This window comes from Streptosporangium canum (assembly GCF_900113865.1).
Taxonomy (GTDB): domain Bacteria; phylum Actinomycetota; class Actinomycetes; order Streptosporangiales; family Streptosporangiaceae; genus Streptosporangium; species Streptosporangium canum.
Window position 1 is genome coordinate 1 of record NZ_FOQY01000034.1, and the last position, 55,639, is coordinate 55,639.

Annotated in this window: 55 protein-coding genes, 1 rRNA gene, 2 pseudogenes and 1 riboswitch (1 of these 59 cut by a window edge); of the genes and pseudogenes, 36 read left to right on the forward strand and 22 right to left on the reverse strand. The window is 71.3% G+C overall.

Annotation, left to right across the window (positions count from 1 at the left end):
- Positions 1-5 precede the first annotated feature (5 nt).
- A 5S ribosomal RNA gene (gene rrf, locus BM085_RS34195) occupies positions 6-122 on the forward strand.
- Positions 123-360: 238 nt separating this feature from the next.
- Here rrf and BM085_RS34200 read toward each other — a convergent pair.
- Positions 361-1,359 (reverse strand): phosphotransferase family protein, encoded by a 999-nt coding sequence (locus tag BM085_RS34200; protein ID WP_093890942.1) that lies wholly within the window; start codon positions 1,357-1,359, stop codon positions 361-363.
- A complete protein-coding gene (locus BM085_RS34205) occupies positions 1,356-2,546 on the reverse strand; it encodes an acyl-CoA dehydrogenase family protein (RefSeq protein ID WP_093890943.1) in 1,191 nt (396 codons plus the stop codon). Before BM085_RS34205 ends, BM085_RS34200 begins: the two co-directional genes overlap by 4 nt.
- A 52-nt stretch (positions 2,547-2,598) precedes the next feature.
- Here BM085_RS34205 and BM085_RS34210 point away from each other — a divergent pair, with 52 nt between their 5' ends.
- Positions 2,599-2,949 carry a DUF6285 domain-containing protein gene (locus tag BM085_RS34210; protein ID WP_093890944.1) on the forward strand — a complete coding sequence of 117 codons (351 nt, stop codon included), beginning with the start codon at positions 2,599-2,601 and terminating at the stop codon, positions 2,947-2,949.
- Between the two features lie 53 nt (positions 2,950-3,002).
- On the opposite strand, the gene mctP is transcribed toward BM085_RS34210, so the two are convergent.
- The 5 genes and pseudogenes from mctP to BM085_RS34235 all read right to left on the reverse strand — a co-directional run.
- Positions 3,003-4,595 (reverse strand): monocarboxylate uptake permease MctP, encoded by a 1,593-nt coding sequence (mctP, locus tag BM085_RS34215; protein ID WP_093890945.1) that lies wholly within the window; start codon positions 4,593-4,595, stop codon positions 3,003-3,005.
- A gap of 4 nt (positions 4,596-4,599) precedes the next feature.
- A complete protein-coding gene (locus BM085_RS47250; RefSeq protein ID WP_342742922.1) occupies positions 4,600-4,845 on the reverse strand; it encodes a DUF3311 domain-containing protein in 246 nt (81 codons plus the stop codon).
- A gap of 134 nt (positions 4,846-4,979) precedes the next feature.
- On the reverse strand, positions 4,980-5,621 hold the full coding sequence (locus tag BM085_RS34225) for a carboxymuconolactone decarboxylase family protein (protein WP_093890946.1): 642 nt from the start codon (positions 5,619-5,621) through the stop codon (positions 4,980-4,982).
- Entirely contained in the window at positions 5,621-6,175 is a 555-nt protein-coding gene (locus BM085_RS34230) for a VOC family protein (protein ID WP_093890947.1), read from the reverse strand. Before BM085_RS34230 ends, BM085_RS34225 begins: the two co-directional genes overlap by 1 nt.
- A 173-nt stretch (positions 6,176-6,348) precedes the next feature.
- Positions 6,349-6,726, reverse strand: a pseudogene (locus BM085_RS34235) (FadR/GntR family transcriptional regulator); the annotation flags it as partial.
- A 61-nt stretch (positions 6,727-6,787) separates the two neighbouring features.
- Between BM085_RS34235 and BM085_RS34240 the strand changes: the two are divergent.
- A complete protein-coding gene (locus BM085_RS34240) occupies positions 6,788-7,393 on the forward strand; it encodes a gluconokinase (RefSeq protein WP_218158915.1) in 606 nt (201 codons plus the stop codon).
- Between the two features lie 6 nt (positions 7,394-7,399).
- Positions 7,400-7,522: a hypothetical protein gene (locus tag BM085_RS47040; RefSeq protein WP_281249896.1), complete on the forward strand. Its 123-nt coding sequence runs from the start codon at positions 7,400-7,402 to the stop codon at positions 7,520-7,522.
- A gap of 58 nt (positions 7,523-7,580) precedes the next feature.
- Here BM085_RS47040 and tnpA read toward each other — a convergent pair whose 3' ends face one another.
- Entirely contained in the window at positions 7,581-8,009 is a 429-nt protein-coding gene (tnpA, locus tag BM085_RS34245; protein WP_093891020.1) for an IS200/IS605 family transposase, read from the reverse strand.
- Between the two features lie 23 nt (positions 8,010-8,032).
- Here tnpA and BM085_RS34250 point away from each other — a divergent pair, with 23 nt between their 5' ends.
- On the forward strand, positions 8,033-9,184 hold the full coding sequence (locus BM085_RS34250; RefSeq protein ID WP_093890949.1) for an RNA-guided endonuclease InsQ/TnpB family protein: 1,152 nt from the start codon (positions 8,033-8,035) through the stop codon (positions 9,182-9,184).
- A gap of 12 nt (positions 9,185-9,196) precedes the next feature.
- A pseudogene (locus BM085_RS44870) lies at positions 9,197-9,646 on the forward strand (GntT/GntP/DsdX family permease); the annotation flags it as partial.
- On the opposite strand, the gene BM085_RS34260 reads toward BM085_RS44870, so the two are convergent.
- A complete protein-coding gene (locus tag BM085_RS34260) occupies positions 9,632-10,891 on the reverse strand; it encodes an arginine deiminase (protein ID WP_093890950.1) in 1,260 nt (419 codons plus the stop codon). The pseudogene BM085_RS44870 and the gene BM085_RS34260 sit on opposite strands and share 15 nt — an antisense overlap.
- Before the next feature lie 283 nt (positions 10,892-11,174).
- On the opposite strand from BM085_RS34260, the gene BM085_RS34265 reads away from it, so the two are divergent.
- Entirely contained in the window at positions 11,175-12,089 is a 915-nt protein-coding gene (locus BM085_RS34265) for an SDR family oxidoreductase (RefSeq protein ID WP_093890951.1), read from the forward strand.
- 12 nt (positions 12,090-12,101) lie between these two features.
- Here the strand turns inward: BM085_RS34265 and BM085_RS34270 are convergent, their stop codons facing one another.
- On the reverse strand, positions 12,102-13,055 hold the full coding sequence (locus tag BM085_RS34270) for a helix-turn-helix transcriptional regulator (RefSeq protein ID WP_093890952.1): 954 nt from the start codon (positions 13,053-13,055) through the stop codon (positions 12,102-12,104).
- On the reverse strand, positions 13,037-13,249 hold the full coding sequence (locus BM085_RS34275; protein ID WP_143121187.1) for a hypothetical protein: 213 nt from the start codon (positions 13,247-13,249) through the stop codon (positions 13,037-13,039). The genes BM085_RS34270 and BM085_RS34275 overlap by 19 nt, the downstream gene beginning before the upstream one ends.
- A 255-nt stretch (positions 13,250-13,504) precedes the next feature.
- Here BM085_RS34275 and BM085_RS34280 point away from each other — a divergent pair, with 255 nt between their 5' ends.
- The 3 genes from BM085_RS34280 to thyX all read left to right on the forward strand — a co-directional run bounded on the left by BM085_RS34280 (position 13,505) and on the right by thyX (position 17,733).
- Positions 13,505-15,652, forward strand: coding sequence for an anthranilate synthase component I (locus BM085_RS34280; protein WP_093890954.1), 2,148 nt, complete (start codon positions 13,505-13,507; stop codon positions 15,650-15,652).
- Between the two features lie 99 nt (positions 15,653-15,751).
- Positions 15,752-16,912: an amidohydrolase family protein gene (locus tag BM085_RS34285; protein WP_093890955.1), complete on the forward strand. Its 1,161-nt coding sequence runs from the start codon at positions 15,752-15,754 to the stop codon at positions 16,910-16,912.
- A gap of 95 nt (positions 16,913-17,007) precedes the next feature.
- Positions 17,008-17,733 carry an FAD-dependent thymidylate synthase gene (gene thyX, locus BM085_RS34290; RefSeq protein WP_093890956.1) on the forward strand — a complete coding sequence of 242 codons (726 nt, stop codon included), beginning with the start codon at positions 17,008-17,010 and terminating at the stop codon, positions 17,731-17,733.
- Between the two features lie 108 nt (positions 17,734-17,841).
- Here the strand turns inward: thyX and BM085_RS34295 are convergent, their stop codons facing one another.
- Positions 17,842-18,921, reverse strand: a complete 1,080-nt coding sequence (locus BM085_RS34295) for a sialidase family protein (RefSeq protein WP_093890957.1) — start codon at positions 18,919-18,921, stop codon at positions 17,842-17,844.
- Positions 18,922-19,109: 188 nt separating this feature from the next.
- Positions 19,110-20,225, reverse strand: a complete 1,116-nt coding sequence (locus tag BM085_RS34300) for a globin domain-containing protein (RefSeq protein ID WP_093890958.1) — start codon at positions 20,223-20,225, stop codon at positions 19,110-19,112.
- Positions 20,226-20,717: 492 nt separating this feature from the next.
- Here BM085_RS34300 and BM085_RS34305 point away from each other — a divergent pair, with 492 nt between their 5' ends.
- The 3 genes from BM085_RS34305 to BM085_RS34315 are packed head-to-tail and all read left to right on the forward strand — an operon-like array spanning position 20,718 to position 23,130.
- Entirely contained in the window at positions 20,718-21,407 is a 690-nt protein-coding gene (locus tag BM085_RS34305) for a gamma-glutamyl-gamma-aminobutyrate hydrolase family protein (protein WP_093890959.1), read from the forward strand.
- 29 nt (positions 21,408-21,436) lie between these two features.
- The gene (locus tag BM085_RS34310) at positions 21,437-22,351 is read left to right on the forward strand and encodes an alpha/beta hydrolase (RefSeq protein WP_093890960.1); all 915 of its coding nucleotides are present in this window, start codon (positions 21,437-21,439) and stop codon (positions 22,349-22,351) included.
- Positions 22,348-23,130 carry an enoyl-CoA hydratase/isomerase family protein gene (locus BM085_RS34315; RefSeq protein ID WP_012890643.1) on the forward strand — a complete coding sequence of 261 codons (783 nt, stop codon included), beginning with the start codon at positions 22,348-22,350 and terminating at the stop codon, positions 23,128-23,130. Before BM085_RS34310 ends, BM085_RS34315 begins: the two co-directional genes overlap by 4 nt.
- Before the next feature lie 110 nt (positions 23,131-23,240).
- Here BM085_RS34315 and BM085_RS34320 read toward each other — a convergent pair whose 3' ends face one another.
- From BM085_RS34320 to BM085_RS34330, 3 genes are all read right to left on the reverse strand, one after another.
- A complete protein-coding gene (locus BM085_RS34320) occupies positions 23,241-23,663 on the reverse strand; it encodes an SRPBCC family protein (RefSeq protein ID WP_093890961.1) in 423 nt (140 codons plus the stop codon).
- 67 nt (positions 23,664-23,730) lie between these two features.
- Positions 23,731-24,912: an acyl-CoA dehydrogenase family protein gene (locus BM085_RS34325; protein ID WP_093890962.1), complete on the reverse strand. Its 1,182-nt coding sequence runs from the start codon at positions 24,910-24,912 to the stop codon at positions 23,731-23,733.
- A gap of 134 nt (positions 24,913-25,046) precedes the next feature.
- The gene (locus tag BM085_RS34330) at positions 25,047-25,655 is read right to left on the reverse strand and encodes a class I SAM-dependent methyltransferase (RefSeq protein ID WP_093890963.1); all 609 of its coding nucleotides are present in this window, start codon (positions 25,653-25,655) and stop codon (positions 25,047-25,049) included.
- 130 nt (positions 25,656-25,785) lie between these two features.
- Between BM085_RS34330 and BM085_RS34335 the strand changes: the two genes are divergently transcribed.
- From BM085_RS34335 to BM085_RS34385, 11 genes are all read left to right on the forward strand, one after another.
- A complete protein-coding gene (locus BM085_RS34335; RefSeq protein WP_245789867.1) occupies positions 25,786-27,450 on the forward strand; it encodes a sensor histidine kinase in 1,665 nt (554 codons plus the stop codon).
- Between the two features lie 46 nt (positions 27,451-27,496).
- The gene (locus BM085_RS34340; protein WP_093890965.1) at positions 27,497-28,198 is read left to right on the forward strand and encodes a response regulator; all 702 of its coding nucleotides are present in this window, start codon (positions 27,497-27,499) and stop codon (positions 28,196-28,198) included.
- 66 nt (positions 28,199-28,264) lie between these two features.
- Entirely contained in the window at positions 28,265-28,684 is a 420-nt protein-coding gene (locus tag BM085_RS34345) for a hypothetical protein (RefSeq protein WP_093890966.1), read from the forward strand.
- A gap of 287 nt (positions 28,685-28,971) precedes the next feature.
- On the forward strand, positions 28,972-29,568 hold the full coding sequence (gene clsA, locus BM085_RS34350) for a cardiolipin synthase ClsA (protein WP_012890650.1): 597 nt from the start codon (positions 28,972-28,974) through the stop codon (positions 29,566-29,568).
- A gap of 3 nt (positions 29,569-29,571) precedes the next feature.
- Complete coding sequence (locus BM085_RS34355) at positions 29,572-32,073, forward strand: mannose-1-phosphate guanyltransferase (RefSeq protein WP_093890967.1); 2,502 nt, start codon at positions 29,572-29,574, stop codon at positions 32,071-32,073.
- Positions 32,074-32,382: 309 nt separating this feature from the next.
- Complete coding sequence (locus BM085_RS34360) at positions 32,383-32,898, forward strand: double zinc ribbon and FHA domain-containing protein (protein ID WP_031164588.1); 516 nt, start codon at positions 32,383-32,385, stop codon at positions 32,896-32,898.
- A gap of 26 nt (positions 32,899-32,924) precedes the next feature.
- Positions 32,925-33,575, forward strand: a complete 651-nt coding sequence (ftsR, locus tag BM085_RS34365; protein WP_037934828.1) for a transcriptional regulator FtsR — start codon at positions 32,925-32,927, stop codon at positions 33,573-33,575.
- Between the two features lie 79 nt (positions 33,576-33,654).
- Positions 33,655-34,125 carry a bifunctional nuclease family protein gene (locus BM085_RS34370; RefSeq protein ID WP_086012361.1) on the forward strand — a complete coding sequence of 157 codons (471 nt, stop codon included), beginning with the start codon at positions 33,655-33,657 and terminating at the stop codon, positions 34,123-34,125.
- Positions 34,126-34,269: 144 nt separating this feature from the next.
- Positions 34,270-34,890, forward strand: coding sequence for a MerR family transcriptional regulator (locus tag BM085_RS34375; RefSeq protein ID WP_012890655.1), 621 nt, complete (start codon positions 34,270-34,272; stop codon positions 34,888-34,890).
- Positions 34,891-34,905: 15 nt separating this feature from the next.
- Positions 34,906-34,997, forward strand: a riboswitch (glycine riboswitch).
- A 158-nt stretch (positions 34,998-35,155) separates the two neighbouring features.
- Complete coding sequence (gene gcvP / locus BM085_RS34380) at positions 35,156-38,011, forward strand: aminomethyl-transferring glycine dehydrogenase (protein ID WP_093890968.1); 2,856 nt, start codon at positions 35,156-35,158, stop codon at positions 38,009-38,011.
- Between the two features lie 116 nt (positions 38,012-38,127).
- Positions 38,128-38,910, forward strand: a complete 783-nt coding sequence (locus BM085_RS34385) for a hypothetical protein (RefSeq protein WP_093890969.1) — start codon at positions 38,128-38,130, stop codon at positions 38,908-38,910.
- A 14-nt stretch (positions 38,911-38,924) separates the two neighbouring features.
- Here the strand turns inward: BM085_RS34385 and BM085_RS34390 are convergent, their stop codons facing one another.
- Positions 38,925-39,272, reverse strand: a complete 348-nt coding sequence (locus tag BM085_RS34390; RefSeq protein WP_093890970.1) for a hypothetical protein — start codon at positions 39,270-39,272, stop codon at positions 38,925-38,927.
- Positions 39,273-39,393: 121 nt separating this feature from the next.
- Here BM085_RS34390 and BM085_RS34395 point away from each other — a divergent pair, with 121 nt between their 5' ends.
- Entirely contained in the window at positions 39,394-39,990 is a 597-nt protein-coding gene (locus BM085_RS34395; protein WP_093891021.1) for an alpha/beta hydrolase family protein, read from the forward strand.
- Positions 39,991-39,993: 3 nt separating this feature from the next.
- On the opposite strand, the gene BM085_RS34400 is transcribed toward BM085_RS34395, so the two are convergent.
- Positions 39,994-40,185 (reverse strand): DUF5999 family protein, encoded by a 192-nt coding sequence (locus BM085_RS34400; protein ID WP_031164576.1) that lies wholly within the window; start codon positions 40,183-40,185, stop codon positions 39,994-39,996.
- A gap of 416 nt (positions 40,186-40,601) precedes the next feature.
- Positions 40,602-41,189: a TetR/AcrR family transcriptional regulator C-terminal domain-containing protein gene (locus BM085_RS34405; protein ID WP_093890971.1), complete on the reverse strand. Its 588-nt coding sequence runs from the start codon at positions 41,187-41,189 to the stop codon at positions 40,602-40,604.
- Positions 41,190-41,340: 151 nt separating this feature from the next.
- Here BM085_RS34405 and BM085_RS34410 point away from each other — a divergent pair, with 151 nt between their 5' ends.
- From BM085_RS34410 to BM085_RS34420, 3 genes are all read left to right on the forward strand, one after another.
- Entirely contained in the window at positions 41,341-41,742 is a 402-nt protein-coding gene (locus BM085_RS34410; RefSeq protein ID WP_093890972.1) for a hypothetical protein, read from the forward strand.
- Positions 41,743-41,944: 202 nt separating this feature from the next.
- Positions 41,945-42,616, forward strand: coding sequence for an FMN-dependent NADH-azoreductase (locus BM085_RS34415; RefSeq protein WP_245789868.1), 672 nt, complete (start codon positions 41,945-41,947; stop codon positions 42,614-42,616).
- Entirely contained in the window at positions 42,613-42,927 is a 315-nt protein-coding gene (locus tag BM085_RS34420; RefSeq protein ID WP_093890974.1) for a DMT family transporter, read from the forward strand. Before BM085_RS34415 ends, BM085_RS34420 begins: the two co-directional genes overlap by 4 nt.
- Positions 42,928-43,043: 116 nt before the next feature.
- Here BM085_RS34420 and BM085_RS34425 read toward each other — a convergent pair whose 3' ends face one another.
- The 3 genes from BM085_RS34425 to BM085_RS34435 all read right to left on the reverse strand — a co-directional run bounded on the left by BM085_RS34425 (position 43,044) and on the right by BM085_RS34435 (position 46,183).
- Positions 43,044-44,393 carry an RNA polymerase sigma factor gene (locus tag BM085_RS34425; protein WP_093890975.1) on the reverse strand — a complete coding sequence of 450 codons (1,350 nt, stop codon included), beginning with the start codon at positions 44,391-44,393 and terminating at the stop codon, positions 43,044-43,046.
- A gap of 186 nt (positions 44,394-44,579) precedes the next feature.
- Complete coding sequence (locus tag BM085_RS34430) at positions 44,580-44,957, reverse strand: hypothetical protein (protein ID WP_093890976.1); 378 nt, start codon at positions 44,955-44,957, stop codon at positions 44,580-44,582.
- Positions 44,958-45,007: 50 nt separating this feature from the next.
- Positions 45,008-46,183, reverse strand: coding sequence for an AMP-binding protein (locus tag BM085_RS34435; protein WP_177245423.1), 1,176 nt, complete (start codon positions 46,181-46,183; stop codon positions 45,008-45,010).
- 108 nt (positions 46,184-46,291) lie between these two features.
- Here BM085_RS34435 and menD point away from each other — a divergent pair, with 108 nt between their 5' ends.
- From menD to clpB, 8 genes are all read left to right on the forward strand, one after another.
- The gene (gene menD / locus BM085_RS34440) at positions 46,292-47,947 is read left to right on the forward strand and encodes a 2-succinyl-5-enolpyruvyl-6-hydroxy-3-cyclohexene-1-carboxylic-acid synthase (RefSeq protein WP_093890977.1); all 1,656 of its coding nucleotides are present in this window, start codon (positions 46,292-46,294) and stop codon (positions 47,945-47,947) included.
- Positions 47,948-48,137: 190 nt separating this feature from the next.
- Positions 48,138-48,773: a DedA family protein gene (locus tag BM085_RS34445; RefSeq protein ID WP_093890978.1), complete on the forward strand. Its 636-nt coding sequence runs from the start codon at positions 48,138-48,140 to the stop codon at positions 48,771-48,773.
- Positions 48,774-48,852: 79 nt separating this feature from the next.
- A complete protein-coding gene (locus BM085_RS34450) occupies positions 48,853-49,374 on the forward strand; it encodes a YflT domain-containing protein (RefSeq protein WP_093890979.1) in 522 nt (173 codons plus the stop codon).
- A gap of 112 nt (positions 49,375-49,486) precedes the next feature.
- Entirely contained in the window at positions 49,487-51,388 is a 1,902-nt protein-coding gene (gene dnaK / locus BM085_RS34455; protein WP_093890980.1) for a molecular chaperone DnaK, read from the forward strand.
- Positions 51,381-51,893: a nucleotide exchange factor GrpE gene (locus BM085_RS34460; RefSeq protein ID WP_093890981.1), complete on the forward strand. Its 513-nt coding sequence runs from the start codon at positions 51,381-51,383 to the stop codon at positions 51,891-51,893. Before dnaK ends, BM085_RS34460 begins: the two co-directional genes overlap by 8 nt.
- Positions 51,893-52,849, forward strand: coding sequence for a DnaJ C-terminal domain-containing protein (locus tag BM085_RS34465; RefSeq protein ID WP_093890982.1), 957 nt, complete (start codon positions 51,893-51,895; stop codon positions 52,847-52,849). Before BM085_RS34460 ends, BM085_RS34465 begins: the two co-directional genes overlap by 1 nt.
- 96 nt (positions 52,850-52,945) lie before the next feature.
- Positions 52,946-53,266 (forward strand): chaperone modulator CbpM, encoded by a 321-nt coding sequence (locus tag BM085_RS34470; protein ID WP_093890983.1) that lies wholly within the window; start codon positions 52,946-52,948, stop codon positions 53,264-53,266.
- Positions 53,257-55,639, forward strand: partial view of an ATP-dependent chaperone ClpB gene (gene clpB / locus BM085_RS34475; protein WP_093890984.1) — the 5' portion only. Its footprint extends 224 nt past the window's final position; 2,383 of the gene's 2,607 nt are visible here — the first part of the coding sequence; its start codon is at positions 53,257-53,259; its stop codon lies off the right edge, out of view. Before BM085_RS34470 ends, clpB begins: the two co-directional genes overlap by 10 nt.

A 55,639-nucleotide genomic window follows, 5' to 3' on the forward strand; every position in this document is an offset into this window, starting at 1 on the left:
AGTGTTACGGCGGTTATGGCGAAGGGGAAACACCCGGTTACATTCCGAACCCGGAAGTTAAGCTCTTCAGCGCCGATGGTACTGCACCGGGGACGGTGTGGGAGAGTAGGTCGCCGCCGGACAATCTTTTTAGGAAAGGCCACCCTTCGGGGTGGCCTTTTCTGCTTTCCGGGTCCTTCTGGGTGACCCGCTCCTGGACGAGGCAGATCGGGGTGGCCGCGATGTCGGCGGGCCGGCCGGCGGCGCGCTTGGCGAAGTCGCCCAGCGGGATCGACCGCTCACCCGTCTCGGGGTGGACGCGGACGACGGGATGCTCGGTCTCGAACACCGTGGAGCGGAAGGACCCAGGGAATACCTGGTTTAAGCCGGGGTCTCCGGGGTCAGAGCCTCCAGGAGGTCCCACTCGGTCTCGCAGACGCGGCGGCCGATCGCGGCCAGCTCGACGGAGCGGGCGCCGCCGGTGAGGTGGCGCATGGCCTGCATGACGCAGATGACCCCCCACTTGAGCACGCCGAACGTCTCCCACCAGCGCAGCGCCCCGCGATCCACCGGATGACCGCTCGCCCGCTCGTAGGCCTCGACGAGCCGGCCGTACTCCCCGAAACCGCCCACCGGCAGCGGCGAGCCGAACCGCCAGGACTTCACGCAGAGCCACCCGAGGTCCTCCAGCGGGTCGCCCGCGTGGGCCAGCTCCCAGTCGAGCACCGCGCGGATCCCGTCGGAGCCGACGACGAGGTTGCCGTTGCGGAAGTCGCCGTGCACGACCGTCACCCGGCCGCCCGCCGGGCGGGAGTCCGCCAGCCGGCGGAAGGCCAGCTCGAACACCGGGTGCGGCTGCCCGGTGAGATCGAGCAGATCCCGCCACGACCTGAGCGGATCATCGGGTACGGCGGGCGGCGCGGCTCGCGGGGGCACGGCCCGCGCCGGGTCGTTCCGGGGTACGGCCGGAGCCAGCGACGACAGCGGCATGCGGTGGATCGCGGCCAGGATCTCCCCGCACCGCGCGGCCAGTCCGGGGCGCACGTCCGCGAAGGCGTCGTCACGGAGGATCCTCCGGGGGATCGTCTCGCCGCTCACCCGGTCCATCAGGATGTGCGATCCGGCGGCTGCCAGGATCCCGGGCACCGGCACGCCGGCCGCGCGGGCCGCCCGCATCAGCGCGGCCTCGCCGGCCAGCCCGATCCCGGCGTCCAACGCGGCGCCGGGGGAGTCCAGCCGCAGGATCAGCTCGTGGGTCACACCGCCCGGATCCACCACGTCCAGCGCCCACGTCTCCCGTGACGCGCCGCCCGGCAGCCGGATGCGTGACGCGACAGCCGTACCGGGACCGAAGACGCCGGAGACGAGGTCGCCGATCATCGCAGGCCGAACTCCCAGTTGCCGCCCGTGGCGTACTCGCCCAGGATGCGGCGGCCGACCGAGTCGATGTGCACCTCGTCGGGGCCGTCGTAGATGCGGCCGGCCCTGGCGTGCCGGTACATCCGCTCCAGTGGGGTGTCCGTTGTCAGTCCCGCCGCGCCGTACACCTGGATGGCCCGGTCGATCACGTTGTGCAGCATCCGCGCGGCGGCGACCTTGACGGCTCCGATCTCCACCCGTGCCTGCCCGCCCCGGTCGATCGCATGGGCCGCGTTGAGGGTGAGCAGCCGGGCCGACTGGATCTCGGTGTAGGAGTCGAACACGTGCCGGCGCATGAGCTGCTTGTCGGCCAGCGGCCGGCCGGAGACGCTGCGCTCGTTCAGCCGGCGGCACATCAGGTCGAAGGCCCGCTGCGCCTGGCCGAGCCAGCGCATGCAGTGGAAGATCCGGCCCGGCCCCAGCCGCCGCTGGGCGATGACGAAGCCCTGGCCGCGCGGCCCGAGCAGGTTCGAGGCGGGCACCCGCACGTCCTCGTAACGGACCTCACAGTGCCCGCCGTCGATGCCCAGCACCGGCGTGTCGCGCACGATGGTGTAACCGGGGGTGCCGGTCGGCACCAGGATCATCGAGAAGGCGAGGTGCGGCGGTGCGTCCGGCTCGGTCCGGCACATCACCGTCGTGTAGGCGGCCCGGTTTGCCCCGGTGGTGAACCACTTGTGGCCGTTGATCACCCATTCGCCGCCGTCCAGCACGGCCGAGGTCCGGAGCTGGGTCGGGTCGCTGCTGGAGACGTCCGGCTCGGTCATCGCGAAGCTCGGCCAGATCTCCCCCCGGACCAGCGGGGTGAGGAAACGGCCGCGCTGCTCGTCGTTCGCGTACTCGTGCAGCATCAGCGAGTCCTGCAGGGTGAACGTGCCGAGCGCGAGCTGCCCGAAGTCGCTGCGTCCCTGCACCTCGTTGACGTACACGTAGTCGAGGAAGGGCAGCCCGCCGCCGCCCAGCTCGGCGGGGTGCCCGAGGGCCCACAGACCCTCCTTCCTGGCCTGCTCCTGCAGCTCGCGCAGTGTCGCGGCGGCCTCGGGCCCGTTTCCGTGGAGCACCGCCTCCGCCGGCTCGACCCGCTCGGTCATGAACGCGTGGACGGCGTCACGGATCGGCCGGACGCTGTCGGGGACCGCGAAAGTCATGGAATGATCACATCCGAGATCCGTTGCGGAGTCAACGGATAAGGAGGCCCTTATGTCCCGGGACATGCCCCATGACGTCCCCTCCGCCGCGCAGCTCGTCGCCGCGGTCCGCGACTTCCTCCAGAGCGACGTGCTGCCCGTCGTCGAGGGCCGGGTCCGTTTCCATACCCGGGTGGCCGTCAACGTGCTCGGCATGGTCGAACGGGAGCTCGAACTCGGCCCCGAGCAGGCCGCCGCCCACGCCGACCGGCTCGGCGGGCTCGGTCTCTCCTCCGACGCCGAGCTCGCCGCCGCGATCCGCGAGGGCCTGGACGGCTCCGCCCTGGTCGACGTCCTGACGCGGGCCGTACGGGACAAGCTGTCCGTGGCCAACCCCGGCTATGCCCGCCCGCCGGAGGCGTAGCGGGCACGCGCTCCGGCCCGCACCCGCCCATGCGGGTGCGGGCCGTACGGAGGTCAGTGGGTGAGGTCGAGGTCCTTGACGCGGGGGTCGCCCTCGTCGGCGAGGTAGTGGTCGGGCCGGGTGGCGTCGTCACCCTCGGACGCCTTGGCGCCGCGGGCGATGAGCGTGCCTGCGGCGGCGACGATCAGGTTGACGGCCAGGGCGAGGACGCCCGCGTAGATGGTCATCTTGGTGTCCAGGCCCAGCTTCTCCAGGGGGAACGCCGATCCGGCGAAGTGCAGCTTGCCGGTGACCGGGTTGCCGATGTTGTAGAGCAGGAGCATCCCGGCGGCCATGCCTCCCGCCCATCCGGCGATGAGGCCGACCCGGTGGAACCAGCGGGTGTAGAGGCCGAGCGCCACCGACGGGAGCGTCTGCAGGATGATGACGCCGCCGATGAGCTGGAGGTCGATGGAGAAGCCGGTGTCCAGGAACAGGATGCACAGCACCGCGCCGACCTTGACGAGCAGTGAGGTGATCTTCGAGACGCGGGCCTCGTCGGCATCGCTGGCGTCCGGCTTCAGATACTCCTTGTAGATGTTGCGGGTGAACAGGTTCGCCGCGGCGATCGACATGATCGCCGCTGGGACCAGCGCGCCGATGCCGATCGCGGCGTAGGCGACGCCGGTGAACCAGTCGGGGAACATCTTGTCGAACAGCTGGGGCACGATCGTGTTGTTGTCCGTGCCGATGGGCTTGATCCCGGCCGCGATGGCCATGTAGCCGAGCAGCGCGATCAGGCCGAGCAGCAGGCTGTAGGCGGGGAGCGCGGACATGTTCCGCTTGATCACGTCGCGGTTGCGTGAGGCCAGCACGCCGGTGATGCTGTGCGGGTAGAGGAAGAGCGCGAGCGCCGAGCCCAGGGCCAGCGTGATGTACTGGAGCTGGTTGCCGGCGTTGAGCAGGATGCCGTCCCCCTGTGCGGGCGTGGCGTCGAACTTGGCCTGGGCCGCGTCGAAGATCCCCGACCAGCCGCCCTCCAGCTGGGCCGGGATCGCGAAGATCGCGACCAGGATCACGATGTAGATCAGGGTGTCCTTGACGAAGGCGATCAGCGCCGGGGCGCGCAGGCCCGACTGGTAGGTGTAGGCGGCCAGGATGGCGAACGCGATGATGATCGGCAGGTGGCCGGTCACCCCCATCGACTTCAGCACGGCCTCGATGCCGACGAGCTGGAGCGCGATGTAGGGCATCGTCGCGACGATGCCGGTGATCGCGATGAGCAGCGCCAGCGTGGGGGAGCCGAACCGGGCCCGGACGAAGTCGGCCGGGGTCACGAACCCGTGCACGTGCGAGACCGACCAGAGCCGCAGCAGCACCAGGAACACGATCGGATAGACCACGATCGTGTACGGCACGGCGAAGAAGCCCATCGCGCCCGCACCCCAGAGCAGGGCGGGCACGGCCACGAAGGTGTAGGCGGTGTAGAGGTCGCCGCCGACGAGGAACCAGGTGATCCAGGGGCCGAAACTCCGGCCGCCCAGCCCCCACTCGTCCAGGGTGGCCAGGTTGTCCGGTCGGCGCCAGCGCGCGGCCACGAAGCCCATGCCGCTGACGAGCAGGAACAGTGCGGAGAAGACGATGATCTCGGTCAGGTGCTCGCTCACGGGATCATCGCCTCCGCTTGGTCATCTGGTAGACGATCGTGGTGCACGTGACGCCGACCGCGATGAAGAGGAACTGGAGCCAGTAGAAGCGCGGGAAACCGAGGATCCGAGGTTCGTCGAAGTTGAAGAGTAAAGGCACTAAAGGTAGGATGATCGGCAAAACCAGCAGCCAGTTCCACGGGCTGCGATCGCTCCGATCCTGGCCGGGGGCGTCAGGGGTGGTCAACTCGGGGGCGTCGGGAGTGGTCAACTCGGTCTCCTCGAGACGGAGAGGAGGCAGCCGGTCGTGGCTGTCTTCTCAGGTTGACCGGCAGCGTAATTATGTGAGCGTTTCATTGCGATCGCCGAGCGCCGAACGGAGTGGTCGGCGCGACGAACGGTAGGTCAGCCTCCGGCCCGGAGGTCGTCTGCGATGTCGCGAACGCCGTACCCGTCGGGAGATGCCACTTCGACGACCGGTTCGGGCCGATCGTCGAATTCCAGGCGCAGTGCTCTTGACATCGTGGCGTGCATTTCGTAGAGGCAGGTGATGTAGGTGAGCTCCAGGATCTGCCGGTCGGACAGGTGGGCCCTGAGGACCGCGAAGATCTCGTCGTGCACCCGGCCGCCGTCGAGCACCAGGCCGTCGGTGTAGGCCAGCACGGCCCGTTCCAGCTCGTCGAAGAGCGGGCTGACCTGCCAGTGCGCGACCGCCTGGACCTTCTCGTCCGGCACGCCGAGCGCCCGCATCTGCTTGCAGTGCTGGGAGAAGACGAACTGGCTGCCCCGCGCCCATCCGGCCCGCGACTGGCCCAGCTCGCGCAGCACGGGGTCGAGCTCGGCCTCCCGGTAGAGCTGGAAGCCCTTCACGCAGTGCTTGAGGATGACCGGGTCCAGGGCGAAGACCGTCCACCAGTCACCGGGGGAGCCGGTCGCGGTGCCGGGGGCGGCCACCGGATCCCGGTCCGGGCCGAACAGTCGATCGTAGAAGAACAGGGTCAGCGGGTCGGTGACCTCGTCGCGGGGGACCTGGCGCAGCCGCGGCATCACGCGGTCCTGTCGGCGGCGCTCCTGGGGTCGTGACGGACGTCTTCGGGCAGGCCGAGCTCGCGGGTCCAGGCGGCGAACTCCACCAGGATCCCGTCGGGGTCCTTGAAGTAGATCGACCGGACGAACACCCCCTCCTGCATCGCGGGCGCGATGCCGAACTCGCTGTCGTCGTGGTTGAGCAGCACCCCCACGTCCACGCCTTTGGCGATGAGCTTGTCGCGGTACTCCTCGATCTTGTCCGGTGCGACGTCGAGGGCGATGTGGTTCATCGACCCGACCGCCGACAGCAGCTCTCCCCGGTCGGGCAGGTTCTTCGGCGCGGAGATGCCGGGCACCGCCTCGGGGGCGTCGGGGAACCAGAAGAACGCCAGCGCGTTGCCGCCGCCGCAGTCGAAGAAGAAGTGCTGGCCCCATCCCATCGGCAGCTCGATCGTCTTGATCAGCGGCATGCCCAGGACGCCGCAGTAGAAGTCGACCGTCTGCTGCATGTCCGAGCACACCAGCGCGAGATGATTGACTCCGCGCAGCTCGAACTCGGTGTTGTCGCCCATGGTCTCCTCGCTCGTCGAAGTAACGAGTTACTTATCACACCTGGCGCCGCCTGAAACCTGGCGGGGCCGCCTCGTGTCGCCGCCGCCGCCCTCCCTCGCGGGACGGCGCGGACTCTCGCTCCGCCCGGCCCGGCGTGGGCTCGCCGTCCTGTCCGGGGATCGCGCCCGCCGCGCTATCCGGGGACGTCTCCATCCGGGACGTCCCCCAGCATCGCCCGGGTCGCCTCGTCGACGATGTTGCGCATGGCGTGTTCGGCGGCTGCGGCGTCTCCCGACTGCACCGCCTGTGCGACCTCGGCGTGCCACCGGATCGCCGCCGGCTCGGGACGCGTCGGCATCAGGTGATGATGCGTCCGGCCGGTCAGGACCTCGGCGACCACGCCGGTGAGCGCACCCAGCATCTCGTTGCCGGAGGCCTCCAGCAGTGTGCGGTGGAACAGGATGTCCGCGGCCAGGTATGCCTCCAGGTCGCCGGACCTGCCGTGCACGGCCATCTGCATGACGGCGCCGGTCAGCGCGCCGCACTGTTCGGGGGTCGCGTGCCGTGCGGCGAGGGCCGCGGCTGACTAATCGTGTCACGCTAACGCAAAGCTCGACACGAGAGGTCTTTCGATGGATCCCGCTCAAGACCCCCCTTACCCCGTCTCCGTTGTTCCGCTCCTGGTCGTCATGGGCGTGACCGGTTCGGGCAAGACCACCGTGGGCGCGGCTCTCGGCCGGCGGCTGCGGGTGCCGTTCGCCGACGCCGACGACTTCCACAGTGAGACCAGCATCGCCAAGATGTCGGCCGGCATCCCGCTTGACGACGACGACCGGCTGCCCTGGCTGCGGGCGATCGGCGCCTGGCTCGCCGAGCACACCGCCACCGGCGGCGTGGTGAGCTGCTCCGCGCTCAAACGCGGCTACCGCGACGTGCTACGGAGCGCGGCGCCCTCGGCGAGCTTCGTCCATCTCGACGGAGACATCGAGGTCGTCCGCCGCCGGGTGGCCGACCGGCCGGGACACTTCATGCCGGCGTCGCTGGTCGCCTCGCAGTTCGAAACCCTGGAGCCTCTTCAGCCGGACGAGCACGGGACCGTCCTCGACTTCGACAGGCCCGTCGACGAGCTCGTGGAGGCCTACCTCGCCGCGGCCCCGCCGCACCCCGCGCGGTCACGCCCGGCACCCCCCATCGACCCGAGACCAGATCCCGAAACTCCGGCAGACCCAAGAGAGTGAAGTGACATGAGCTCCGCCCTGATCGCACTCGCCGCCCCCGCCGAGGTCGCTCCCGGCCGGCTGATCCCCGCGGCGCTCGCCGGCATCGCGCTGATCGTCCTGCTGATCACCTATTTCAACGAGGTCTAGCCAGGACTCCCGGCCCTTCAGGGCCGGGAGGAATGACTTCCCTGCCTGCGCCCGGACGTCAGTCCGGGCGTTTTTGGTTCTCGATGTACTCGCGGATGATCTGAAGCGGTGCGCCGCCGCAGGACCCGGCGAAATACGAGGGCGACCACAGGTGGCCATGCATGATGTGCCGGTTGATCCGGCCGGTGAACTCCTTGCGCAGGTAGTGCGCGGAGACGCCTTTGAGTCGGTTGACCAAGGTCGTGATGGGCAGCTTGGGCGGGTAATGCACGAGCAGGTGCACGTGGTCGTCCTCGCCGTTGAACTCCCGCAAGGTCGCGCCGAGTTGGGCGCACACCTCCCGCATGACGTCCTCGCAGCGGGTGAGCATGGCGTCGTTGAGGACATCACGCCGATACTTCGTGACAAAGATAAGATGCACATGAAGGTTGTAGACGACGCTACGACCGCGCCTTACCAGGGGATCCGGTTCCCATCGTGGTGACATGGACAAGAAGCTAAAATAGAGCAATGAAGATCGTGGTGCAGGTGAAACTCCTCCCGGACGCGCCCACCGAGACGGCCCTGCGCGAGACGCTTCGCGCCTGCAACCACGCCGCCAATCACGCCTCCCGCCGCGCGTTCGACACCGGGATAACAGGCAAGACCCCGCTACAGCGCCTGGTATACGGGGAGCTGAAGGAGATGGGCCTGTCTGCTCAACCCGCGATCCACGCCGCCCGCAAGACGGCCGGGGCCTACGCGACGCTGAAGGCGAACCTGAAGGCCGGGAACCACGGCCGCGAAGGATCGAAGCGACGCACGACCGTCGAGGCCAAGCCGATCCGGTTCCGCAAGGACGCCGCCCAGCCGTTCGACGACCGATGCCTGTCCTGGCAGCTGGACGCCCGCACCGTCTCGATCTGGACTGTGCGTGGACGCTCCGGCCGTATCCCCTTCGTGTGCTCCCCGCAGCAGTTGAAGACGCTCACCGAGCACCGCCAGGGCGAAAGCGACCTGGTGTACCGGGGCGGCCAGTGGTACCTGTACGCCACCTGCGACATTCCCGAGCCCGAACCGATCGAGCCGGACGCCTTCCTCGGCGTCGACCTCGGCATCGCCAACATCGCCACCACCAACGACGGCACCGTCCACGCGGGCAAACACCTGAACCAGGTCCGCCACCGCAACCGCCGCCTGCGCAGTCGCCTCCAGGCCAAGGGCACCAAATCCGCCAAACGGCTCCTGCGTAAGCTCTCCGGCCGGGAAGCACGCTTCGCCGCCGACACCAACCACCGCATCTCCAAGCAGATCGTGACCGAGGCCCAACGCACTTGTCGCGGCATCGCCCTGGAAGACCTGGGCGGCATCCGCGAGAGGGTACGGCTCCGCAAGCCCCAGCGGGTCACCCTGCATTCGTGGAGCTTCCGGCAGCTCGGCGCATATATCGCCTACAAGGCGACCCGCGCCGGGCTGCCGGTGGTTCATGTGGACCCCCGTTACACCTCTCAGGGGTGTTCGGCATGCGGCCACATCGACAAGAAGAACCGGCCCGACCAGGCCACCTTCTCCTGCACGTCGTGCGGCTTCGCTGAGCACGCCGACGTGAACGCAGCCCGTAACATCGCCGCGCGCGGTGTCGCGAGCTGGGCAGTGAGTCACGCTGCCGACGACGCGGCCTGATCCGTGCACCCCATGCACGGCGAGGAGCTGCAAGCTCGGCCCTTCAGGGCCGAGAAGCTGACGGTGCATCCCTTCCTGAGCCTGACCTTCGGCTCACTGGCCGTCGGCGCCATCGCGGGCCTGCCGATGGCCGACACCATCACCAGCTTCACCACCGGGTTCGGCAGTACGGCGGCCGGCGTCGGCACGCTCGCCACCGTGCTGCTGCCGGTCGCGCTGATGATAGGCAAGGCCCTCGCCGACATCTTCGCCGCGGAGGGCACCGCCGTCCGTACCGTGCTCGACTTCCTCGGCACGCCGCTGGTGGCGCTGTTGCTCGCCGTCATCGTCGCGATGTTCACCCTCGGCGGCGGTGCGGCCACGGACAGGAAGGCGATCGCGAAGTCCCTGGAGCAGTCGCTGCCACCGATCGCGGGCATCCTGCTGATCGTGGCCGCCGGGGCGGCCTCAGACGCCCTCTCGCAGGATGGGGCAGGTCATGCAGTGGGTGCCGCCCCGGCCCTTGCCCAGTTCGAAGCCCTCGATCTCGATGACGTCGACGCCGTGCTGGCGCAGCTTGCGGTTGGTGAACTGGTTCTTGTGGTAGCCGACGACGACGCCGGGTTCGAGGGCGAAGAAGTTGTTGCCGGAGTCCCACTGCTCGCGGGCCTGCTGGCTGTCGTCCCCGCCGGTGGGGATGATGTGGAGCCGGGAGATGGCCAGCGCGTCCTCGACGGCGTCGACGAAGCCCCTCTCGGGACGGACGTCCAGCGTCCGGTCTCTGTTGCCGGGTCGTAGCGAGTGGGTGACGGCCGTCTCCAGGAAGGGCAGGTAGGCGGAGGCCTTGTCGACGTCGAGGAAGGTGAACACGGTGTCCAGGTGCATGTAGGAGCGGCGCTTGGGGACGTTGACGGCGATGACGCGCTCGGCCGCCCCGGCGGCGAAGGTCGCCAGGGCGATGTGCTCGATCATCTGCGGGGTGCTGCGCTCGCTGATGCCGATGACCACGGTCCCGTTGCCGATGGGCATCATGTCACCGCCCTCCAGCGCGGCCTTGCCGAAGTCCTCCTCGTCGAAGTCGGCCTCGTCGCCGCTCGGCGGGTACCAGTAGGAGAAGTCCTCGCCGGTGAACATCGGGTGGTTGTGGTAGATCGTGCTCTGGTTCATGGTCTCCAGCAGGCGCACGTGCCAGAACATCGGGTTGAGCGAGACGCCGCCGTACAGCCAGGCGGCGGGGTCGCGCTGGTAGAGGGAGTTGGGCAGGGGCGGGAGCACGAACTGCTGCGGGTCCGCCGAGGCCGCGACCAGGGAGCGGGTGTCGAACCCGCGGACGTCGAACTCCTCCTTGGTCAGCCCGCCGATGAGGTGGGTGGCCAGGTCCTTGCCGCTCCAGGTGGACAGTTCCTCGCGGACGGCGTCCACCAGGGCGGGGCCGACGGTCAGATGGGTGACGGCCTGCTCGACGGCGTTCCGCTTGGCGTCGGGGGTCGCCTCCAGCGCCTGTGCCAGCAGTTCCTGGTGGTAGAACACCTCGATACCGCGCTCGCGCATCAGGGTGACGAACCTGTCGTGCTCCTTCTGGGCGTGCTCGACCCACAGGATGTCGTCGAAGAGCAGCTTGTCGTTGTTGCTGGGGGTCAGCCGTTTCAGGCTCATGTCGGGCCGGTGGACGATGACCTTGCGGAGGACGCCGACCTCGGAGTGCACGCCGAAGGCTGCAGTGGTCATGCTGGTAGCTCCGTCCGTGTGCGGTGATGCGCCGCCCCGCCGAGGAGGGGTGACACCGATGACCGATTGGCCGCTGCTCCGTGGGCCCTGGCGGATGAACGTCAACGCACCGCCGGTGATCCTCTCTGCTGACTGAAGACCATATCGGCGTCTTTCCCGTCATAAATATGCTTTTAACACTATTTCTCGTGTTGCGTCCTCGCTGAAGCCGGGTCGCTGAAATGTCTCCCCGAAGTGGAAAACATGACAGGAGATGTCCTGTTTTCTTGCCAGCATCGTCCTCATGCACAACACGCTGAAGGGAAAGGTCGCCCTGGTCGCCGGGGCGACGAGAGGGACGGGCCGGGCGATCGCGGTCGCGCTGGGCGGCGCGGGAGCCACCGTCTACTGCACCGGCAGGAGCACCCGGGAACGGCGCTCGGAGATGAACCGGTCGGAGACCATCGAGGAGACGGCCGAGCTCGTGACGCGCGCCGGCGGGGAGGGCATCGCTCTCCAGGTGGACCACCTGGAGTCCGAGCAGGTCCGAGGGCTGGTGGAGCGGATCGACCGCGAGCAGGGAAGGCTCGACCTGCTCGTCAACGACATCTGGGGCGGCGAGGCGCTGGCGGCGTGGGACACCCCGCTCTGGGAGCACCCGCTGGACGACGGCCTGCGCCTGCTCCGGCTGGCGATCGACACCCACCTCATCACCAGTCACCACGCGCTGCCCCTGCTGATCAGGAACCCCGGCGGCTTGGTCGTCGAGGTGACCGACGGCACCGCGGAGTACAACGCCGTCAACTACCGGGTCTCCTTCTTCTACGACCTGGCCAAGGTCTCGGTGAACCGCCTGGCGTTCGCCCAGGCCCACGAGCTGCGCCCGCACGGGTGCGCCGCGGTCTCGCTGACCCCCGGCTGGCTGCGTTCGGAGGTGATGCTGGAGCACTTCGGCGTCACGGAGGAGAACTGGCGCGACGCCACCGAACGGGAGCCGCATTTCGTGATCTCGGAGTCGCCCGCCTACATCGGCCGCGCGATCGTCGCGCTGGCGGCCGACGAGGACCGGGGCCGCTGGTCGGGACAGTCCCTCTCCAGTGGGCAGCTGGCCCAGGTCTACGGCTTCACCGACGTCGACGGCAGCCGGCCGGACGCCTGGCGCTACATCGTGGAGGTCCAGGACAGGGGCGGACCCGCCGACGCGACCGGATACCGCTGACGGCCGGGGTCCTCAGGGCCGGCCGTACAGGGCCCGCAGTCGCGCGGCGGCGTCGGCCAGGCGGGCGCGCAACTCGGGCGGGTCGAGGACCTCGGCCTCCGGGCCGAACCGGAGGATCTGGGAGTAGGCGACCTCCAGCGACTCGACGGGCAGCGACACCGTGATCCGGCCCTGGCCGTCGGGCTCTCCGGCTGACGCCAGCGCGTCGTCGAGGGCCGCGGGGTCGGCCACGTGCGGCAGCAGACGGCGGCCGGCGGGGCTGAGCCGTACGGTGACACGCGTGGTGAGCAGGGAGCGGGCGAACTCGGCGGCGCGCCCGCTCCAGAACGCCGCCAGGTCGAAGCCGCGGTCCCGTTCGAAGCGCCGGCCGGAATGGATCCCGACCTCGGCGAAACGGTCCACCCGGTAGATCGCGGATCGGGTCGCCAGATACCAGACACCGGCCTTGAGCACGAGCCCGTACGGCTCCAGCGCCCGCTCCGCCCCCCGGTAGAGCGCGGTGACCGGATGATCGCCCCACACGGCCCTGGCCAGCGGCGCCAGCGCCTCCGGGGGCGGTCTCTCGCTCGCGAACCAGCCGGGGGCGTCCAGGTGGAAGCGCTGAGCGGCCGTCGCGGGCGCGTCGCGCACGCCGGGCGACAGCGCGGCCGACGCCTTCAGCCGCGCCGTGGCCGCCACCCCGCTCAGGCCCATCTCCCGCAGCGCCTCCGGCACGCCGGACAGGAAGAGCGCCTCGGCCTCCGCGCGGTCCAGCCCCGTCAGGCGGGTGCGGTATCCCTCCAGCAGCCGGTAGCCCCCGCCCCGGCCGCGGTCGGCGTAGACCGGCACCCCGGCCTCCGCCAGGGCCAGCACGTCCCGGTGGACGGTCCGCTCGGAGACCTCCAGCTCCCGGGAGAGCTCCGTGGCGGTCATGCCTCCCCGGGCCTGGAGCAACAGCACCAACGACATCAACCTGGCCGCACGCACCCACCGACCCTAACCCGGCGGCTCGGCGGCTCGGCGGCCAGCCCGAACACGCCGCGCCTGCCGTACGGCGAGCGGACCAGGACCGTGGGCGGACGCACGGCGCCGACCGGCACGTAGCGGTCGGCCAGAAGGGTGACCCCGTCGGTCATCGGCACCGGCAGGTCACGTTGGAGGAGAACGCGATACGGGGGCATCCACCACTCGTAACAGATCGCACCCCGGATGAGCCAGAGGCGACCCGCCGCCTTCCCCGGCACGTTGCATGATCACGGTTTTCGCCGGTACTCTGGGCGGCATGCGACACCTCGACACCCTTCAGTGGTGGCGCCGCTTCTAGGCGGCGCGGGTTTCGCTTTTCGCGAGCAGACAGGGTGGCCGCCCGGAGAGGCGGCCTTTTCCATGTCCGCCCCCTCTGGGCATCAGAGAGATCACAAAGGGGCGAGACTGTAGTGGAGACGAGCGGATATACCACCGCCGGTGGCATCGAAGTCGAGGTCACGGCGTCCGATGTGCCCGAGACGGTGCTCGAGGACGTCGTAACGACGCTCGGTGAGCGTCGCGGAGGCGTGCTCTCCTCAGGCATGGAGTATCCCGGCCGTTACAGCCGATGGCACCTGGCCTACGTCGACCCCTGCCTGGAGATCGTGGCCAGGGGCCGCCGGATCTCCGCCCGCGCCCTGAACGCGCGGGGCAGGGTCGTGCTGCCGGCCGTCGCGTCCTGCCTGCTGGCCACCGGCAAGCCCACCGGCGAACCGACCGCCGAGCACGTCGAGGTCTACGTCGCCGAGTCCGAGGACATCCTCCCCGAGGAGATGCGCAGCCGCCGCCCCACGGTCTTCACCGCGATCCGCGAGGTCATCGCCGCGTTCAAGGGCGAGAACGAGCACCTGGGGCTGTACGGCTCCTTCGGATACGACCTGGCCTTCCAGTTCGAGCCGATCCGGCAGGCCCTCACCCGGGCCGACGACCAGCGCGACCTCGTGCTGCACCTGCCCGATCGGGTGATGGTGATCGACCGCAAGCGGGAGACCAGCAAGGAATACCTCTACGAGTTCACCGTGGACGGGGTCTCCACCCGCGGCCTGGCCCGCGAGGGGGAGAGCATCCCGCTGCCCCCCGCCCCGGCCGAGCTGCCCGCCGACCCGGAGAAGGGCGCCTACGCGCAGGTCGTCGCCGCGGCCAAGGAGAAGTTCGTCCGCGGCGACCTGTTCGAGGTCGTCCCCGGCCAGGTCTTCCACGCCGCGTGCACCGACCCCGCCGCCTTCTACCGGGGGCTGCGCAAGGCCAACCCCGCGCCGTTCGAGTTCCTGTTCAACCTCGGCGAGGGCGAGCACCTGGTCGGCGCCTCCCCGGAGATGTACGTCCGGGTCAGCGGCGACCGCGTCGAGACCTGCCCGATCTCCGGCACCATCGCCCGCGGCGGCAACCCGATCGAGGACGCCGAGGCGATCCGCACCCTCCTGTCCAGCGTGAAGGAGGAGTCGGAGCTGACCATGTGCACCGACGTGGACCGCAACGACAAGTCACGCATCTGCGTGCCGGGCACCGTGCAGGTCATCGGGCGGCGGCAGATCGAGATGTACTCCCGGCTGATCCACACCGTCGACCACATCGAGGGCCGGCTGCGGCCGGAGTTCGACGCGCTGGACGCCTTCCTCACCCACATGTGGGCCGTCACCGTCACCGGCGCCCCCAAGTCCTGGGCGATGCAGTTCATCGAGGACCACGAGGCCACCACCAGGCGCTGGTACGGCGGGGCGGTCGGCTACATCGGGTTCGACGGCTCCATGAACACCGGCCTGACCCTGCGCACCGCGCAGATCCGCGGCGGTGTCGCCACCGTCAGGGCCGGCGCCACGCTGCTGTTCGACTCCGACCCGGAGGCCGAGGAGCGCGAGACCGAGCTCAAGGCCAGCGCCCTGCTCGGCGCCCTGGCCGCGGTCGGCGCGGCCCGGAACCCGCAGGAGCGGGACGTGCCGCAGCCGGTCAGGGAGCAGCCGGGGGAGGGGATGAAGGTGCTGCTGGTGGACCACGAGGACTCCTTCGTCAACACCCTGGCCGACTACTTCCGCCAGCAGGGCGCGGAGGTCGTCACGCTCCGGCACGGCTTCCCCGTGGGCATGATCGACGAGATCGCGCCGTCCCTCGTGGTGCTGTCGCCCGGCCCCGGCTGGCCGTCGGACTTCGGCCTGCCGGAGCTGGTCGGGGCGCTCTACGAGCGCGACCTGCCGGTGTTCGGCGTCTGCCTCGGCCTGCAGGGCATGGTCGAGCAGGCGGGCGGCACGCTGGAGCTGCTGTCCCACCCCGAGCACGGCAAGCGCGGCCAGGTGCGGCGGATCGGCGCCGGCGCGCTGCTGGAGGGGCTTCCGGAGGAGTTCATCGCGGCCCGTTACCACTCCCTCCACGCCAAGGAGCCCGGAGTCGTCGGTTTCACCGCCACCGCCCTCACCCCCGACGGCGCGGTGATGGCGATCGAGGACGTGGCCAGGAGGCGCTTCGCCGTGCAGTTCCACCCCGAGTCGATCCTCACGGCCGAGGGCGGGGCCGGGGCGAAGATCATCTCCAACGTTCTCCGGCTCTGCCGTACCTCTGCGTAAAGCAAGCGGGGTCACGCTCGGTAGTCGTAGAGTGCTCCTGCCGTAGACCACGGGCGGACCGGCCGGACCGGTCCGCCCGTAGCCGTGGGAGGGGCCGGCATGAGACCGCAGGACGCGCTGCCCGTCGACCTGCCCGACCCGGTGCGGGAGGCCCTGCTGGCCCCGCTGGTCGACCACCACTGCCACGGCGTGCGCCGCGACGACCTGACCCGGGCCCGCTTCGAGATGTTGATCACCGAGGCGGGCACCCCGGCGCCGCCCGGCACCACCCACTTCGACACCCCCGCCGGCGCCGCGGTCCGCCGCTGGTGCGCGCCGGTCCTCGACCTGGACCCGCATGTCCCGCCGGCCGTCTACCTGACCCGCCGGAGCGAGCTCGGACCGGTCGAGGTGAACCGGCGGCTGCTGCGCGCCGCCGGGATCATGGCCTTCCTGGTCGACACCGGTCTCAACGGCCCCGACCTGCTCTCGGCGGCCGAGATGGGCCGGCTGGGCGGCGCGGCGGCCGACGAGATCATCCGGATCGAGCAGATCGAGCAGGGCGTCGCCGAGACGGCCGCCTCCGCGGCCTCCTACATCACCACCCTCGGTGAGGCGCTCGCCGGCAGGGCCGACCGCGCCGTCGGCTTCACCTCGGCCATCGCCTACCGCCACGGCCTGGACTTCGACCCGGCGAGGCCGGCCCGGGGATCGGTGATCGCGGCGGCCGCCCGCCGGCTGGCCCACCCCGGCGGGCGGCTCGCCGATCCGGTGCTGCTGCGCCACCTGCTCTGGGCGGCGGTCGACGTGGCCAGGGAACGCGGCCTGCCGCTGCAGTTCCACACCGGCTACGGCGACCCCGACCTGGACCTCCACCGCGCCGACCCGGCGCTGATGACCGGCTTCATCCGGGCGCTGCAGCCGATGGGCGTGCCGGTCATCCTGCTGCACTGCTACCCGTTCCACCGCCAGGCGGCCTGTCTGGCCAACGTCTTCCCGCACGTCTACGTGGACGTCGGCCTCGTGCTGACCCACACCGCCGCGGGGTCGGCCGCGGTCATGGGGGAGCTGCTGGAGCTCGTCCCCTTCCACAAGCAGCTGTTCGGCTCCGACGGTTACGGCGTGGCCGAGACCTGTCACCTGGGCGCCCTGTACTACCGGCGGAGCCTGGCCAGGGCACTGGCCGTACGGCTGGCCGACGACGAGTGGAGCGTCCCGGACGCCGCTCGGGTGGCCCACATGATCGGCTCCGGAAACGCCCGCCGGGTCTACCGGCTGTAGGCCGCGACCCTCTGCGGCCTTGTCGCCCGAAGCCCTCGCGAGGGGCGGCGCTAGGCTTGCTCCATCCCGTCCCCGTCACCGGAAGGTCTACGCCCATGGATCGAAGCCAGCCGCGCTTTCTCGACGACGTCACCGTCGAGCTGGTCAAACACAGCGCTTCGGACTCCGACGTGCTCTGGGCGGCGCGGGTGTCGACCGCGGGAGAGCAGTCCCTGGAGGAGATCCACAAGGACCCCGAGCGGTCCAAGGGGCTGATCAACTTCCTGATGCGCGACCGGCACGGCAGCCCCTTCGAGCACAACTCGATGACCTTCTTCGTCAGCGCCCCGATCTTCGTCTTCCGCGAATTTCATCGCCACAGGGTCGGATGGTCCTATAACGAGGAGAGTGGGCGTTATCGCGAGCTTCAGCCTGACTTCTACGTTCCGGGCGCGGAGCGGAAGCTGGTGCAGGAGGGCCGTCCGGGCAAGTACGTCTTCGTCGAGGGCAGCGAGGAGCAGCACAAGATCACGATTGAGGCGATGGAGGCGGCCTACCGGCAGTCCTACGCCGCCTACCAGGAGATGCTGGAGGCCGGGATCGCCCGTGAGGTGGCCAGGGCCGTGCTGCCCGTCGGCCTGTTCTCCTCGATGTACGCCACGTGCAACGCGCGCTCGCTGATGCACTTCCTGTCCCTGCGCACCAAGAACGAGCAGGCCAAGGTGCCCTCGTTCCCGCAGCGGGAGATCGAGATGGTGGCCGAGAAGATGGAGGCCGCCTGGGCGGCCCTCATGCCCCTCACCCACGCGGCCTTCGTCGCCAACGGCCGCAGCGCCCCCTAGGGGCCGGGCCGCCCGGCAGGGCCGGCCCGCGCCGACGCGTGCGGCCGCTCGTCGCGGCACCCCCTGGGAACGCGCGGAATCCCTCCGTCCGGGAGGGGTTCCGCCGGCTCAGAGCACCGCCGCGCGCACGGTCAGGACGTCCGGCAGGTGCTCGGCGACGGAGAACCAGCTCTCCCCGTCGTCGCGGGAGCCGTACACCTCGCCGTCGCGGGTGCCGAAGAAGATCCCCGCCCTCGACGCGCACAGGGCGTCGCGCAGCACGGCGGCGTGGACCGGGCCCTCGGGCAGTCCCTTGCTCAGGGGCTGCCACGACGTGCCCGCGTCGTCGCTGCGGAAGACCCGGCAGCGGTGGTCGACGGGCGTGCGGTCGAGGTCGGCCTGGAGCGGGAAGACGTACAGCGTGTCGGGCCGGTCGGGGTGCACGGCCAGCGGGAAGCCGAAGTCGGAGGGGAGCGGATCTCCGACGGAGGTCCAGGAGCCGCCGAAGTCGTCGCTGCGGTAGACGCCGAAGTGGTGCTGGAGGAAGAGCCGCTCCGGCCGGGACGGATGCGTGTCGACCTTGTGCACGCACTGCCCGAACTCGGGGTACTGCGACCCCTCGGGGAGGAACGGGGCGCGGATCCCCTTGTTGGCGGCCTCCCAGGAGGCTCCGCCGTCGCTGCTGCGGTAGAAGCCGCCGGAGGAGACCGCGACCGCCAGGGTCTTCGGATCGCTCGGGTGCGGCAGCACGGTGTGCAGGCAGAGCCCGCCGAAACCGGGCTGCCACTGGGCCCGGTGCGGATGGTTCCACAGGCCTTCCACCAGGGAGAAGGTGACGCCGCCGTCTTCGGAGCGGAACAGCGCCCCCGGCTCGACCCCGGCCCAGACCACCCCCGGCTCCGAGAGGGAGGGCTGGAGCTGCCAGACGCGGGTGAGCGCCGCCCCGGTGTCCGGCGGGAAGGCGATCGGGGCCTGACCGGCCTCCTGCCAGGTTTCGCCGAGGTCGTCCGACCACATCACGGAGGGGCCGAAATGGCCGTACTCGATCCCGGCGAGGATCCGGGGCGCCGGGCCGCGGGTGTCGATGGCGACCGAGTGCACGCCGATGGTGGAGAAGCGGACCGGCTCCACCTCGAAGGGGCCGTCCCCGGTGGAGCGGGCGAGGAACAGGCCTTTGCGGGTGCCTACGGCGAGGAGCGTGTCGGGCATGGCGGGCCGCCTTTCCAGGTCAGGTCTCATCGGCTCCCTCCAGTGTGGAGATTCCGCCCGTCAGGACGGAGAGGAAACGCGGCACGGCGCCACGCGAGATTTTCTCGAACACCCGTACGACTCTGGTCGTGCCGCGCCATGATACGCGCCGTGGCCCGGAGTGTGAAGGGGCCTTCACTCGCCGCCGGTCAGGACTCGCCGTGGATGAGGTCCCTGTGGATGTCGGCCAGGGGTACCCCGCGCCGCTGGAGCCTGCGGACGACCTCGTCGACCATGGCGACCGGGCCGCAGGCGTAGACGTCGTGGTCGGCCCAGGAGTGGAAGCGCTCCATCACCTCCGGCACCCGCCCCCGCAGGCCGTCGTAGCCGGGCTGGTCGGAGACCACGGGCACGACTCTCAGCCAGGGGAAGGCGGACGCCATCCGGACCAGGTCGGGCAGGTCGTAGAGCTCCCGCGAATGGCGCGCGCCGCACAGCAGGTGGATGTTGGGCCGCCGCCCCGAGGCGATCACGTGCTCCACGATGGCCTTGAGCGGGGCGAGCCCGGTGCCTCCCGCGACGCACAGGATGTCGCGGCCGGAGCCGGTGGGGGTCATCGTGCCGACCGCCGGGCCGAGCGTCAGGGTGTCGCCGATCCTGGTGTGCTCGACCAGGGCCGAGGAGACCCAGCCGCCGGGGACCGCCCGGACGTGCAGACGGATGGTGCTGTCCTCTCGCGGCGCGTTGGCGATGGAGAACGTCCGCCAGACGCGCGGCCAGCGCGGGGTCTGCACGTTGACGTACTGGCCCGGCAGGTACGGCAGGCGCTGGCCGGGACGTAACGTGATCACCGCGATGTCCGGCGTGCGGAGCTCGTGGTCGATCACCTCGGCCGGCCACCAGGCGGGCGAGACCCCCGAGTCGGACTCGGCTGCCTCGATCATGAGTTTGGCGGCGACGGTGTACGCGGCCACCCACGCCGCCTCGATCTCGGCGGTCCACAGCTCGGCGGCGAAGCGCCTGACCGTGGCCAGCAGCGCGTTGCCGACCGCGGTGTAGTGCTCGGCGATCACCCCGTACTTGCGGTGGTCGCGCCCGAGCTGGCCGAGGAAGGACGACAGGCTGTCCGGGCTGTCGAGACTCCAGACGATCCTGGTCAGAGCGGTGAACAGGCGGTCGCGCTGGACGTCCATGGCCGGCGGGAACAGTCCCCGCAGGTGCGGACTCTGGGCGAACAGGCGGCCGTAGAAGTATGCCGCGGCCTTGTCCGCGACGGGCTCGACGACGGCGAAGCTTTCCTTGACGAGACGCGGATTCAAAGACATGTGACCGAACCCACCCTAATTGATCGGACCAAAGTCCGATCATGCAGATCCACCTCCCTGACGGTTCCGGGTGATGAGCGTCCGGCAGCCCCGGCACACCTGGCCGCTCGAATTTGAGTCTTCCATCACCATGTGGACGTCACAACCGTTTCCCCATAATATAGTGCGAATTCAAACTATCCGTAATGGGAAAGTTATTTTCCGTGACTGCGCCACTTGTTTTTGGTGGGATAACCGAATAAGAATCACATTCACCCGAAGTTGTCGATTTACCCGATCTATAGATCCGTGTCAGGGTCCTCACCTTGGGCTCCAGGAGCTCCGGCCCTTCCTGGGCGGGGAGGGGGGCGGCTCCCGGCGAGACGACACTGATACCTCGGATGCGTGACATAACCGAAATGGAGTGCGTCATGATAGGGGTCCTGCCGGAGATGGGATGGGTGCCGCCCGAAATAGGGAACACCCCCTTCCGCATGGCCCCCTGGAGAACGTATGTCCCGACCCTTGATCGGTATCACCGCCTACCTCGAGGCCGCCCGCTGGGGCACCTGGGTCCGTGAGGCCGTTCTGTCGCCCCCCTCCTACGCCCGCGCGGTCGAGAAGGCGGGCGGCCTGCCGGTGCTGCTGCCGCCGCTGAGCCTGGGCGGCGTCGACGGCTACGTGCGCGAGCTGTCCGGAGTGATCCTCGCCGGTGGCGGCGAGCTCGACCCGTCCCTGTACGGCGCCGCCCGCGAGGACCGGGCCGAGGGCCTCCAGCCCCACCGCGACCGCTTCGAGCTGGCGCTGGCCCGCGCCGCCGTCCAGGCCGGCCTGCCGCTGCTCGCGGTCGCCCGCGGCATGCACGTCCTGAACGTCGCGCAGGGGGGCAGCCTGATCCCCTGGCTCCCCGACGCGGTCGACCACGACCGCCACGTCGCCGCCGGCCGTGCGCACCTCATCCAGATCAGCGTGTCGAGCAAGCTGGGCAAGGCGGTGGGCGACCGCGCCGAGGTGACCGCCCCCCACCACCAGGCGGTCAAGCGGCTCGGCGCGGGCCTGCAGGCCGTGGCGTGGGCCGACGACCAGATCGTCGAAGGGGTCGAGCTCCAGGGGCACCGCTTCGCCGTCGGCGTCCAGTGGCATCCCGAGCGCGGGGAGGACAACCGGCTCGTCGAGGCGCTGGTCGAGGCCGCCACCGGCTGATCCGGGCCGCCGCCGGGTAATGTGCGGTCATGCCGTTGCACCCCCAGGCCGAGGCCTACCTGAAGCTGTTCCCGACGGATCTCGAGACGCCCGTCTCCTCGCTCACCCCCGAGGTGATCGCCCAGATGCGGACCTTGGACGGCTTCGCCGAGCAGCGGGGGCCGATCGTGCCGCTGCCGGTCGTCAGGGACGAGGTAGTGGAAGGGGTGCCGGTCCGGGTCTACCGGCCGGAGAAGGGCGACCGCCCGCTCCCCGCGATCGTCTACTTCCACGGCGGCGGCTGGGTGTTCGGCAGCGTGGCCCGCAACGACGCGCTCGGCCGCGACCTGGCCGTGCGCAACGGGGCGGTCGTGGTCTCGGTGGACTACCGGCTGGCCCCCGACCATCCCTTCCCGGCCGCGGCCGACGACGCGTGGACCGTGGTCAAGGACGTCTTCGCCCGCGCCGGGGCCTACGGGGCCGACCCGGGGCGGATCGCCGTCTGCGGCGACAGCGCCGGCGGCAACCTGGCCGCCGTGACGGCCTGGCAGGCTCGGGACGCGGGGCTCCGGCCGGCCCACCAGCTGCTGATCTACCCGGTGACCGACGTCGCCATGGACACCCCGAGCTACCGCGACCGCGCCACCGGTTTCGGGCTCGGCGCGGGCGAGATGGCCTGGTTCATCGAGCAGTACGGCGGGGACCCGGCCGACCCCAGGCTGGCCCCGCTCCGGCTCGCCGACAAGACGGGCCTGGCCCCGGCGACGGTGATCACCGCCGAGTACGACCCGCTCTGCGACGAGGGCGAGGCCTACGCCGCCCAGCTCGCGGCGGCGGGGGTTCCGGTCGAGCTCAGGCGTTACGGAGGGGCCATCCACGGCTTCTTCGGCCTGCCCGGTTTCTTCGACCAGGCGGTCGAGGCGCGCGAGTACGCCGCCCTGCGGCTCGAGGAGGCCTTCCGGTGAGGGACTACGAGAAGCTGAAGATCGACTGGGCCGCCGACGGAGTGCTCAGGATCGTGCTCAGCGAGCCGCGCAGGCTCAACGCCGTGGACATGACCGGCCATCGCGAGCTCGCCGAGGTCTGGCGGGACGTCGACCGCGACGACGACGTGCGCGCGGTCGTCATCCGGGGCGAGGGTGAGGCGTTCTCCGCCGGCGGCGACCTGTCGATGATCGAGGAGATGACGCGCGACCACGGCACGCGCCTGCGCGTCTTCGCCGAGGCGCGCGACATCGTCTACAACGTGCTCAACTGCGCCAAGCCGGTCGTCTCGGCCATCCAGGGGCCCGCGGTGGGCGCGGGCCTCGCGGTCGCGCTGCTGGCCGACATCTCCGTCGCCGGCCGTACGGCCCGCATCATCGACGGCCACACCCGGCTGGGCGTCGCGGCCGGCGACCACGCCGCCATCGTCTGGCCGCTGCTGTGCGGGCTGGCCAAGGCCAAATACCACCTGCTGCTGTGCGAGCCGGTCACCGGCGAGCAGGCGGAGGCGATGGGCCTGGTCAGCCTCTGCGTCGACGACGACCAGGTGCACGAAAGGGCCCTGGAGATCGCTTCCCGGCTGGCCGGCGGCTCCGCCGAGGCGATCCGCCTGACGAAGTACTCCCTCAACAACTGGCTCCGTCTCGCCGGCCCCTCCTTCGACGCCTCCCTGGCCATGGAGTTCCTCGGGTTCACCGGCCCGGACGTGGCCGAGGGCGTGCGGGCCGTCCGCGAGAAGCGGCCGCCCAGGTTCGGCTGACCGGGCATCCGGCCGCCTCCGCCGGCATGCCGCAGGCCCCCGGAAGGCCGCGGGCCGTACCGCCGCGGGGTGCGCGGGCGGGAACCGGGACCGCGCGCCCCGCGGCCGGTTCAGGCCGGGAAACGCCGGTGCAGGGCGGCCAGCCCCGGTTCGAAGATGCCCCGGGTGACGATCTTGGTGACCTTCGCCTCGTCGTCGGCCTCGAAGGCGGCCGACCACTCGACGAAGGCCCGGCCGCTGTCGGTGACGGGGGAGACCCGGTAGAGGCCCCGGTAGTCCCGCAGCGGCAACGGGCTCTCGAGGATCTCGTAGGTGACCGAGCGGGAGCCGTCGTCGAGGGTGAGCAGCCGTTCCCGGAAGGTCCCGCCCGGGCCCTCGATCCTGCGCACGGCCCCCGGCCGGAGGCCGTCGCCCTCCTCGATCTCGCAGAGGGTGATCCCGGGCAGCCATTCGGCCAGGTTGCCGAAGTCCCTGAGGTAGTCCCACACCTCCTCGGCCGAGGCGTTGAGCACGGTGCTGGCGTAGGCGGACATCGGCCGCTCCCTCATGTTCGTCCCGACCTGCTCATGATCTGCCCGTACGGGCGGCTCCGCAATCGGCTCAGAAGCTTCTGGGCAGTCCCAGCACCTGGGTGGCGAGGTAGTTGAGCAGAAGTTCCTCGGTGACCGGGGCGACCTTGCCGATGCGGGCGTCGGCCAGCAGGCGGGCGACCGGGTACTCCAGGGAGTAGGCCATGCCGCCGTGGGTCTGGAAGGCGTGGTCGGCCGCCTCCCAGGCCGCCTGGGAGGCGGTCAGCTTGGCGATGTTGGCCTCGGTGCCGCAGGGCAGCTGCCGGTCGAACAGCCAGGCGGCCTTGTAGAGCATCAGCCTGGCCAGCTCGATCTCCGCCTTGACCTGGGCCAGGGGGAAGGCGATGGCCTGGTTGGCGCCGATCGGGCGGCCGAAGACCTCGCGCTCCTTGGCGTACCGCACGGCCACCCTCAGCGCGACCTCGGCGCCGCCCAGGGCGGAGGCCGCCAGCAGGACGCGCTCGGGGTTGAGGATGTCCCACAGCACCTGCGCGCCCTGGTCCACCTCGCCCACGACGTTGGCCGAGGGCACCCGCAGGTCGTCGATGAAGACCATGTTGGACGGGGTGGTGTTGGCGCCCATCTTCGGGATCGGCTGGAAGGAGAGCCGCCCGGCGGCGACCGCCTCGGGCACGTTGACCAGGAAGACCGTCATGCCGTTGGTGCGCGGCCTGGCCTCGGCGGCCGGGACGGTCCGGGTGACCAGCAGCATCCAGGTGGCGCGCTGCACACCGGTGATCCAGATCTTCTGGCCGTTGACGACGAACTCGTCGCCGTCGCGGCGGGCGAAGGTGGTGATGCCCAGGGCGTTGGACCCGGCGTCGGGCTCGGTCAGGGCGAAGCAGGTCTCCAGTTCGCCGGTGGCGAGCCTGGGCAGCAGCTCGTCGCGCTGCCACCGGCTGCCGTGCCTGGCCAGGGTCATGGCGCCGAAGCCCGGGGTGAGGACGTAGGTGAACGCCGACCCCCCGGCGGAGCCGGACGCCGACAGCGTCTCGGTGGCCACGGCCAGTTCGAGCAGTCCCTGGCCGCCTCCGCCGTACTCCTCCGGGACGGCCAGGCCGAGCCAGCCGCCCTTGGCCAGCTCCGCCCAGACCTCCTCGGGCCAGCGCTTCTCGCTCTCGCAGCGCTGCCAGTAGTCCAGGTCGTAGCGCGAGCAGATGTCGGCGACACCGCGCTGGACGGCGAGGGCGCTCTCGGGAAGAGTGAAGTCCACCGTGATCAGCTCCGTTCTCGTTGCGTGCGCAATAGTAGAACGGAGTTCTGTTCAGGCTCCAGCCCCGAGGCGGCGCCGTCCGGCCCGGATCCGGCCGCCGGTGGGGCCCGGCGGCCGCCGGGGCGCCTCCCGGCTCAGGCCGGGCCGGACACGCACTCCCGCGGCCTGCGCGCGTGATAGACGAAGGCGGGGGGGAGATTGCCCCACACCGTGCGGCCCACGACGACCTCCTCGAAGGTGTCGAGCAGGCGCTGCCGGAAGCGCTGCGCGGGGGGCAGGCGCTTGGCGAAGCTGTAGGCGAAGGTGGTGAAGGCCGTGTTCGGATCCATGATCGCGGTGACGGCGTCCATCAGGCGGGTCTGCGTCTCCTCCGAGAACGCCGCCCAGGGGAGCCCGCTCACGATCGCGTCGGCCTTGTGGAAACCGCGATCCTCCAGCAGCTGCGGCAGCCGCGCCGCGTCGTCGACCACGACGTCCACCTTCGGGTGCCGGGCGGCGAGGAAGTCGGCCAGCCTCGGGTTGATCTCGACAGCCATGTGGTGTCCCCGGCCGCCCAGCCGCCGCTGGATCTCCGCCGTGAACGCGCCGGTGCCGGGCCCCAGCTCGACGATCACCGGGTCGCCCCGGCGGGGGACCGGTGTCGTCACCGTCTCGGCGAGCCGTCGTGAGCTCGGCGCCACCGCCCCGACCGTCCCCGGCGAACGCATCCACTGACCCAGGAACAGCGTGGTGTCATTGGTCATGTTGTGAAGGGTAGAGGCTTCCCGGAGGCGCGCGCCCCCGCCATTCGGCCGATCTTCCGGCCACTTGGAGGAGGAGACGCCCTCCTGGAGGATGAGAGAGCCGGGGGCGGGCCCGGATACCTTTTCCCGTATGCGATCCCGTGGTCCGGTCCTGGACGTCTGCCTGGCCGCCGCGGGAGTCGTTCTCGACCTGCTGGTCTCGGGCAAGTCCGGCCAGAGCGGCACGGCGCCCTGGTGGGTCATGGGGATCTTCTCGCTGCTCGCCGGGGTCCCCATGGGATTCGTCCGGCGCCGCCCGTTCGCGGTCTGCCTCCACCAGGCGATCTTCCTGGTCGTGTGCGACCAGCTCGGCGCCCACACCTCCAACACGGTGCAGACCCTGCTCCCCGTCGCGGTGGCGATGCTCGCCTACCGCGGCACCTGGCGGTGGATCGTCCCGGCCGCCGTCCTGACCGCCGTCGCCACGGCGATCAACCTCGCCGACCCCGGGATCGCCTTCACCTCCGGCACCTGGTACCTGCCGCTCGGGATGAGCGCCGTCCCGGTCGTCATCGGCCGCTACCTGCGCAGCCCCATCGAGCCGGTGTCCGGGGTGGAGCGGCGCCCCGGCCTCGACCTGCTGCTCGCGGGCGGCGGGGTGGCCTTCATGGTGCTCGACACCTGGACGGAATGGAACGGCGGGCAGCTGCCGGTCTGGGCGGCCGGCTGGTTCGCCATCGGCTGCGGACTCACCGCCGGCCTGGCACGCAGCCTGCCCGCCACGGCGTTCACGCTGCAGGCGCTGCTGGTGCTCCTGGCCGACCAGAACGCGGGATTCGCCGCCAACTCGATGCAGGGGCTGTTCCTGGTCACGCTGGGCGTGTTCGCGATGCGCGCCCCGTGGTCCTGGACGGCCGTCGCCTACCTGGTCGCCAGCGGCGTGACCGCGCTGAACACCGTCGAGGGCGAGCTGTCACACGTCACCCCGCCCCGGGTGGCCGCGCTGCTGGCGATGGTGGCGGCCCCCATCGTCATCGGCCGCTACGTCGGCGTCCGCCGGGCCGCGGCGGATCTGGAGCTGGCCATGGCGGAGGAGGCCAGGCAGCTCATCGCCGAGCGCGCCCGGGCCGACCTGCTGGCCGAGCGCGAGCGCATCGCCCGCGACGTCCACGACATCGTGGCCCACCACGTCGCCGCCATGGTGCTGCGGGCGGGCGCCGCCCAGTACGCGGCGCCCTCCGGCCCGGTGGCCGAGGCGCTGTCCGACATCCGGTCCACCGGCCACCAGGTGCTGGAGGACCTGCGCGGCCTGCTCAACGTGCTGCGTGACCCGGACCGCGCCCACCTGCCGGTGGCCGACCCCGAGGAGGTGGTGCGCGACGCGGTGGAGCGGATGAACGCGGCCGGGCTGAAGGTCGAGCTCCGCCTCGGTCCGGAGGCCGAGCTCGCGCCCCTGGTGACCCGGGCCTCAGCCGCCCGGATCGTCCAGGAGGGCCTGACCAACGTCCTCAAGCACGCCGGCCCCGGCACCTCGGCGGTCGTCGAACTCGGGGTGGCCGGCGACTCGCTCGGGGTGAACGTGCTCAGCGGCGCGCCTCCCGGACCCCGTGACGCGCTGCCCTCCTCCGGGCAGGGCATCGCGGGCATGCGGGAACGGGCCAGGGCCCTGGGCGGAGACCTATCCGCCGGTCCCGACGGGGCCGGCGGCTGGCGGCTGGCGGCGACGCTCCCCCTGGAGCGCGTCGACCGTGTGTGCGCGGAGACCTCTTCGCGCAGGAGACTGCCCTGGTGGCGTGAGGAAAGTGAGACTTCGTGAGCGAGTGCGGTGTCGCCGGGATCCCCGAGCCGTCCAGGGAGGCCCCGTGATCAGGGTCGTCATCGCCGACGATCAGGCGCTCGTGCGCGCGGGCGTGCGGATGCTGCTGCAGGCCGCCGGGGAGATGGAGGTCTGCGGCGAGGCCGTCGACGGGGCGCAGGCCGTCCAGCAGGCCGAACTGCTCCGCCCCGATGTGCTGCTGATGGACCTGCGCATGCCCAGGATGGACGGGCTGGAGGCGACCCGGCGGATCCTGGGGTCCTGGCCCGGCGCGCGGATCGTGATCCTCACCACCTTCGCCGAGGACGAGAACGTCTACGCCGCGCTGCGCGCCGGGGCGATCGGCTTCCTGGTCAAGGACGACGAGCCGGAGAGGATGGTCGACGCCGTGCGCAGGGCCGCCGCCGGGGAGCCGCTGCTGGCCCCCTCGGTGCTGCGCCGCGTGGTCGAGCGCGCGCTCGCCGCCGAGGAGCAGGCCGCCGTGCAGGTCCCGGCCGGGCTCACCGACCGTGAGCTGGAGGTTCTGGCGCTGGTCGGGGTGGGGCTGTCCAACGCCGAGATCGCCGACGCCCTCCACGTGGGCGTCACCACCGTCAAGACCCACGTCTCGACCGCCATGGACAAGCTGGGCCTGCGCAACCGCACCCAGGCCGCGGTGGTCGCGCACCGGATCGGCCTGGTCGACGCGGAGTTCCGCCCGGTCGCGAATCCACCACGAGGCGGATCGAGGAGTCACCCCTCAGGCTGACGACCGGGGGTGCCCGCCGCGGCCACGATGTGCTCCGAACCACTCACCGGAGGAAGGACACATCTCATGCAGGAGGTCGTCACCCCGCCGTCCACAGCACAGGGCCGCCCCGTTTCCGCAGGTCTGCTCTACGGCCTGCGCATCCTGGTCACCGCCCAGGCGGTCGCCCTGGTCGTCGCCGCGTCGTTCGCCGGTCAGGCCGTGCAGGGCGGGGAGGATCTGGCGGAGACCCACGTCATGGTCGGGATGGTGGTGCACCTGATCGCGCTGCTGCAGATCGTCGCGGCCGTGCTGGTCTGGCGGCCGGGCCGGGGCGCGGGGTGGCCCGCGCTGGCCAGCCTGGGCCTGCTCCTGATCGGCATGGGCCAGCACTTCAGCTGGGAGATGCTCGGCACCCACGTGCCCAGCGGGCTGGCCCTGTTCGGCCTGACCGTGGCCGTGCTGATCTGGGCCTGGTCGCCTCGCGCCGCCGTACGCCGTCCCTGAGCCCCGCCGAGGCGCCACCGCGGCCCACAGGGGCCTCGGTGGCGCCTCGGCGTGTTCCCGCCAGGGTCGTGCCCGTCCGGCGCCCTGGGGCGGGCTGGGCTCCGGCTGGGCCGTACCGGGCCGCCGTGCCCCCCGGCTCCCGGTCCCCGCGGAGCGTCCGGGAGCCCCCCGTCCCTGGTCGGGGCCGCCCGCGCCGGTCCGGAGGACGGATCCGGAACAGGCGAAACGGTCTGTGCGCCCCCCGCACCGGTAGGGTCGGCATCAAGTGCGGGAGGGGAGACATACGGGTGAATCCGGAAGCATCGGGAGCCGAGGATCGGATCTGGACGGTTCCCAACGCGTTGAGCCTGGCCAGGCTCCTCGGCGTGCCGGTCTTCCTCTGGCTGGTGCTGGGGCCCAAGGCCGACGGCTGGGCCGTCGCGTTGCTGATGCTGGCCGGCTTCTCCGACTGGCTCGACGGCAAGATCGCCCGGGCGTGGAACCAGACCAGCAGGCTCGGCCGCCTGCTCGACCCGCTGGCCGACCGGCTCTACATCCTGGCCACCCTGTTCGGCCTGGCCATGCGGGACATCATCCCCTGGTGGCTGGCGCTGGCGATCCCGCTGCGCGACGTCATGCTGCTGGGCATCCCGCCCATCCTGCGCCGCCTGGGGTACGGCCCCGCGCTGCCGGTGCACTTCCTCGGCAAGGCCGCCACCGCCAACCTGCTCTACTCCTTCCCGCTGCTCTTCCTCGCCCACCACGACGCCTGGTACGCGGATGTGGCCGGAATCGTCGGCTGGTCGCTCGCGATCTGGGGCACAGGTCTGTACTGGTGGTCCGGGGTGCTGTATTGGGTACAGGTGCGGCAGCTCGCCAAAGGAGCCAAACGCCTTAAGAGGTGATGTGTGAAGGCCGTCGTGATGGCGGGCGGGGAGGGGACACGGCTCCGGCCGATGACCGCGAACCAGCCCAAACCCCTGTTGCCCGTGATCAACCGGCCGATCATGGAGCATGTGCTGCGCCTGCTGAGACGGCACGGGCTCACCGAGACCGTGGTGACCGTGCAGTTCCTGGCGGCCCTGGTCCGCAACTACTTCGGCGACGGCGACGAGCTCGGCATGAGCCTGTACTACGCCACCGAGGACACCCCGCTCGGCACGGCGGGCAGCGTCAAGAACGCCGCCGACAAGCTCCGCGACGACCGCTTCCTGGTCATCTCCGGCGACGCTCTCACCGACATCGACCTGACCGACATGATCCGGTTCCACCGCGAGAACGGCGCGCTGGTCACCATCGGGCTCAAGCGGGTGCCCAACCCGCTGGAGTTCGGCATCGTCATCGTCGACGACCACGGCCGGGTGGAGCGCTTCCTGGAGAAGCCCACCTGGGGCCAGGTCTTCTCCGACACCGTCAACACCGGCATCTACGTGATGGAGCCGGAGGTCCTCGACGAGATCGCCGCCGGCGTGCCGGTCGACTGGTCGGCGGACGTCTTCCCCCGCCTGCTGGCGCGCGGCGCCCCCCTGTACGGCTACGTCGCCGACGGCTACTGGGAGGACGTCGGCACCCACGAGAGCTACCTCAGGGCCCAGGCAGACGTGCTGTCCGGCCGGGTCAGGGTGGACAGCGACGCCTTCGAGGTCTCGCCCGGCGTGTGGGTGGCCGAGGGCGCCTCGGTGGACCCCGACGCCGTGCTCAAGGGCCCGCTCTACATCGGCGACTACGCCAAGGTCGAGGCGGGGGCCGAGCTGCGCGAATACACCGTCCTGGGCAGCAACGTGGTGGTCCGCGAGGGCGCCTTCCTGCACCGCGCCGTCGTCCACGACAACGTCTACGTCGGGCCGCGCGCCCACCTGCGCGGCTGCGTCGTCGGCAAGAACACCGACCTGATGACCGGCGTCAGGATCGAGGAGAGCGCCGTCGTCGGCGACGAGTGCATCATCGAGGCCGAGGCCTACGTCTCCTCCGGGGTCAAGGTCTACCCGTTCAAGACCGTCGAGGCCGGGGCGGTGGTCAACACCAGCGTCATCTGGGAGCCGCGCGGCCAGCGCAACCTGTTCGGCCCGCGCGGCGTGTCCGGGCTGGTCAACGTGGAGATCACCCCTGAGCTGTGCGTACGGCTGGCCAGCGCCTACGCCACCACGCTCAAGAAGGGCGCCTCGGTCATCACCTCCCGCGACTCCTCGCGCGCCGCGCGGGCGCTGAAGCGGGCCGTGATCAGCGCCCTGAACGCCAGCGCGATCAACGTGCTCGACCTGGAGGCGGCCCCGCTGCCGGTCACCCGCTTCCACACCGCCAGGGAGAACGCCGTCGGCGGCATCGCGCTGCGCACCACCCTGGGGGACCCGCAGAGCGTGGACATCGTCTTCATGGACGAGCGCGGCGCGGACCTGTCCCAGGCGGCCCAGCGCAAGCTGGACCGGGTCTTCTCCCGGCAGGAGTTCCGCCGGGCCTTCCCCGGCGAGATCGCCGAGCTCAGCTTCCCCGCCCGGGCGGTCGAGGACTACACCTACGAGCTGCTGCGCTGCGTCGACATGACCGGGGTCCGCGACGCCGACATGAAGGTCGTGGTGGACTGCGCGGGCGGCACCTCCTCGCTGGTGCTCCCCAGCCTCCTCGGCCGGGTCGGGGTGGACGTGCTCACCGTCAACAACCGGCTGGACGACGCCTCGCCCACCGAGACCCTCGCCGAGCGCCGGCGCGACCTGCAGCGCCTGTCGGAGCTCGTCAGCTCCTCCAGGGCGGCCTTCGGGGTGCGGTTCGACCCCGTGGGGGAGCGGGTCGCGCTCGTCGACGAGATGGGCCAGCTGATCAGCGAGGAGCGCGCCCTGCTGGTGGTGCTGGACCTGGTCGCCGCCGAGCGGCGCGGCGGCCGCGTGGCGCTGCCGGTCACCACCACCCGGGTGGCCGAGCAGGTCTCCCGCTTCCACGGGGTGCAGGTCGAATGGACCTCCACCGCGGTCGACGCGCTCACCGCCTCCGCCCGGGGCCACGACATGATCTTCGCGGCGGACGGGCGGGGCGGCTTCGTCGTGCCCGAGTTCGGCCCCACGGTGGACGGCCTGGCGGTGTTCCTGCGCCTGCTCGGCCTGGTCGCCAGGACCCGGTTGTCGCTCAGTCAGATCGACGCCAGGATCCCCGAGGCCAAGCTGCTGCGCCGTACCGTCCCGACCCCCTGGGCGGCCAAGGGGGTGGTGATGCGATCGGTGATCGAGGCCGCCGAGCACCACCGCATCGACACCACCGACGGGGTGCGGGTGGTGACCGAGGACGGCGGCTGGGCGCTGGTGCTGCCCGATCCGGCCGAGGCCGTCACCCACCTGTGGGCCGAGGGGACCGACGTCGACTCGGCGCAGAGCCTGCTCGAGCACTGGGCGAGGGTGGTGGAGGAGGCGGCGGCCACGTGAGGGAGCCGGTCGCCGGGGCCGGGCCCGCCGCTTTGGGCGGCGGGGAAGGGCGGCCGGCGCCGCGGACGCGGGCCGGCCCGCGCGACCGGGTGTGACAAACCCCGCGCGGCGGCATGGACCGGGGACGCCACCCGGCTGTAACTTTGTCACCGACCGAACCCGCGGTCGAGCGTCTGCCTTGATCTATGCTTCTCAACGGTGTATGTTGCGACATTCGCAGTCTGAGAAAATACTTGAGAAGCGAAGAAGCGAGGCGCGCATCCCTGAGTACCGTTGCCGCGTCTTCGCGGTAGGAGGCCGAGCCGATCGATGCCGAGCGTCTACTGCACGCAGTGCGGTCATGCCAACCCTGAGGATGCCCGTTTCTGTTCACGATGCGGGTCGCCGCTGACCAGGGCCGCCGACACCCCCGGAGACAGCACCTCGACCATCTCCCTCTCCGGGATCGAGGCCTATGAGGCGGAGACCGGAGAGACGCTTCTCGCCGAGCGGCACGCCGTCGAGCAGCTGCCTCCGGGCACCGCTCTGCTGGTCGCCATGCGCGGTCCCAACGCCGGTAGCCGCTTCCTGCTGGACAGCGATCTCACCACCGTGGGCCGCCACCCCGAGAGTGACATCTTCCTCGACGACATCACCGTGTCGCGCCGCCATGTGGAGTTCTACCGCCGCGGCGGCGGGGTCTTCACCGTCCGTGACGTCGGCAGCCTGAACGGCACCTACGTCAACCGCGAGCGGATCGAGGAGGTTCCGCTGTACGGCGGGGACGAGGTCCAGATCGGCAAGTTCCGGCTGGTCTTCCTCACCCGTGGCGCCGCTGGAGGATGATGAGCTCGCAGGCCGCTCGTGCGCACATGAGCATCGGGGAGGTGCTCGCTCTCCTGCAGGGCGAGTTCCCCGATGTCAGCATCTCCAAGATTCGTTTCCTGGAGGGCGAGGGGTTGATCGAGCCGGAGCGCAGTCCCTCCGGCTACCGAAAATTCACCTACGCCGACGTCGAGCGGCTCCGCTACATCCTCAGCGAGCAGCGTGACCGCTACCTGCCGCTGCGTGTGATCAAGGATCAGCTTGAGGCGGCCGACCGCGAGGAGCGGCCGGCCGCGCGCCCGCGCGCCGTCCCCGACGACGCGCCCCCCGAGATCCGCCTCACCCGTGAGGAGCTGCTCGCCGCCGCCGAGCTCAACGAGGAGACCCTCGCCGAGCTGGAGGACTACGGCCTGCTGGCCGCGGTGGCCCGCTACTACGACGCCGAGGCCCTGGCCGTGGCCCGCAGTGTCGGAGCCCTCGCCGCCTTCGGGCTGCACGCCCGCCACCTGCGTGCGGTCAAGGCCGCCGCCGAGCGTGAGGCCGGCCTCGTGGAGCAGGCCATCGCCCCGCTGCTGCGCCGTCGCGGACCCGGCGCCATCGACCGGGCCGACGAGACGGCCAGGGAGATTTCCGGCCTCCTGCTGGAATTGCACGCCTCGCTGCTGCGTTCCGGCGTGCGTGGGGTCCTGGGCCGGTGACAACCTGACCAGGCACTCGTACCCCCACGAGTGTTACGTTGAACAAACCGGTCGGAATCCAGCGAAGACGGAGCAGCCCGTGTTGCAGATGGAGGTCGTGGGCGTTCGGGTTGAGATGCCCTCCAACCAGCCAATTGTTCTGCTGAAGGAGGCACATGGGGAGCGTTATCTGCCAATCTGGATTGGCATGACGGAGGCGACGGCGATCGCCATGGCACAGGCCGAGGAGCCGCCCCCGCGGCCGCTCACCCACGACCTGTTCCGTGACGTGCTCGACGCGCTCGGCGTCCGGCTGAGCACGGTGAACATCGTCGCCCTCCGTGACGGGATCTTCTTCGCCGACCTCGTGTTCTCCAACGGGGTCGAGGTGAGTGCCCGTCCCTCTGACTCGATCGCCTTGGCACTTCGCACCGGCGCACGTATCTTCGCCAGTGAGGACGTGGTCCGGGAGGCCGGGGTGATCATCCCTGACGACCAGGAGGACGAGGTGGAGAAGTTCAGGGAGTTCCTTGACACAATCACGCCCGAGGACTTCGGTCGCGCGGGGTAGGAATTTCGGTGCATTTACGCTTCACGACGCGCCGGGTGGGGTCGTTGACTGAGCTTGGCCCCAGTCCTACGGTGCAAGTGAAACCCACGGCCGTGCGCAAACCCCCAGATCAGGCCGTGGGATGAGAGAAAGCCGGAGGTCCGCGTGGCGGTCAGCAGCGGCGAGGGTAGAAACGCCGATCAGGATGACCCGGAACGGCGCCAGTCGGCACGTCAGCGCGCGGGTGAAGAGGGTCTGCTTTTCGACGGGCAGCCGGTGAAAGCGCCCGCCGACATCGGATACCGAGGGCCCACCGCGTGCGCGGCCGCCGACATCACCTATCGGCAGCTGGACTACTGGGCGCGCACCGGCCTGGTCGAGCCCACCGTGCGGGCCGCCCACGGATCGGGTTCCCAGAGACTGTACGGCTTCCGCGACATCCTGGTGCTCAAGGTCGTCAAACGACTGCTCGACACCGGCGTCTCCCTCCAGCAGATCCGCATCGCCGTACAGCACCTGCGTGACCGCGGCGTCAACGACCTCGCCCAGATCACGCTGATGAGCGACGGGGTGAGCGTCTACGAGTGCACCTCGCCCGACGAGGTCATCGACCTGCTCCAGGGCGGTCAGGGGGTCTTCGGCATCGCGCTGGGCCGGGTGTGGCAGGAGGTGGAGGGCTCCCTCGCGGATCTTCCCGGCGAGCGCGCGGAGTCCGGCCAGGGCCCTTTAGACGATCACCACGCGGATGAGCTGGCCCGTCGTCGCAGGGCTCGGCGTACGGGGTAAAGTTGGTCTCGCTGCTGACCCTGTGCGGGAGAGACCCCGACATGATCGGGGCGCCGAAGGAGCAACCTCCCCGGAATCTCTCAGGCACCCGGTACCGCACGGACGAGGCGACTCTGGAAAGCAGGTGCGTCCGCCAGACGCGTCTCACCGACGGTGAAAGCCTCCCCGGCAGGGGGGGTGAAGCTCTCAGGTCGAGGTGACAGAGGGGGAGATCCGGCATACGCCCGCGCCCAGCGCCGGTCTCCACCACCTCGGGAGGCTTCCCATGACCGACCTGTCACCGCTCAGCGAGCTCACCTCTCCGCCGTTCGCCACCCGCCATATCGGGCCCGCGGACGCCGACCAGACCCGCATGCTGGAGGCGGTCGGATTCGCCTCCACCGCCGATCTGGTCGCGGTGACCGTACCGGAGGCGATCCGGGCCAAGGACCGGCTCCGCCTGCCCCCGGCGGCGAGCGAGACCGAGACCCTCGCCGAGCTGCGCGCCCTGGCCGCGCGCAACAGCGTGCTCACCTCGATGATCGGCCTGGGCTACCACGACACGATCACCCCGGGCGTCATCCGGCGCAACCTCCTGGAGAACCCGGGCTGGTACACCGCCTACACGCCCTACCAGCCGGAGATCTCCCAGGGCCGGCTGGAGGCCCTGATCAACTTCCAGACGGTCGTCTCCGACCTGACCGCGCTCGACGTCGCCGGCGCCTCCCTGCTGGACGAGGCCACCGCCGCCGCCGAGGCGATGACCCTGGCCCGCCGCGCCGGCCGTGCCAAGTCGGCCGTGTTCGTGGTGGACGCCGACGCGCTGCCGCAGACCAAGGCCGTGCTGCGCACCAGGGCCGAGCCGCTCGGCATCGAGCTGGTCGAGAGCGACTTCACCGCCGAGCTCCCCGAGTGCTTCGGCGTGCTCGTGCAGTACCCCGGCGCCAGCGGGCGGGTCAGGGACTTCCGCTCCATCGCCGACGCCGCCCACGCGCGCGGCGCCCAGGTGGTCGCCGCCGCCGACCTGCTGGCCCTCACCCTGCTCGCCGCGCCCGGCGAGTTCGGCGCCGACATCGCGATCGGCTCCTCGCAGCGCTTCGGCGTCCCGCTGGGCTTCGGCGGCCCGCACGCGGCCTACATGGCCGTCCGGGACGGCCTGCAGCGGCAGATGCCGGGCCGCCTGGTGGGCGTCTCCCAGGACGCCGACCAGCGCCCCGCCTACCGGCTCGCGCTGCAGACCCGTGAGCAGCACATCCGCCGGGAGAAGGCGACCAGCAACATCTGCACCGCGCAGGTCCTGCTCGCGGTGATCGCCGGCATGTACGCCGTCTACCACGGGCCCGAGGGCCTGCGCCGGATCGGCCGGCGCATCCACCGGCACGCCGTCGTGCTCGCCGAGGGCCTGCGCCACGGCGGCGTCGAGGTCGTGCACGACACCTTCTTCGACACCGTGCTCGCCCGCGTGCCCGGCCGCGCCGCCCAGGTCGTCGCCGCGGCCCGCGACAACGGGGTCAACCTGCGCCTGGTCGACGACGACCACGTGGGCGTCACCTGCGACGAGAAGACCGAGCTCCTCCACCTGGAGCAGGTCCTGGCCGCCTTCGAGGTCAACGGCGCGGTCCTGACCGACCTGGACGCCGCCACGCACGACGCGCTGCCCGCCGCCCTGGCGCGGGTCAGCGACTACCTGACCCACCCGGTCTTCCACAGCCACCGGTCCGAGACGGCCATGCTGCGCTACCTGCGCAGGCTGCAGGACAAGGACATCGCGCTCGACCGGTCGATGATCCCGCTGGGCTCCTGCACCATGAAGCTCAACGCGACCACCGAGATGGAGCCGATCACCTGGCCGGAGTTCGCCGGGCTGCACCCCTACGCCCCGCAGGAGCAGGCCGCGGGCTACCTTGAGCTGATCAAGGAGCTGGAGGGCTGGCTGGCCGAGGTCACCGGCTACGACGCCGTGTCGATCCAGCCCAACGCGGGCTCCCAGGGCGAGTTCGCCGGTCTCCTGGCGATCCGCGCCTACCACAAGGCGCGCGGCGAGTCCGGCCGCGACGTCTGCCTGATCCCGTCCTCCGCGCACGGCACCAACGCCGCCAGCGCCGTCATGGCGGGCATGCGCGTCGCCGTGGTCGCCTGCGACGACGAGGGCAACGTGGATCTCGACGACCTCAACGCCAAGATCGACAAGCACCGCGACCAGCTCGCCGCGATCATGGTGACCTATCCCTCCACGCACGGCGTCTACGAGGAGACCATCACCCAGATCTGCGAGCGGGTGCACGAGGCCGGCGGCCAGGTCTACGTCGACGGCGCCAACCTCAACGCGCTGGTCGGCCTGGCCAAGCCGGGCGAGTTCGGGGCGGACGTGTCCCACCTCAACCTGCACAAGACCTTCTGCATCCCGCACGGCGGCGGCGGGCCGGGCGTCGGTCCCGTCGCGGTCCGCGCGCACCTCGCCGACTACCTGCCCGGCCACCCGCTGCGCGAGGGCTCGGCGGTCGGCCCGGTCTCGGCCGCGCCGTACGGCTCGGCGGGCATCCTGCCCATCTCCTGGGCCTACATCCGGATGATGGGCGCCGAAGGCCTCACGGCGGCCACCGAGCAGGCCATCCTGTCGGCCAACTACCTGGCGCGCCGGCTGGCCCCGCACTACCCGGTCCTCTACACCGGCCGTGGCGGCCTGGTCGCCCACGAGTGCATCGTCGACCTGCGCCAGATCACCAAGGAGACCGGCGTGACCGTGGACGACGTGGCCAAGCGCCTCGTCGACTACGGCTTCCACGCGCCGACCATGTCCTTCCCGGTGGCGGGCACGCTGATGATCGAGCCGACCGAGAGCGAGGACCTGGCCGAGCTCGACCGCTTCTGCGACGCGATGATCGCGATCCGGGGCGAGATCGGGAAGGTCGCCTCCGGGGCCTACGACAGGGTGGACAACCCGCTGCGCAACGCCCCGCACACGGCCGACTGCCTGGTCACCGACGAGTGGGCCCACCCCTACACCCGCACCGAGGCGGCCTACCCGCTGCCGTCGGTGCGCGAGGGCAAATACTGGTCGCCGGTCCGCCGCATCGACCAGGCCTACGGCGACCGCAACCTCGTGTGCTCCTGCCCGCCGCTGGAGGCCTACGAGGACTGATCCCCGAGGCCCGCGCCTCCCGGCGCGGGCCCGTATTTTCCACCCCCGCGCGGGGGGGACGGGCGTGGCCCCGAGTCGTTAGGCTCGGGGCATTCCTTTACCCGGGAGGACCCTGCATGCCAGAGGTGGACACGCACCCCTTGGACACCGCGCGGAAACTGGCCGAGAGCGGCGACCTGGACGGCGCGGCAACGATCTTCACGCAACTCGCCGCCGATCCCGCGGAGCCCGACCGGGCACAGGCGGCGGTGGGGCTGGCGGTGGTGCTCCAGGAGCGCGGGGACGCGCCGGGCGCCCGGACGGCCGCGCGGACCGCGCTGGCGACCGGTCATCCGGAGTTCGCCGCGCAGGCCGCCTGCCTGCTCGCCCAGAGCTTCGAGCAGGAGGATCTGCTCGACCAGGCCCGAGGCGCCTGGCAGGCCGCTCTCGGGGCGGGGAACCCCGCCTACGTCCCGCTGGCGCACATGGCCCTGGCCAGGCTCGCGGCGGGACAGCAGGAGGCCGAGGAGGCCCTGCGGGCCGCCCTGGCCACCGCCGACCCGGAGATCGCCTCCCGCGCGGCGCAGGCGCTGGCCGAGCTTCTGCTGGAGGACGGCGAGGCGGGTGAGGCCGCGGAGGCCCTCCTGACGGCGCTCTCGGTGCCGGATGTGGCGGACGTGCCCAGGCTGAGGGCCCTGCTCGGCATCGCGCACCTGGAGATGGCGTGCGCGGAGTTCGCCGGGGCGATCGAGGAGGGCGGCGACGCGGAGACCGCCGCGCTGGCCATCGAGCTCCTGGCCCGCACCCTCCCCCTGAGGGGCCGCGACGAGGACGCCGAGCGGGTGTGGCGCTACGGTCTGGACAGCGCCGACGAGAGGCTCGCGGAGGATGTCCGCCTCCGGTTGAACCGTGGCGCCTGATCCCCCCGCCGCGGTCAGTCGCGGCCGCGCCAGCGGCTGATCGCGTGGGCGAAGTTGATCGCGACGATGCCGCCCCACGCCAGCAGCAGCCCCGCGGTGCCCGCCTCGCCGGCGGCGATGGCGGTCAGCGGGATGCCGATGCCCATCGAGCCCAGCGCGATCGGGACGGAGGAGTTGCCGTTCCTGCGCTGCCGCCGCCCCTGCTCGTAGGGGCCGGGGTGCGGCGGCGGGCCTCCGGCGAGGTGCATCTCGGTCCGCACGCGGGCGGCGATGGTCGCGTCGAGGCGCTCCACGAGCGACTCCACCAGCGCGCTCTCGTACTCCGGACCGAGCTCGCGCCGGGCCTCGATGGTGGCGCGCATGTCCTGTCGGATATCTTGATGTTCCTGCACGCCCCGATTCTCCGCCCATGCGCGGTCCCTGGCATCAGCCGTTAGGACGAGATCTGTGTCCACCCCGAGCGAGGCACTCCCTCTGGAGATCATGACCCCGCACGGCCCGGCCCTGGCGGAGATCGACGAGGCCGCCGATCCGCGTTTCCTGCTGGTGATCACCCACGGTTCGGCCGGGGGAGTGGATGCCCCGGACCTGCTGGCCGTACGGGACGCCACGGTGGGGGCCGGCGGGGTGGTCGCGCGCGTGCTCCAGCCGTTCCGGCTGCGGGGCGCCCGGGCCCCGGGCTCGGCGGTGAAGCAGGATGAGGCGTGGGCGGCGCTGGTCGCCGAGCTCCGGGGGCGCTATCCGGGGCTGCCGCTCGCGCAGGGCGGGCGGAGCAACGGCGCCAGGGTCGCCTGCCGTACGGCCCTCGGGGTCGGGGCCGAGGCGGTCGTCGCGCTGGCCTTCCCGCTCCACCCGCCGGGCAGGCCCGAACGGTCCCGCGCCGGGGAGTTGCGCGCGGCGGGCGTGGCCGTGCTCGTGGTGAACGGGGATCGCGACCCGTTCGGCGTGCCCGAGGCGGCGGACGCCGCGCGCCTGGTGGTGCTGCCGGGCGAGGGGCACGACCTCAAGAAAGACCCCGCCCGGGTGGGCGAGGTCGTCGCTGAGTGGCTTGAGGTGAGGATGCGGCCTGGCTCGGCGTGATGGTCAGGCGACGCCGGCCAGTGGCCGGTGCGGCTCGATGACGGCACCGTCGGGCAGGAGCTCGCCGGTGTCATCGAACAGCACCACACCGTTGCAGAGCAGGCTCCATCCCTGCTCGGGGTGGGCTGCCATCGTACGGGCGGCTTCGCGGTCCAGCGCCTCGGCGGACGGACAGGACGGCTGGTGCGGGCACATCGGCGTGCCTCCGGATCTCTCTTGTCGGCTCGCTGGAATCGACATCGGACACCGGCGGGCACCGTCCCGATGGGACTCCGTTCCCACCTGTGACGGGGGACGAGCATCTGGATGGACTATATGGCCATGCGCGCCTCGGGCTGGGTGAGGCCCGCACATCAAGCAGATCAAATCCGTGGTCGGATCGCACCCTTGAACGTGCGATCTGACCGCACGCACAAGTGTGGGATCTGGCCGCACCCGGCGACATAGCCCGTTAGGACTGTTTGCAGCGCGGAAAGGGTGAGTCCTTCGGGGATTTTCGGGGGTGTGACCTATAACACAGCATGCCTCATGGACTGATAACAGGCCAAGTGCGACACGCCGCAGGGTCGGTAAATGATCGGTACGACTTTCCGGCATCGCTCCGGGGCCGTTCAGGCTCCGTCCAGGCCCGCCAGGAGCGCGTTCAGGCCGAGCTCGAAGTCGTCGTCGGCCGCCGGGCTGCCGCCGCCCCGCGACGGGGGCCGCCACGGCTCGTCGTCGTCGTCCGCCGGCTCGGCCCAGCCGGACTGCTGCACCTCCACCGCCACCGCCCCGAAGACGTAGGCCCGCATCGCGCGCACCGCACGCCCCGCGTCGGCCAGCCCCGCGTCGGCCAGCTGGTCGGTCTGCTCCCGCACGGCGATCGCCGCCCGCCCCTTGGGCGGCCTGGTGAGGGCCAGCGCCAGCACGCCGGGATGCTCCCGCAGCGCGGCCCGGCTCGCCCGGCACCACGCCCTCGCGCTGTCCTGCCAGCTCCCGCCGGGCTCGGCGTGCACGGTGGTGACGTGTTCGGCGAGGGCGTCCATGAGGGCGTCCTTGCCGCGCGGCAGATGGTGGTAGATGGCCATCGCCTCGACCTGGAGCGCGTCGCCCAGCCGCCGCATCGTCAGCCGCCGCAACCCCTGGCTGTCGGCGATGTGCAGGGCCGCTTCGATGATGCGCTCCCTGGAGAGCGGGATGGGGGGTCGCTTGGCAGGCATGGGGGCCATCCTGCCAGCCTGGGCCTTACTGCGTAAAGGCGGGCGCGCCGGGCGGGACGGCGCCTGAGTGCGTGAGGGGGGAGCCGACGGCGTAGGCTACGGCCTGTGATCTGCCGGGGAATGCCCGGCGACGGAGGAGAGAGGGCAGAAGATGGCGTTTTTCCGACCGAGTGTGAGCCGGGAGGCGGAGGTCCGTTACCACGCTGACCAGGAGGTCGGGAAGAGCTTCCCCGAGTTCCTGGAGAAGGCGCGTGCCGCCGAGGCCGAGCTGCGCCGGGTCCAGGCCACCTCGACCTCCGCCGAGGAGCGCCGGGCCGCGGGCCGGGCCTTCGACGTCGCCCTGACCGAGGCGCTGCGCGCGGCCGAGGCCCGCCAGCGGGCGACGTTCGGTGTGAAGTCCTACGACGACCGGATCCGCCGCCGCAAGGGCCGGGCCACCCCGCAGGGCGCCGAGTGGACCGCCGAGGTCGACCGCCTGCGCACCCTCCGCGAGCAGAACCGCCTGACCGGCATCGCCCGCGTCCCGCGTCCGGTCGCCCTCGCCGCACGCTGACACCCCCTTCCCGGGGCGACCGCCCTCCGACACCCACCGCGCAGCCCGCGGTGGGTGTTCTTTTTTCCGCCGGCCCAGGTCGCGCGGGCGAGGTCGGGTCCGGCCTCGCCGCCCGGGTGATGTGCGGGTGCGGCCTCCGGCCCATTATCTGGACACTGTGTCCGCTTGTCGCTACCATGACAAGCGGACACAGTGTCCATTTATGGATCGGAGAGTCATGGGCCACCTGCTGCACCTGGACGCCAGCGCCCGTCGAGCGTCCTTCTCCCGCGCCCTGTCGGGAACCTTCGCCCGGACGTGGCGCGAGGCCGACCCCGGCGGCGCGTACACCTACCGGGACCTGGCCGCCGACCCGGTCCCGCACGTCGGCGAGGCCTGGACCGAGCTCTGCTACGCCGTCCTTGCCCAGGGCATCACCGACATCGGCCGTTACCGGGAAGTGGTGCGGACCCCGGCCCAGGCGGACGCCTGGGCGATCGTGGAGCCCCTGCTGGCCGAGCTGGAGGCGGCCGACGTCGTGCTGATCGGCACGCCGATGTACAACTACTCGGTCCCGTCGGCTCTGAAGGCCTGGATCGACCAGGTGACCTTCCCCAAGATGAGCCTGAGGGGCCGGACGTTCGTCGTCGCCGGCGCGCGAGGGGGAGCCTACGGACCCGGCACGCCGCGGGAGTCCTTCGACCACGAGGAGCGCTTCCTGCGCGACTTCCTGCTGGGGCACTTCGGTGTCGACGACGTCATGTTCATCCACGCCGAGCTGACCAACTCGCTCATCGATCCCGCGCTGGCCGGTCTGCGGGACGAGCACGAGAGGTCCTACGAGGCCGCCCTGGAGACCGCCGCCGAGCTCGGCGGGAAGCTGGCCGGGCGATGAGCTGGGTCCTGCTGGCGCTGGCGGGGCTGGTGGAGATCGCCTGGTCGCAGAGCATCAAGCCGACCGAGGGGTTCACCCGGCCGGTCCCCACGGTGATCTGCTTCGCGCTGGCGGCCGTCGCGGTCTGGCTGCTGTCGAAGTCCATGCAGACCCTTCCCGTCGGCACGGCCTACGCCGTGTTCACGGGCATCGGCGCCGTCGGCGCCATCGGGCTGGGGATCGTGCTGCACGGCGATCCGGTGAGCGCCGGGCGCGTCGCGGCGCTGGCGCTGATCGTCGGCGGGATCGTGCTGGCTCGGGCGCTCGGCTGAGCGGCCCGCGGCGGGATCCGCGAAGGCGGCTGAAGAGTCCGGCCGCGGGACCCGCGGGGGCCGGACACGCGAAGGCGCTGCCGCGACGGGGTCACGACGGCGCCTCGCGCGTCAGGTCAGCTCGCCCAGTCGAGCAGCGGACGGGTGTTGCTGGGGTGGCGCAGCTTGGAGAGGGACTCCTTCTCGAGCTGGCGGATGCGCTCGCGCGTCAGGCCGAGGTGCTTGCCGATCTCGTCGAGGGTGTGGGGCTTGCCGTCGACGAGGCCGAAGCGCAGGGCCATGATCTTGGCCTCCCGGGGGGAGAGGTTGCCGAGCACGCCCCGGAGCTGCTCGCCGAGGAGCTGGCGGTCCACCACCTCGGACGCCTCGGGGGAGTCGACGTCCTCGATGAGGTCGCCGATGGTGGTCTCGCCGTCCTCGCCGATGGTGGCGTTGAGGCTGATCGGCTGGCGGCTGGTGCGCAGCAGCTCCTCGATCTGGTCGGGAGTCTTGTCCAGCTCGACGGCCAGCTCCTCCGGCGTGGGCTCGCGCCCGAGACGCTGGTGCATGTCGCGCTCGACGCGCGACAGCTTGGAGAGCATCTCCAGCACGTGGACCGGCAGCCGGATGGTGCGGGCGGAGTCGGCGAAGCCGCGCTGGATGGCCTGGCGGATCCACCACATGGCGTAGGTGGAGAACTTGTACCCCTTGGTGTAGTCGAACTTCTCCACCGCGCGGATCAGCCCGAGGTTGCCCTCCTGGACCACGTCGAGCAGGGCCATGCCGCGGTCGGTGTACTTCTTGGCCACCGACACGACCAGCCGGAGGTTGGCCTCCAGCATGTGGTCCTTGGCGCGGCGGCCGTCCTCGGCCACCCACTCCAGGTCGTCGCGCACGGCGGCCGACAGGCCCGGCTCGGCCTCCAGCTTGGACTCGGCGTACAGACCGGCCTCGATCCGCTTGGCCAGCTCGACCTCCTGGGCGGCGGTCAGCAGCGTGCGGCGGCCGATCGACTTGAGGTAGGTGTGCACCGAGTCGCCCATGACCGAGGACTGGTCGTCCAGGTCCAGGGTCGGCTCGGCCTCCAGCTCGGCCTCCTCGGGGGCGGTCCACTCCTCGTCGTCCGCCTCGGAGCCGGTGTCCTTGGCGGGCTCGGCCCGGGTGGCCGCCGCCTTCTTCTCGGGGGCGGCCGTCCTGCCCGGCTTGTCGGACGCGGCCTTCGTCTTGCGGGTGGTCGCCTTGCGGGCGGCGCTCTTGGCCGCGGGCTTCTTGGCCGCGAGCGGGGGCTCGTTCTCGGCGGCCAGGCTGACGCCCGCCTCGGTGAGCTCCCGCAGGATCGACCTGCCCTCGGTCGGGCTGATCCCTGCCTCGGCGAAGGCGTGACGCAGCTCCGCGAGTGAAAGGTGGCCCTGGACTCGCCCTCGGTCAAGGAGCTGTTCGAGGGTCGTCGGGGCCTCAGGTGAGGTCGCCACGGCGGTTTGGGGCATGAGGACACCTCCTCCATCACGGAGTCGTCTGTTTTACAGGTTGTGGGGTGGGGCGGCGAGGGAGCCGCTCTGCGCACCAGTACCAATAACCCCACTCAAGAACTTTCTGTTCCCGACTTGACGGGGAAAATATGATGGGTGGATCGCCGTTACCGCGATCCACCCTCTCCGGGCGCCTGGTATGGCTTATTCGACGATGTCCACAGAACCTTCGGCCACGGGCATGGGCAACGGTTGGGCGTCTTCCAGGCGCTGCTCGGTCCAGTAGCGCGTGACCTGCCGCGGGTCGGGGTTGATCTCCTTGGAGACCACGTATTCCTCCGCGGGCGCGGTCGCCCCCTGGGACGGATCCTTCTGCGCCGGGGTGCCTCCCTCGGGGCCCGCCGAGAGGTCCGGCGGGTTCTGGGAGGCCCGAGCGCCCCCGGAGACGGGCTGGTCGCCCTCCACCGAGGGCACGGGCTTGCCGATCCCGCCGGTCGCGGCGGCCGCCGCGACGGATATGCCGCCGGCGAGGACCACGCCGACGATGCCGGCGGAGACCCACGTCTTGCGGGTTACGTTCATCGGGCCCGTCCTTCCTGCTTCGGCTGTCTGTTTGACGTGCGAAGGTGTCCTTATGGTTCCCTTTGGAGACCATAACGGAGGGTCGCGAGGTCCGGCTTGCCATTGGGCAAAAGTGGTATTTCGGGCACAAGGACCAGTTCGGCGGGGGCGGCGTAGGCGGGCAGCCGTTCCTTGGCGAAGGCGCGGAGCTCGGCCAGGGTCGGGGGCGCGCCGGAGACCACGACGGCGACCACCCGCTCGCCCCATTCGGGGTCGGGGCGGCCGACCACGGCGGCGTCGGCGACCGCCGGATGCTCGGCCACGACGGCGGCCACGGCCGCCGCGACGACCTTCTCCCCGCCGGTGTTGATCACGTCGTCGGCCCGGCCCAGGACGCGCAGCCGCCCACCGGCCAGGGAGCCGAGGTCGGAGGTGAGGAACCAGTCGCCGTCACGGGCGGCGGCGGTGAGGTCGGGGCGGAGCCGGTAGCCGGAGAACAGCACCGGTCCGGTGACGCGGATCCGGCCGTCGTCGCCCACCCTGAGATCCACATCGTCGAGGGGGACGCCGTCGTAGACGCACCCGCCGCAGGTCTCGCTCATGCCGTACGTGGTGACCACCCGCGCGCCGGCGGCACGCGCCGCCGCGAGCAGGTCCGCGGGGGCGGCGGCGCCACCCAGCAGGATCGTCCGGAAAACCGACAGGTCCGCCGAGAGCAGCCGGCGGAGCTGGGTCGGCACCAGGGAGACGTGATCGGCACCGCTGGCGAGCACCGCCTCGGGGGAGAAGCCGTCGTGCACGATCGGCTCGGTCTCGCTCAGCAGCGAACGGACCAGCACCTGCAGCCCCGACACGTGGGAGGGCGGCAGGCAGCAGAGCCAGCGCTCGCCGGGCCGGGCGTCCAGGCGGCGCAGCGAGGCCGCGGCGGAGGCGCGCAGGGCCGCGGCCGGGAGCTGCACCCCCTTGGGGACGCCGGTCGTGCCGCTGGTGGCGATGACCACGGCGACCTCGGGGGAGACCCCCACGCCGTGCTCGTGCCGTACGCCGTTGACGTGGGTGGGGCGCAGCGCGTCGAGCGTGGCCCGCAGCGCCCGGGTGGGCAGGGCGGGGGACAGGGGCAGCACGGCGGGGCCCCGGCCGTCGAGCGCCGCGCCGACAGCCCGGAACAGTTCGGGGCCCGGCGGCAGCACGACGGCGTGCAGCTCCCGTCGAGGGCAAGGTTGCTCCGGGTGCGCGGAACCGGTCATCACAGTCGTAAGGTTAGTGCCGACAAGCCGGACAACAGCCGAGGAGCGCCTCGGCGCAGCGGAAACAGAACCGTCCCTCCGGGGGCGACGGCCAGAGGAGGCAGTGCGGTGAACCCCGCCACCGCGCTCGCGACGGTGCTGATCGACGAGCTCGTGCGCTGCGGCCTTACGGACGTGGTCCTCGCGCCCGGCTCCCGCTCGGCCCCGCTGGCCCTGGCCGTCCACGCCGACAGCCGGATCCGGCTGCACGTGCGCGTCGACGAGCGTTCGGCCTCCTTCCTCGCGCTGGGCCTGGCCCGGCGCAGCGAGCGCCCCGTCGCCCTGATCTGCACCTCCGGCACCGCGGCCGCGAACTTCCACCCGGCGGTCATCGAGGCGCACGAGTCGGGGGTGCCGCTGCTGCTGCTCACCGCCGACCGGCCGCCCGAGCTGCGCGACACCGGGGCCAGCCAGACCATCGACCAGATCAAGCTGTACGGCACGGCGGTCCGCTGGTTCAGCGAGGTCGGCGTGCCCGAGGACCGCCCCGGCCAGGTCGCCTACTGGCGGTCGCTGGCCTGCCGCGCCTACCAGCGCTCGCTGGGCCCCACCGACCCCGGCCCGGTCCAGTTGAACCTGTCCTTCCGCGAGCCGCTGATCCCCGACGGCGACGCCTCCTGGTGCGAGTCCCTGGAGGGTGACGCCAACGGGCCCTGGATCCGGGCCCGGGTGGCGCCCCCGGCGGTGGCGCTGCACCTGCCGCCGACCCGGCGGGGCGTGCTGGTCGTCGGCGACGGCGCCTCCAACATCCGCAGATACGTCGCGGCGGCGGGCATGGCCGGCTGGCCGGTCCTGTCGGAGCCGAACGGCGGCGCCCGCTACGGCGACCACGCCATGTCGGCCTACCACTTCCTGCTCGGCACCCCCGAGTTCGCCGACCGGCACCGGCCCGAGGTGGTGGTCACCCTGGGCCGTCCCGGCCTGTCCCGGTCGCTGCTGAACTGGCTGAGGCACGCCGACGAGCACATCGTGGTCGCCCCCGACCTGACCCGCTGGCCCGACCCGACCCGCTCGGCCACCCAGGTGGCGCAGGCGGTGGAGATCCCGGTCGCGGCCGGCGACGACGCCTGGCTGCACTCCTGGCGCCGCGCCGACCACGCGGCCAGGGCCGCGATCGACGAGGTGCTGGACGGGGCCGGGCTCAGCGAGCCGCGTCTGGCCCGCGATCTGGCGGACACGCTGCCCAACGGGTCGCTGCTGTTCTCCGGCTCCTCCATGCCCATCCGCGACCTGGACCAGGCGATGCGTCCCCGCAGGGGCCTGCGGGTCCTGGCCAACCGGGGCGCCGCCGGGATCGACGGCGTGGTCTCCACCGCCATGGGCGCGGCCCTGGCGCACAACGGCCCCGCCTACGCGCTGATGGGCGATCTGACCTTCCTGCACGACCAGAACGGGCTGATCCTCGGCCCCCGCGAGCCCCGTCCCGACCTGTGCCTGGTCGTGGTGAACAACGACGGGGGCGGGATCTTCTCGCTGCTGCCCCAGGCCGCGCTGCGCGACCCGTTCGAGCGGGTCTTCGGCACCGCGCACGGGGTGGACCTGGCCCACGTGGCCGCCGCCACCGGCACTCCGTACACCTTCGTCGGCGAGCCCGACCAGCTCGCCAAGGCGCTGCGCGGGGAGGGGCCGCGGATCGTCGAGGTCCGCAGCGACCGGGAGTCCAACGCGGTCCTGCACGCCATGATGCGCGACGCGGCCCACGCCGCGATCCGCCAGGCCATGTGAGGCCGCGGCGGGGCGGGGCGGTCCGGACGGAGAACACGGCCGTCACCAGGCCATGTGAGGCCGCGGCGGGGTGGCCCGGGCGGAGAACGCGGCCGCCGGCCCCGGGGGCCCGGAGCCGGTGAACCGCTCCCTCCGGGGCGCTCCGCCGTCCCGGAGGGAGCGGTCCGGCTGACCCAATAAGGTGTCCGTCATGCATGTCGACGAATGGCTCCAGGCGATTCCCCCGCTGTGGATCTGCGCCTTGGTCGGACTGGTGATCGGGCTGGAGAGCCTCGGCATTCCGCTGCCCGGGGAGATCGTCCTGGTCAGTTCCGCGCTGCTGGCGGCGCAGGGCGTGGTCAACCCGCTCTGGGTGGGGATCTGCGCCAGCGTCGGGGCCATCGTCGGCGACTCCGTCGGCTACGCCATCGGCCGCAAGGGCGGCAAACCCATGTTCGACCGGCTGGGCCGCAGGTTCCCCAAGCACTTCGGCCCGTCCCACATCGCCAAGGCCGAGCGCTACTTCGAGCGCTACGGCATGTGGACGGTGTTCTTCGGCCGGTTCGTCGCGCTGCTGCGCATCCTGGCAGGTCCGCTGGCCGGGGCCCTGCGCATGCCGTACTGGAGGTTTCTGACCGCCAACGTGCTCGGCGGGATCGCCTGGGCGGGCGGGACCACCGCGGTCGTCTACTACCTGGGCAGGGTCGCGGAGAAGTGGCTCAAGGGCTTCTCCTGGGCGGGGCTGGCGCTCGCTGTGCTCTTCGGCGTCGCGACCACGCTGCTCGTCAAGCGCCGGGCGGCCAGGATGGCCGCCCAGGAGACCGAGGAGCCCGCGGGCGCGGCCTGACTACCAGACCTGGGGATGTGGGGCCCGCGGTGATGCGGTCACGGTGAGGGGAGTACGACTCACCGTGAAGGGAAGCGCCATGCGCACTGACGACACTTCGATCGCCTACGAACCGGTGGCCTCCTACAACACCTACCTGGAGGCTCAGAGAGCCGTCGACTATCTTTCCGACCAGAAGTTCCCGGTCGAGCACGCCAAGATCGTGGGAACGGACCTCAGGCTCGTCGAAAAGGTGCTCGGGCGGCTGACCTACCTGCGCGCCGCCGGCATGGGAGCGGCGACGGGTGCCTGGATCGGCCTGCTGATCGGCCTGTTCCTGGCGATCTTCACCCCTGGACGGTTCCCCTTCCTCCTGGTGCTGTGGGCGCTGGTGTGGGGCGCGATCGCGGGAGCGATCTTCGGGCTGATCGGCCACGCGCTGACCGGCGGCAAACGGGATTTCCTGTCCTCCAGCGCGATCGTCGCCAACCGGTACCAGGTGCTGGTCACGACCGACCGCGCGGCGGAGGCGCGCAGGCTCCTGGAGGTCGGCACCCCGCAGGCCGCGCAGGCCCCTCAGACTCCGCAGACCCCCCAGACCCCGCACACCCCGCAGTTCTAGCGGACGGTCCGCGCCGACCGCGCGGCTCTCTCGCACTTCCGCGGCTCCAGCCGGACGGGTTCCGTGAGGGGAGAGGGCCTCCGGGCGGCACAGCGCACACTGGAGGTCAGAAATGGCTAGAGCTGTCGGGATCGACCTCGGCACCACCAACTCGGTGATCGCCACGATGGAGGGCAACCAGCCCACGGTGATCCCCAACGCCGAGGGGTCCCGGACGACGCCGTCGGTCGTGGCCTTCACCGAGCAGGGCGAGCGCCTGGTCGGGCAGCTGGCCCGGCGTCAGGCCATCCTCAACCCCAAGGGGACGATCTACTCCGCCAAGCGGTTCATCGGGCGCCGTTTCGACGAGGTCACCAGCGAGATGAACGCCGTGTCGTTCGACGTGGTGCCCGGCCCGGACGGGGCCGTGCGCTTCGACGTCCACGGCAAGCTGTACGCGCCGGAGGAGATCGCCGCCCAGGTCCTGCGCAAGCTGGTCGACGACGCCTCGAAGTTCCTCGGGGAGAAGGTCACCGAGGCGGTCATCACGGTGCCCGCCTACTTCAACGACTCCCAGCGCCAGGCGACCAAGGACGCCGGGAAGATCGCCGGCCTGGAGGTGCTGCGGATCATCAACGAGCCGACCGCGGCCGCCCTCGCCTACGGTCTGGACCGCAAGGAGAACGAGACCGTCCTCGTCTTCGACCTGGGCGGCGGAACGTTCGACGTCAGCATCCTCACCATCGGCGACGGCGTCGTCGAGGTACGGTCGACCTCGGGCGACACCCACCTGGGCGGCGACGACTTCGACCGGCGCGTCGTCGACTACCTCGCCGACGAGTTCCAGCGGGACAACGGCATCGACCTGCGCAACGACCCCCAGGCGCTGCAGCGGCTGTTCGAGGCGGCGGAGAAGGCCAAGGTCGAGCTGTCCTCGGTCACCCAGACGCAGATCAGCCTGCCCTTCATCACGGCGGACGCCTCAGGCCCCAAGCACCTGAACACCACGCTGCGGCGGGCGACGTTCGAGGAGATCACGGCCGACCTCCTGGAGCGCTGCAAGGGCCCGGTCGAGCAGGCGATAGCCGACGCCAAGCTCTCCTCCAACGACATCGACGAGGTGATCCTGGTGGGCGGCTCGACCAGGATGCCCGCCGTGCAGAACCTGGTGCGCCGCATGACCGGCGGCAAGGACCCGAACATGACGGTCAACCCCGACGAGGTCGTGGCGCTGGGCGCCGCGGTCCAGGCGGCCGTCATCAAGGGTGAGCTGCAGGACGTCGTCCTGCTCGACGTGACGCCGCTCTCGCTCGGCATCGAGACGCTCGGCGGGATCATGACCAAGGTCATCGAGCGCAACACGACGATCCCGGCCCGCCGTACCGAGGTGTTCAGCACGGCCGAGGACAACCAGAGCGCCGTCGACGTCGTGGTGCTCCAGGGGGAGCGCGAACGCGCCGCCGACAACCGGGCCCTGGGCCGGTTCCGGCTGGAGAACATCAGATCCGCGCCGCGCGGCGAACCCCAGGTGGAGGTGACCTTCGACGTCGACGCGAACGGGATCGTGAACGTCTCGGCCAAGGACAAGGACACCAACGCCGAGCAGCGCATCACCATCAGCGAGAGCTCCAACCTCGACCAGGGCGAGGTCGAGCGCATGGTCTCCGACGCCGAGCAGCACCGTGAGGAGGACGCGCGGCTACGGCAGGCGGTCGACGCGCGCAACGAGCTCGACAGCGCCGCCTACCAGGTGGAACGGCGGCTGAACGAGCTGGGCGCCGCGGTGGCCGTCCATGAGAAGGCGCGGGCCGAGATGCTCGTCAACGACGCCCGTGACGCGGTCAAGCAGCAGGACACCCCGGTCGACCGGCTCCGGTCCCTGACCTCCGAGCTGCAGCAGGTCTACCAGAGCCTCGCCGTCGCCGCCGCGGGCCAGCCCGCTGGGGCGGGTCCGGGAGCCCAGGGCGCCCAGGGAGCTCGGGGCGGCGGAGGGGACGACGACGTCATCGACGCGGAGTTCACGACCGATGAGTGAGGCGTCCGAGCGGGAAGAGGCCGTCCGGGAGAGCGCCGAGAGCGCCGAGAGCGCGGCCCCGGACGTCGCCGAGCTCCAGCGGCGGATCACCGAGCTGGAGGATCGGTGGCGGCGCGCCCTGGCCGACCTCGACAACCTGCGCAAGCGGGTCAGCCGGGACGCCGAACGGGTGCGGGCGGAGGAGCGCGCGCGGGCCGCCGCCGAATGGCTGCCCGTGCTGGACAACCTGGAACGCGCGCTGGAGCACGCCGAAAGCGATCCGGCCTCCATCGTCGAAGGGCTGCGAGCGATCCGGGACCAGGCCCAGGACGTGCTCGCCCGTCTGGGCTTCCCACGCCGTGACGACGCCGGCACGGTCTTCGACCCGGCCAGGCACGAGGCGGTGGCCACACTCGCCCAGGAGGGCGTCCCCGACGGGACGGTCCTGCACGTGGTACGGCCCGCCTACGGAGACGGCGACCGGCAACTGCGGCCCGCGCTGGTCGTGGTGGCCAGGGAGGGATGATGGCCACCACGACCCGCGACTTCTACGACAGTCTTGGAGTGTCGAGGGACGCCGGCCAGGATGAGATCCAGAGCGCCTACCGCAAGCTCGCGCGGACCTACCATCCCGATGTCAACAAGGACCCGGGCGCCGAGGACCGTTTCAAGGAGATCTCGGAGGCCTACAGCGTCCTGTCCGACCCCGCGACGCGCCGCCGCTACGACGCGTTCGGGCCCGACTTCCGGCAGGTGCCCGAAGACGTGGACCCGGACACCTGGGCCCGCGCCAGAGCCGGTCGAGGCGCGCGGGGCGGGCGGCCCGGGGCCGGAGCCGGGGCCGGGGCCGGTCCGGGCGGGCCGGCGGGTTTCGGGGAGGGCGTCGGCTTCGAGGATCTCCTGGAGGGCCTGTTCTCCGGCAGGGGCGGCGGCCGGGCGGGCCGGGGCTGGGGACCGATCCCCGGCGCCGACCAGGAGGCCGAGATCGAGCTCACCGTGGAGGACGCCTACCGGGGCGGCCGCCGCTCGATCACCGTGGGCGGCCGCCGGATCGACGTCAACATCCCGGCGGGCGTGACCGACGGGCAGCGCATCCGGCTGGCGGGGCAGGGCGGCCGGGGCAGTGACGGAGCCGCCGCCGGAGATCTCTACCTGATCGTCAGGATCGCGCCGCACCCCCGCTACCGGGTCGAGGGGCGCGACATCCGCGTCCAGCTCCCGGTCACCCCGTGGGAGGCGGCGCTGGGCGCTTCCGTCGCCGTCGACACCCCGGCCGGCGAGGCCAAGGTCAAGGTGCCCGCCGGGAGCTCCAGCGGCCGGAGGCTGCGGCTGCGGGGCAGGGGGATGCCGAACCCGCGGGGCACGCCGGGAGACCTGTTCGCCGAGGTTCGGATCATGGTGCCGGCCACGCTGCCGGACGCGGAGCGGCAGCTGTTCGAGCAGCTCGCGGCGGTCTCGACGTTCGACCCGAGGAGGCGGTGATGACCTGCCCGCACGCGAGGTCCCGGCGTTCCGCGAGGCGGCGATGACCTGCCGCCCGCCTGTGAGGTCCCTGCGACCCCTCCCGAGGAGGCGGCGATGATCTACGCCCTCGTCCGACCCCCGCGGCTGGATCTGGAGGCGTTCGCCCGGGCCGCCGGGACGCATCCGGATCTGGTGCGCCGTCTCGTGGCTCTCGGCGTGCTCGACGCGCAGCGCGACGCGGCCGGGGCCCTGTGGTTCCCGCCGGCCCAGCTGTACGCCATGGCCCGGATCCAGCGCCTGCGTGCCGGGTTCGCCCTCAACTACGCCGCACTGGGCCTGGTGGTGGACCTGCTCGACCGCATCGCGGAGCTGGAGGCGGCCCAGCGCGACCGCTCCCGCACCACAGGCACCCCAGGAGGACCGCAGTGGACGTGAACCAGTTGACACAGAAGTCGCAGGAGGCGCTGCACGACGCCCAGACCAAGGCGCTGCGCTTCGGGCACACCGAGATCGACGGGGAGCACCTGCTGCTGGCGCTGCTGGACCAGCCGGACGGCCTGATTCCCCGCCTGCTCGTCAAGACCGACGTCGACCTGGACCGGCTCGTCGCCGACCTGGAGGCCGAGCTGCGCCGCCGGCCCAAGGTCAGCGGCCCCGGGGTCGACCCCGGTCAGGTCAGGGTGACCCAGCGCCTGTCCCGCCTGCTGGAGACGGCCAAGAGGGAGGCCGACCGGCTCAGGGACGACTACGTCTCGGTCGAGCACCTGCTCGTCGCCCTGCTGGAGGAGGGCAGCGAGACCTCGGCCGGACGGCTGCTCCGCCGGCAGAACCTGACCAGGGACGCCTTCCTCCAGGCGCTCACCGAGATCCGCGGCAACCAGCGGGTCACCTCGGCGATGCCCGAGGTCGCCTACGAGGCGCTGGCGAAGTACGGCCGCGACCTGGTGGCCGACGCCGCCGCGGGCAAGCTCGACCCGGTCATCGGGCGCGACAGCGAGATCCGCCGCGTCATCCAGATCCTGTCCCGCAAGTCCAAGAACAACCCGGTCCTGGTCGGCGACCCCGGAGTCGGCAAGACCGCCATCGTGGAGGGCCTCGCCCAGCGCATCGACAACGGCGACGTGCCCGACGGCCTCAAGGACAAGACGGTCTTCAGCCTCGACATGGGCGCCCTGGTGGCCGGCGCGAAGTACCGGGGCGAGTTCGAGGAGCGCCTCAAGGCGGTGCTGACCGAGGTCGTGGCCGCCGAGGGGCGGATCCTGCTCTTCGTCGACGAGCTGCACACGGTCGTGGGCGCGGGCGCGGCCGAGGGCGCCATGGACGCGGGCAACATGCTCAAGCCCATGCTGGCCCGCGGCGAGCTGCACATGATCGGGGCCACGACCCTGGACGAGTACCGCAGGCATATCGAGAAGGACGCCGCCCTGGAGCGCCGCTTCCAGCCCGTGATGGTCGACGAGCCCTCGGTCGAGGACGCCATCTCGATCCTGCGCGGTCTGCGTGAGCGGCTGGAGGTCTTCCACGGGGTGACGATCCAGGACGGCGCCCTGGTGGCCGCCGTCGTGCTGAGCCACCGCTACATCTCCGACCGCTTCCTGCCGGACAAGGCCATCGACCTGGTGGATGAGGCCTGCGCGATGCTCCGCACCGAGATCGACTCGATGCCCGCCGAGCTCGACGAGCTCACCCGCAGGGTGATGCGGCTGGAGATCGAGGAGGCCGCGCTGGCCAAGGAGGAGGACCAGGCGAGCAGGGCCCGCCTGGAGGAGCTGCGCAAGGAGCTCGCCGACCTGCGCGCCGAGGCCGACGCCATGCGGGCGCGGTGGGAGGCCGAGCGGCAGGTGCTGCGCAGCGTCCAGAGCCTGCGCGAGGAGATAGAGCACGTGCGCACCGAGGCCGAGCGCGCCGAGCGCGACTACGACCTCAACCGTGCCGCCGAGCTGCGGCACGGCAAGCTGCCCGAGCTCGAACGGCGCCTGCAGTCCGAGGAGGAGCGCCTGCGCGACAAGCAGGGCGCCGGGCGGCTGCTGCGTGAGGTCGTGACCGATGACGAGATCGCGATGATCGTCTCCAGGTGGACGGGCATCCCGGTGAGCCGCCTGCAGGAGGGGGAGCGGGAGAAGCTCCTGCACCTGGACGAGATCCTGCACGAGCGGGTGATCGGCCAGGACGAGGCGGTGCGGCTGGTGGCCGACGCCGTCATCAGGGCCCGCTCCGGCATCAAGGACCCGCGCCGTCCGATCGGGTCGTTCATCTTCCTGGGGCCGACGGGTGTGGGAAAGACCGAGCTGGCCAAGGCGCTCGCGGCGGCGTTGTTCGACACCGAGGACAACATGATCCGCATCGACATGAGCGAGTACCAGGAGCGTCACACGGTCAGCCGTCTGGTCGGCGCCCCTCCCGGCTACGTCGGATACGACGAGGGCGGCCAGCTCACCGAGGCGGTACGGCGCAAGCCGTACTCCGTGGTGCTCTTCGACGAGGTGGAGAAGGCCCATCCCGACGTCTTCAACACGCTGCTGCAGGTCCTGGACGACGGGCGGCTCACCGACGCGCAGGGCAGGACCGTCGACTTCCGCAACACCGTGCTGATCATGACCTCCAACATCGGCTCGATCTACCTGCTCGAAGGCGTCACGCCGAGCGGGGAGATCAAGCACGACGTGCAGGAGCAGGTCATGGCGGAGCTGCGCTCGCACTTCCGCCCCGAGTTCCTCAACCGCGTCGACGACATCGTGATCTTCAAGCCGCTCACGCCGCAGGAGATCGAGCACATCGTCGAGCTGATGTTCGGTGAGCTGCGGGCGC

Coding starts and splice junctions, on each gene's coding strand:
- BM085_RS34200 (WP_093890942.1), bottom strand. CDS start 1,359: ATGATCGGCGACCTCGTCTCCGGCGTCTTCGGTCCCGGTACGGCTGTC.
- BM085_RS34205 (WP_093890943.1), bottom strand. CDS start 2,546: ATGACTTTCGCGGTCCCCGACAGCGTCCGGCCGATCCGTGACGCCGTC.
- BM085_RS34210 (WP_093890944.1), top strand. CDS start 2,599: ATGTCCCGGGACATGCCCCATGACGTCCCCTCCGCCGCGCAGCTCGTC.
- BM085_RS34225 (WP_093890946.1), bottom strand. CDS start 5,621: ATGCCGCGGCTGCGCCAGGTCCCCCGCGACGAGGTCACCGACCCGCTG.
- BM085_RS34230 (WP_093890947.1), bottom strand. CDS start 6,175: ATGGGCGACAACACCGAGTTCGAGCTGCGCGGAGTCAATCATCTCGCG.
- BM085_RS34240 (WP_218158915.1), top strand. CDS start 6,788: ATGGATCCCGCTCAAGACCCCCCTTACCCCGTCTCCGTTGTTCCGCTC.
- BM085_RS47040 (WP_281249896.1), top strand. CDS start 7,400: ATGAGCTCCGCCCTGATCGCACTCGCCGCCCCCGCCGAGGTCGCTCCC.
- tnpA (WP_093891020.1), bottom strand. CDS start 8,009: ATGTCACCACGATGGGAACCGGATCCCCTGGTAAGGCGCGGTCGTAGC.
- BM085_RS34250 (WP_093890949.1), top strand. CDS start 8,033: ATGAAGATCGTGGTGCAGGTGAAACTCCTCCCGGACGCGCCCACCGAG.
- BM085_RS34260 (WP_093890950.1), bottom strand. CDS start 10,891: ATGACCACTGCAGCCTTCGGCGTGCACTCCGAGGTCGGCGTCCTCCGC.
- BM085_RS34265 (WP_093890951.1), top strand. CDS start 11,175: ATGCACAACACGCTGAAGGGAAAGGTCGCCCTGGTCGCCGGGGCGACG.
- BM085_RS34275 (WP_143121187.1), bottom strand. CDS start 13,249: ATGCCCCCGTATCGCGTTCTCCTCCAACGTGACCTGCCGGTGCCGATG.
- BM085_RS34285 (WP_093890955.1), top strand. CDS start 15,752: ATGAGACCGCAGGACGCGCTGCCCGTCGACCTGCCCGACCCGGTGCGG.
- thyX (WP_093890956.1), top strand. CDS start 17,008: ATGGATCGAAGCCAGCCGCGCTTTCTCGACGACGTCACCGTCGAGCTG.
- BM085_RS34295 (WP_093890957.1), bottom strand. CDS start 18,921: ATGCCCGACACGCTCCTCGCCGTAGGCACCCGCAAAGGCCTGTTCCTC.
- BM085_RS34300 (WP_093890958.1), bottom strand. CDS start 20,225: ATGTCTTTGAATCCGCGTCTCGTCAAGGAAAGCTTCGCCGTCGTCGAG.
- BM085_RS34305 (WP_093890959.1), top strand. CDS start 20,718: ATGTCCCGACCCTTGATCGGTATCACCGCCTACCTCGAGGCCGCCCGC.
- BM085_RS34310 (WP_093890960.1), top strand. CDS start 21,437: ATGCCGTTGCACCCCCAGGCCGAGGCCTACCTGAAGCTGTTCCCGACG.
- BM085_RS34320 (WP_093890961.1), bottom strand. CDS start 23,663: ATGTCCGCCTACGCCAGCACCGTGCTCAACGCCTCGGCCGAGGAGGTG.
- BM085_RS34330 (WP_093890963.1), bottom strand. CDS start 25,655: ATGACCAATGACACCACGCTGTTCCTGGGTCAGTGGATGCGTTCGCCG.
- BM085_RS34335 (WP_245789867.1), top strand. CDS start 25,786: ATGCGATCCCGTGGTCCGGTCCTGGACGTCTGCCTGGCCGCCGCGGGA.
- BM085_RS34345 (WP_093890966.1), top strand. CDS start 28,265: ATGCAGGAGGTCGTCACCCCGCCGTCCACAGCACAGGGCCGCCCCGTT.
- BM085_RS34360 (WP_031164588.1), top strand. CDS start 32,383: ATGCCGAGCGTCTACTGCACGCAGTGCGGTCATGCCAACCCTGAGGAT.
- ftsR (WP_037934828.1), top strand. CDS start 32,925: ATGAGCATCGGGGAGGTGCTCGCTCTCCTGCAGGGCGAGTTCCCCGAT.
- gcvP (WP_093890968.1), top strand. CDS start 35,156: ATGACCGACCTGTCACCGCTCAGCGAGCTCACCTCTCCGCCGTTCGCC.
- BM085_RS34385 (WP_093890969.1), top strand. CDS start 38,128: ATGCCAGAGGTGGACACGCACCCCTTGGACACCGCGCGGAAACTGGCC.
- BM085_RS34390 (WP_093890970.1), bottom strand. CDS start 39,272: ATGCGCGCCACCATCGAGGCCCGGCGCGAGCTCGGTCCGGAGTACGAG.
- BM085_RS34395 (WP_093891021.1), top strand. CDS start 39,394: ATGACCCCGCACGGCCCGGCCCTGGCGGAGATCGACGAGGCCGCCGAT.
- BM085_RS34400 (WP_031164576.1), bottom strand. CDS start 40,185: ATGTGCCCGCACCAGCCGTCCTGTCCGTCCGCCGAGGCGCTGGACCGC.
- BM085_RS34405 (WP_093890971.1), bottom strand. CDS start 41,189: ATGCCTGCCAAGCGACCCCCCATCCCGCTCTCCAGGGAGCGCATCATC.
- BM085_RS34410 (WP_093890972.1), top strand. CDS start 41,341: ATGGCGTTTTTCCGACCGAGTGTGAGCCGGGAGGCGGAGGTCCGTTAC.
- BM085_RS34415 (WP_245789868.1), top strand. CDS start 41,945: ATGGATCGGAGAGTCATGGGCCACCTGCTGCACCTGGACGCCAGCGCC.
- BM085_RS34420 (WP_093890974.1), top strand. CDS start 42,613: ATGAGCTGGGTCCTGCTGGCGCTGGCGGGGCTGGTGGAGATCGCCTGG.
- BM085_RS34425 (WP_093890975.1), bottom strand. CDS start 44,393: ATGCCCCAAACCGCCGTGGCGACCTCACCTGAGGCCCCGACGACCCTC.
- BM085_RS34430 (WP_093890976.1), bottom strand. CDS start 44,957: ATGAACGTAACCCGCAAGACGTGGGTCTCCGCCGGCATCGTCGGCGTG.
- BM085_RS34435 (WP_177245423.1), bottom strand. CDS start 46,183: ATGACCGGTTCCGCGCACCCGGAGCAACCTTGCCCTCGACGGGAGCTG.
- BM085_RS34445 (WP_093890978.1), top strand. CDS start 48,138: ATGCATGTCGACGAATGGCTCCAGGCGATTCCCCCGCTGTGGATCTGC.
- BM085_RS34450 (WP_093890979.1), top strand. CDS start 48,853: ATGCGCACTGACGACACTTCGATCGCCTACGAACCGGTGGCCTCCTAC.
- dnaK (WP_093890980.1), top strand. CDS start 49,487: ATGGCTAGAGCTGTCGGGATCGACCTCGGCACCACCAACTCGGTGATC.
- BM085_RS34460 (WP_093890981.1), top strand. CDS start 51,381: ATGAGTGAGGCGTCCGAGCGGGAAGAGGCCGTCCGGGAGAGCGCCGAG.
- BM085_RS34465 (WP_093890982.1), top strand. CDS start 51,893: ATGGCCACCACGACCCGCGACTTCTACGACAGTCTTGGAGTGTCGAGG.
- BM085_RS34470 (WP_093890983.1), top strand. CDS start 52,946: ATGATCTACGCCCTCGTCCGACCCCCGCGGCTGGATCTGGAGGCGTTC.